Here is a 56,116-nt window from a genome sequence, read left to right on the forward strand (position 1 = left end):
CAGCGAGCCAGTCGTCGGTCGCCCAGGTCATCCAGTTGATTTCGATCTCGTCGTCGCCCGTTCCGCCCGCGAAGGTCTTGGGCGCTTCGCCGGTGGTCGAGATGACGACCAGTCGCTGTTCGCCATCGACCTCCATAAGCGCGGCGATCTTGTCACCCGAAGGCGAGAGTTCGGGCTGTGAGAAGTTGGCGGGTTCGGCAAAAGTCTCGATCGGAATGGGCTGGCTTTGCGCAGCCGCCGCTGTTGTCTGCACGAGCGCAGCCATCCCCGCGGCCGTCGCCGCAAGAACCAAGTGCAAATTCATGAATATCCCCCGTAAAACGCAATGATACCGAGCAAGTGAATGATTGGACGCTAGAAAGAAAAGCGCCCCGCCGGAAGACCGGCGAGGCGCCTTTTGTGCCGATGTGGCCCAGTTACATCACGCTGTGCGTCCCTGCGAGAGCCGCAAGCAGCAGAAGCGCGACGATGTTGGTAATCTTGATCATCGGGTTCACCGCCGGGCCCGCCGTATCCTTGTACGGGTCGCCCACCGTGTCACCGGTGACCGCGGCCTTGTGGGCTTCGGAGCCCTTGCCGCCATAATTGCCGTCTTCGATATACTTCTTGGCATTGTCCCAGGCGCCGCCGCCCGAGGTCATCGACAGGGCCACGAAGAGGCCGCCGACGATCACGCCGAGAAGAAGCGCACCGAGCGCGGCAAAGCCGTTGGCCTGGCCCGCGACCGCAGTGATCACGAAATAGACCACGATCGGCGCCAGCACCGGAAGCAGCGAGGGAACGATCATTTCCTTGATCGCCGCCTTGGTGACCAGGTCGACGGTGCGGCCATATGCCGGACGCGCAGAGCCATCCATGATGCCCGGATTGTCGCGGAACTGTTCGCGGACATCCTTGACCACGTCGCCGGCAGCACGGCCGACCGCGGTCATGCCCATCGCACCGAAGAGGTACGGGAGCAGCGCGCCCAGCAGCAGGCCGACGATCACGTATGGATTCTCGAGGCTGAAATCGACGGTGACGTCGGGGAAGAAGATACCGAGGTCGGTCGTGTAGGCCGCGAACAGCACAAGGGCGGCAAGACCGGCCGAACCGATGGCATAGCCCTTGGTGACCGCCTTGGTGGTGTTGCCGACCGCGTCGAGCGCGTCGGTCTTCTCACGAACGCTGTCGTCGAGGCCCGACATTTCGGCGATGCCGCCGGCATTGTCGGTCACCGGGCCGTAGGCGTCGAGCGCCACGACCATCCCGGCAAGCGCCAGCATCGAGGTCGCGGCGTAGGCGATGCCGATGAGGCCCGCGAGCTGGTAGGCGACGATGATGCCGGTGACGATCACCAGCGTCGGCAGCGCGGTCGCTTCGAGCGAGATGGCGAGGCCCTGGATCACGTTGGTGCCGTGACCGGTTTCCGATGCCTTCGCGATCGACTTGACCGGGCGATAGTTGGTGCCGGTGTAATATTCGGTGATGAAGATGATCAGGCCCGTGATGACGAGGCCGAGCAGCGAACACCAGAACAGGTCCATGCCGGTGAAGGACGCGAGCGTGCCGCCTCCAAGCTCTGCATTCATGTCGCCGAGCGCATAGTCGGTGACGAGATAGATGAGCAGCGCGCCAAGCACGGCGGTGACAATGAAGCCCTTGTACATCGCGCCCATGATCGAGCCCGACTTGCCCAGACGGACGAAGTAGGTGCCGATGATCGAGGTCAGGATGCACGCACCGCCGATGAGCAGCGGAAGCGCCATCAGTGCGGCAAGGTTCTCGCCGGTCATGAGCAATGCGGTAAGCACCATCGTGGCGCCCACGGTCACGACATAGGTTTCGAACAGGTCGGCGGCCATGCCTGCGCAGTCGCCGACATTATCGCCGACGTTATCGGCGATCACGGCCGGGTTGCGGGGGTCGTCTTCGGGAATGCCCGCTTCGACCTTGCCGACGAGGTCGGCACCGACGTCGGCAGCCTTGGTGAAGATGCCGCCGCCCAGACGCGCGAAGATCGAGATCAGCGAGGCGCCGAAAGCGAGTGCGACGAGCGCGTCGACCACGGTGCGGTCATTAACGTCCATGCCCAGCGGGCCGGTCAGCACGTAATAGAAGACCGCGATGGCGAGCAGCGCGAGGCCGGCGACGAGCAGACCGGTCACGGCTCCCGCGCGGAACGCGATGGTGAGGCCCTTCTGCAGCGAGACGCTGGCGGCCTGCGCGGTGCGGACGTTCGCCCCAACCGAGATGTTCATCCCGATGAAGCCCGCAACGCCCGACAGGACGGCGCCGATGGCAAAGCCGATCGCGGCGGTCTGGCCGAGAAACAGATAGACGAGGATGGCGACGACGACGCCGACCATCGTGATGGTGGTGTACTGACGGCGCAGGTAGGCCTTGGCCCCCTCCTGAATGGCGCCGGCAACTTCGAGCATGCGTTCAGATCCGGCATCCGAGCCGAGAACCTGGCGGCTGGTCACGAAGCCGTAGAGCACGGCGATGATGCCGCACACGATTGCAATCAAAACCAAATCCATGATTTCCCCCAAAAATTATGGCCGTCGGACCCGGTTGGCGGGCTCTCAGGCGACCATCAGAGGGGCAAAGGTGTAACGCGCCTGTTGGAAGGCGCAAGCCATTGTTTGGCGACGCGATATTTTAGGCGACGATGAGTGCGGCAAGGACACCCGAGGCGAGACCGGCAAATCCGATCATCCACTGGCGCGGCTTAGGGGCTGCGATGTTCATGACCCAGTCTCTCCGGCAATTCCACCGGCCCGTTGGAATCGTGAAGACGCAACCCTGCGCCTTCCTCGACCCGGCCGATGGCGGTCATGATGGTGCCCGATGGTAAACAAGTCGTTACGTTTCGCGCATCGAAGGGCGAGGCGGTGAGGAGCAGCGCATAATCGTCGCCGCCGGTGGCCGCGAACAGCTGGTCGTCGCCACGCGTTGCGGTGAAGGCGTCCGACAAGGGCAGCGCGCCGAGATCGATCACCATCGCGACCCCACTCGCCTCGGCCATGCGCTGCGCATCGAGCAGCAGCCCGTCCGACACGTCCATCATCGCATGCGCATAAGGCGCGAGCGCGCGTCCCGCGGCAAGCTGCGGCACGGGCCGACGATAGGCCTCGACCAACGTCCCCGCCGCGTCCTCGTCTTCCTCCAGCAGCGCGAGGCCCGCCATCGCGTCGCCCAGCGTCCCGACCAGCCAGATCGTATCCCCCGCTTGCGCCCCCGAACGAGACGGGGCGGTCTCCGCCCTCCCGATGGCGGTCAGGCCCAACACGCGCGGTGCGCCCTTGGGCAGCGCGATCGTGTCGCCCCCCACGAGCGGCAGGCCATAGCTTTCGCACGCCGCCTCGACGCCGGTCAGGAAGCGCTCTTCCCATTCCCCTGCGGCCAAATCCTTCGTCGGATCGCCAATAGCGAGCGACAGCAAGGCCGCCTGCGGATCGGCGCCTTTGGCGGCAAGGTCCGACAGGTTCACCGCCACCAGCTTCCACCCGACGCTCTCGGGCGGGTCGTCGGCGCGATAGTGCACGCTTTGCGCAATCGTGTCGTGCGTCATTACGAGGTCGCCCAGCCGCGCCACGTCGTCGCGAAGCCCGCGCGCGGCGGGATGGTCGGCCTTGCGCCGGATGCGTGCGATCAGTCTCGCTTCGAGGCTGCGCCCGCCCGTCAGCCGCGGACTTCCTTGGCGATGGCGTCGAGCAGGCCGTTGACGAAACCCTTTTCTTTCTTGTCGTAGAAGGCGTCGGCAACGTCGACATATTCGCTGATCACGGTCGCGCGTGGCACGTCGGGTCGCGCCACCAGCTCGTAGGTGCCCGCGCGCAGGATCGCGCGCATCGGCCGGTCGAGCCGCTCGAGATTCCAGCCTTTGGCCAGCTTGGCGGTGATCTTGGCGTCGATCTCGTCCTTGCGCGCCATCACGCCCGCAACGATGTCGTCGAAAAAGACGATCTCGGCATCGGCATAGGTCACGTCCTCGATCGTTGCGCCCAGGCGATGCTCGTGGAATTCATGGATCAGCTGCGCCGTGGGCGTGCCTTCCATCTCGTGCTGATAGAGGGCCTGCGCCGCGGCGAGGCGGGCGGCCGAACGGGATTGTGATCTCGACATGGTGGCGGCCTGTAGAACTAAAGCTCGGCGGCGGCAAGGAAAGGCTTGAGCGCGTCCGCCACGGCTTCGGGCTTCTCCCACGGGATGAAGTGGCCCGCATCCTCGACCCGCGTGATCTGGTGGTTGGCCGCCAGCTCGTCGAGACCTTCGAGCTGGCAGGGCAACAAGGCCGGGTCACGCATGCCCCAGACGATGTGGATGGGCAGCTTCATCCTGGGGAAGTCGCGGTCGATCCAGTCGGGACGCTGTGCGCGTTCTTCGGGCGCGGGGACGACCATGCGCCCGGCACGATACCAATTCAGCATGGCTTCCATTGCACCCTCTGCGCTCCACTGCTCGACATAAGTACTGCGCTCGTCGTCCGGGATGGTCGAGAGGTCGACGTGCGGCGCGAAGCTCTTCTCGAAGAATTTCTCGAACCCCATTCGGCGGATCGCTTCGGCCATGCCGGCCTGTGAGAACAGCTTCATATACTGGCTCGCCATGCGCTGTTCGGGATCTTCGATCAGGGTTCGCTGGAAGATGAGCGGGTGGGGCGAGTTGATGATCCCCAGTCGCTCGATCCGCGGCTCCCCGCGCAGCGCCGCAGCCCACGCGACCGCACCGCCCCAGTCATGTCCTACCAGGGCGAACCGGGGAATCTTCAAGGCGTCGGAAAGCGCGTCCAGGTCATCGACGAGGCAATCGGCGGTATAGGCGCTCACGCCGTCCGGCTTGTCCGATGCGCCAAAGCCCCGTTGATCGGGCATGATGAGGCGAAACTCGTCGAGCAGCGGCGCAAGACCGCGCCAGGTCCGGTGCGATTCGGGAAAGCCGTGGAGCAGGATGACGGGCTTGCCGTCAGGGTCGCCCGCAGTGGCGACATTGAGCGTGACGCCAGTCGAAAGAGCGATCCGCTCCTGCTTCACGGATAGCTCACTGTCTTGGGCACTTCGGGGAGCGGGATGCGTTCTTGCTCGTCCCCCGGGACCACGTCGAAGCGGCGTTCGCGCCAGTCTTCCTTGGCCTGCTCGATCCGATCGCGGCTGGAGCTGACGAAATTCCACCAGACATGCCGCTTGGTCGCAAAGGCCTCGCCGCCAAGCAGCATCGCGCGTCCCGTCCCCGACAAGGTGGGCTTGTGGCCGGGGGCGAGAATGTAGAGTTTAAAAGGCTCGAGCGGCTGGAAGTCGAGTTCGACCTCGCCCTCGGTCACCATTATCGCGCGCTCGTCGGCGTCGGAATCGATCGGGATGTCGCCATCCTGCAGGACGATGTCGGCATAGATGGTGGGGCTATGCTGGGTCGTGCCCGCATGCGCCCCCCACAGCGTGCCCATCAACACGCGCGCGGTCGCGCCCGATCCTTCGATGACGGGCAACTGGTCTTCGGTGATATTCTCGAACGCCGGATCGACCTCTTCCTTGCCGTCGGGCAGCGCGAGCCAGGTCTGCATGCCATAAAGGCGCGGACCCTTGTCGCGCTCTTCCTGCGGGCTGCGTTCCGAATGGACGATACCCTTGCCCGCGGTCATCAGATTCACCTGTCCCGGGCGAATGACCATCGAGCTGCCGATCGAATCGCGGTGGTGGATCGCGCCCTCGAACAGATAGGTGACGGTGGCGAGGTTGATGTGGGGGTGGGGGCGCACGTCCATGCCCTGACCCGTCTCCATTTGCGCGGGGCCGAATTCGTCGACGAAGATGAAGGGCCCGACCATGGTGCGCGGGCGACCGGGCAGCACGCGGCGGACCTTGAAGTCGCCAAGGTCGTGGACGGTGGGGGCAATCTCGATCGTCTCTGCCATCGCCTATTCTCCTGGTGCCGTCGTCGTCATGCTCAGCGCGTGCACGCGCTCGTGCATCAGGTCGCCCAGCGCGCGATAGACCAATCGCTGGCGCTGGACCCGGTTCAGTCCCGAAAATGCTTCAGCCTCGATCTCCAGCCGGAAATGACTTTCGCCGCGACCGTCATGCCCCGCATGGCCGATATGGTGGTCGCTCTCGTCGACCAGGTCGAGCCGGGTGGGGGACAGCGCCTCGGTGAGGCGGCGGGTCATCTCGGCGGCGACGGGGCCGGTGGTAGTCTGCGTCATGCCCACCTATATAGAGCGTATGGGACGCAAAGCCTATGATGGACGGGTCGAGGATGCGGCGGCCGAATGCGCCGCGCCCGGTTGCCGCGCGCCCGGCGAGTATCGCGCGCCGCTGACACCCGGGACATTCGACGGGCCCGGCGCCTACCGGCTGATGTGTCTCGACTGCATCCGCAAACATAATGCGGGCTACGACTTTTTCGCCGGCATGAGCGCGGAGGAAATCCTCGCCGCCCAGTCGCCGATCCAGGACCATCCGCGCCGCGTGCGCTCCTTCGGGTTCGTGAAAGGCGGCGATCCGGGGCCGGCGTGGCAGGACTTTACCGATCCGCTCGACGCCATCTCCGCGCGCTTCAGGGGCGGGGCGTCGATGAAGCAGGCGCGTGCCTCGGCGCGATTTTCGGGCAGCGAACAGCAGGCGTTGCAGGTGCTTGGGCTCAAGCCCGATACCGACCTCCACGCCGTGCGCGGGCGCTATTCGGAGCTCGTGCGCCGCTATCACCCCGACCGCAATGGCGGCGACCGCAGCCAGGAAGCCCGCCTGACCCGCGTCATCGACGCCTGGCAGACGCTGCGCAAGGCGAAGGCGTTCGCCTAGTCCCCGACGGCCTTGTTCAATGCCGCAATGTCGATCTTGATCATATCCTGCATCGCGGCGAAGGCGGTGGCGGCCTTGTCCTCATCGGCGAGCAGGTCGAGCAGGCGGCGCGGGGTGATCTGCCACGCGAAACCGAAATGGTCGGTGATCCATCCGCACGCCATTGGCTGCCCGCCTGCCGCCAGGATAGCGTCCCACGCGGCATCGGTCTCGGGCTGGTCCTCGGTGACGACCATTAGGCTGGTAGCGGCGCTCGGCGCGAAATGCTCGCCGCCCGCCAGCAGCATGACCTCGCGCCCCGCAATGACCATGTCGACCGTGATCGGCGTGCCCTTTGCGCCACCGGGATAGTCCATCGGAGCGGCACCCACGCTGGCGACCCGGCTGTCCGGAAAGATGGCGGCGTAGAAGTTCGCCGCTTTCTCGATGTCCGTATCCAGCCACAGGACCGGGCGAAGGTCGCTCACTGGTCGACGATCGGGCTGAACCCGCCATAGATCATGCGCTTGCCGTCGAAAGGCATGTCATGGGGCCCTTCGGCGGTTTCCATATAGTCTTCCATCTTCTTCCAGCCCGCATCGCGGGTCTCCTTGTCGGGCCATTCGACCCAGCTGAAGATGGTCTTTTCGCCGTCCTCGGAAAGTACGGCGGTATGGAAATCGTTCTGCTTGCCGACCGGGCAGTCGTCCTCGACCGCCTCAACCACGCGGGTCGCGCCCCATTCCCTGAACTTGGGCGCCATTTCCTCGGCCATCTTGCGATAGGCGTCGAGTTTTCCCGGTTGAACCGGGATCAGATATCCGTCGATATAGGCCATGATCGTATCTCCTACTTGGGGCCGACGAGGCAGAACATCGCGCCCTGCGGGTCGGTGGCGAAGATGATGACGTCGCCGCCCGGGATTTCCTGCGGGCCGTGGAACAGCTGGCCGCCTGCTTCCTTGAGCCGCTCGACCGCGTCCTCGACGCCGTCAGACCACCAATAATAGTTCCACATGGCCGGCATCTCGCCACCCGCCTGGGTCATCCCGCCGAGCATCGTCTCGTCCTTGCCGTACATCTGATAGGGACCCTGCGGCGTGTCCATCGCCTCACCCCTGGTCCAGCCGAACAGCTCGCCATAGAAGCCGACGGCGTCGTCGGGCTTGCCGGCCAGGCACTCGTTCCAACCGACATGACCGGGTGTGCGGTCGGCCTTGAAGCTCTCGCTCTGGTCCCCCTCCTCGGTCGACATGATGTAGAAGGGCGCCCCAGCCGGATCGGCGAGCATCGCAAAGCGGCCGACGCCCGGAATGTCGCGCGGTTCGATATGCACTGCGCCGCCCAGCGACTTGGCCTTCTCGGCACTGGCATCGACATCGTCGACCTCGACATAGCCCATCCACGCGGGCCGCGCGCCGCCGGCCTTCATGTCGTCGTCGATCTTCATCATGCCGGCCACCTGCGTGCCGTCGGGCGCGTTGAAGAGCGTGTAGCCCTCCATCCCGCTATCCGCAGCCTCGAGCCCGATCACCTTGTTATAGAAAACCGCTGCTGTATCCGGATCTTCGGTCAGCAGCTCATACCAGACGAAATCACCATGCGCATTTGCCACGACTCGTCTCCTTCGATGAAGCGTGGACCATAGTCCCCCATTGTCCAGTTGGGGAGCCTCGCCTAAGGACAGCCCATGACCGACCTGCCCAACACGAATACGGCCAGCCGCGCCGACACCGTCCTCGACAGTCCCGACAAGATGGTAAAGGTGCGCGAGGCCTTCGGCATTGACAGTGACATGGAAGTGCCCGCGTTCAGCGAGGCCGACGAACGCGTGCCCGATCTCGATCCGGCTTACGTCTTCGACCCCGACACGACAATGGCGATTGCGGCGGGCTTCGCGCACAACCGCCGCGTGATGGTCCAGGGTTATCACGGCACGGGCAAGTCGACCCACATCGAGCAGGTCGCGGCGCGCCTCAACTGGCCGCTCATTCGCATTAACCTCGACGCGCACATTTCGCGTATCGACCTCGTCGGGCGCGATGCGATCGTGCTCAAGGACGGCCAACAGGTCACCGAGTTCAAGGAAGGCCTACTGCCCTGGTGCCTCCAGCACCCGGTGGCGCTCGTGTTCGACGAATATGACGCCGGGCGTCCCGACGTGATGTTCGTGATCCAGCGCGTGCTCGAGACCGAGGGCAAACTGACCCTGCTCGACCAGAATCGCGTGATCCACCCCAACCCGTGGTTCCGCCTGTTCGCGACCACCAACACGATCGGGCTGGGCGACACGACCGGCCTCTATCATGGCACGCAGGCAATCAACCAGGGGCAAATGGACCGCTGGAACATCGTCACGACGCTCAACTATTTGCCCGCCGAAACCGAGGCGCAGATCGTGCTCGCCAAGTCGGGCGAATATGACAAGCCCGAGGGCAAGGAGACGGTCGAGAAGATGATCAAGGTCGCTGAGCTTTCGCGTCAGGGATTCATCAACGGCGACATCTCGACCGTGATGAGCCCGCGCACCGTGATCAGCTGGGCGCAAAATGCACTGATCTTCGGCGACGTCGGCTACGCCTTCCGCGTCAGCTTCCTCAACAAGTGTGACGAGGCCGAGCGCCAGATCATCGCCGAATATTACCAGCGCGTGTTCGGCGAGGACCTGCCCGAAAGCGTAGCGCACCGCGCCTAGGCGCCAAGCACTTCGGGCAAAGAAAAACCCCGCCGCGGCGATTGCCGGGCGGGGTCTTCTTTTGGCGTAATGCCGAGGTCGCTTACGCGCCCACAGCAAGCACCATCATCGAGGCGTCAAGGTCGGCATTGTTGGCCATGATGACCGTGTAATCCGCCCCGCCGTCGCCATCGGCGTCGACCTGAAGCTGCCCGCCGTCGTAGCGAACTTCACCGGCCGCGCCGCTGAAGGCAGCGCCTTCGATGAACGACAGGTCGGTACCGACTTCACCGGCGATACCCGACAGGTCGAGCATGTCGCCTTCGGAACCGTCGAAGTCCATGATGATGTCGCCGATATCGAGATTGTCGAGCACGAACGTGTCGGCGCCTTCGCCGCCCGTCAGCTCGTCGATACCGAGGCCGCCGATCAGGATGTCGTCGCCTTCATAGCCGACGAGCACGTCGTCGCCTTCGCGGCCGTCGAGCATGTTGGCGACTTCGTTGCCGAGGATCGCGTCACGGGCCGAGCCGCCGATCGCGTTCTCGATCGTCGTGCCATAGGCGATCGACAGGTTCTGATACTGGCCGGTTTCGATGCCACCGATGACGGGCGTACCTTCGTAGCCGTCGATGAAGCCGAGAAGGAACGTATCATTCTGCAGCCAGCTGGCGAACGTCGTGGAGTAGAATGCCCACGCGTCGTCGATCAGCGACTGATCGCTGACAAAGCCGGTGAAGAGACCGAAGCCCGCTTCGTTCTGGGTCGAGAAATACAGCTCCAATGCAGCGTCGATCGACTCGCTCTGCGTCAGCGGGCCGCCGCCAATCGAGCTGAACGACCCTTCGTGCAGATCGATGAACTGCGACACGTTGAAGCCCGAGGCGTCGATCGTGTCTTCGCCGCCAGCATCATAGATGCTGATAGCCGGATAGGGATTCTGCTCGAAGTCGTACACCCACAGGTCAGTATTCGTGTTGAAACCGTAGGTCGTGTCGTCGGCACGCGTGTTGGGGTCGGCGCCATAAAGCTGCTGGACGACGTAGATGTCGTGCAGTTGCGGCGTCTGCGCATAGTTGATGAGCGGATCGGCGTAACCGACGATGAAGTTGCCGTCGCGCAGACCGATCATCAGGCTCCAGTTGAGCGCGTACGCGCCGCTGTCCGACTGATCGAAGTAGGACATGATCGAATACTGGTTGGTGTCCTGCGCATATTCGGCATCACCGGCATAGTCGCCCGTACCGTTATACCTGCCCGGATGGGTCAGGCCGACCGAGTGACCCACCTCGTGGATCAGCGTCGTGTTTCCGTAGCCGCCAGGCAGGAACCAGCTGTTGGTGAGGTTAACCTCGGGGTCGGCCACGAAAACGTCGCTCTGGAACTTGTAGCCCTGATCCGATGTCGGGCGGAACGCGTAGGCCTGGCCAGCCGTCGTGTTGTTCGCGAACAAAATGTCGGCGCCCTTGCCGCCTTTCTCAACGAACTCGACCGCGATCAGGTCGTCCCACATCTGGATGGCTTCGCGGGCAGCCGCTTCCTGCTCGGGCGTAAAGGCACGCAGGCCTTCGCCGCCGAAGCTGTCCTTGCTACCACGCCCCTGATTGTAGAGGCCCGTCAGAACCGGGCCAGCGTTAAAGCTATAAGTGATCGTGCCATTGTTGGCATCGACACGTGCGCCGTCGCTGATCTGCGTGACAACGGTGTCGAGATCGACGACGTCCTTGCCCCGCCAGGTCACAGCGCCGAGTTCGGCGCGATTTTCGAGAATCAGGCCGCTCGGTTCGCCGATTCCGTCGCGATCGGCGCCATCCAGCGCACTGTTGCCAAAGCTGCCGTCGGCATTGGTTTCTTCACCCATCCGGTGGCCGCAGGCGCATAGCCCGTGCTCATTATGCTGATGGATGTGGTCGTTTGTCGTCTTGCCCATGGCAGGCTTTCTCCCCGTCTGAATAAACTGATGCCGCCCACAGCATGCGTAAGGCGGCGCCCTCGATTCGAGAGCCTGTAAAGCGAATCGGCGCGCGTCAAGGAGTTGGTAAACAAAAAATGAAAATTCCCGTTTTGAAACAGGCGGTTGTGGCCCATTCGCCACGTTTGGCGTCGACTGTCCGACATTGGGAAGCGGGCAGGGCGCACTTTCGTACAGGTTTGCTTTTCATCACCGGCTTGGGCAGAGGCAGAGCCATGGCCAAGCCCGATCGCCTCGACCAGTTTCGCCGCGCCATTGCGGGTGCCGCGAGAGCGTTGGCGCGCGATCCCGAGCTCGACATTCGCTACGCCAGCGAAAGCGCGCGCGCCAACGCCGCCGATGCCAGCCAGGTGCCGTCGCCGGGTGAGGCGATGGATGCCGCACGCGTCGCCGCGGCGCGCGGGGCGGCGGACCGTGCGGGGCTCATGCGCCGTCATCACGATGCCGCCATTCACGGCGCTTCGCGTCCGGGGGACGATGAAGCACGTGCGGTGTTCGACGCGCTCGAGGCCGAAAGGGTCAAGGCGCTGGGTGCCAAGGGATTGCCCGGAGTCCGCGACAATCTTGCCGCCATGCACCGCGACGAGATTCGCAGCGACGCGATCGTGCGGGCGCGCAGCATGGAGGAAGTGCCGGTCGAGAGTGCGCTGGCATTGCTCGTCCGCGAGGCGCTGACCGGCGAAGCACCGCCCGAACAGGCGCGCGAAGGGCTCGAGCTGATCCAGCCGTGGATCGAAGAGAAAATCGGCGAATCGCTCGACGGGCTCGGGCTGACGCTCGACGACCAGCAGTCCTTCGCCAAGCTTGCACGACAGATGATCGTCGATCTCGATCTCGAGCTCGACGACCCGGCCGAGGAATCCGAGCCCGAGGAAGGCGAGGAACCGGACGAGGGGCCCGACGAGGGTGAGGACGACGCCGACGACGATACCGCCGATGGTGATGGCGGCGAGGCCGAGCAGCGCCCCGAGGAATCGCAGGGCGAGGAGCAAGAGCAGCCGCAGGACTGGGAGGAAACCGACGAGCCTGCCGATCCGGGCGAAGCCGACGAGCGGGCGCCGGCATCCTCCGCGCGGCGCAATCTCGCCGACGGGCCGGTGCATCCCTATCGCGCCTTCACCACCCGGCATGACGAAATCGTCACTGCCGACGAACTGTGCGACGACGAGGAGCTTGAACGGTTGCGAGCCTATCTCGACGGCCAGATGGGCTCGATGTCGGGCACGGTGACGCGGCTTGCCAATCGATTACAGCGACGTCTGATGGCGCAGCAGGCGCGCAGCTGGGCGTTCGACCAGGAAGAAGGGCTGCTCGATGCCGCGCGTCTGGCACGCGTCGTCGTCTCGCCGACCCACTCGCTCAGCTACAAGATCGAGCGCGACACCGAGTTCAAGGACACGGTCGTCAGCCTGCTGATCGACAATAGTGGTTCGATGCGCGGACGCCCGATCTCCATCGCCGCCATTTGCGCCGACGTCCTCGCGCAAACACTCGAGCGGTGCGGGGTGAAGAGCGAGGTGCTCGGCTTTACGACCCGCGCATGGAAGGGCGGGCAGAGCCGCGAGGACTGGCTCGCTGCGGGTCGCCCCGCCAACCCGGGTCGCCTCAACGACCTGCGCCATATCGTCTACAAGAAGTCCGACGAGCCTTATCGTCATGCGCGCAAGGGGCTGGGCCTGATGATGCGCGAAGGGCTGCTCAAGGAAAATATCGACGGGGAGGCGTTGCTCTGGGCGCACCAGCGATTGATCGCGCGGCCCGAGGAGAGGCGCATCCTGATGGTGATTTCCGATGGTGCACCGGTCGACGATTCGACCGGGTCGGCCAATGGCGGCACCTATCTCGAATCGCATTTGCGCAGCGTCATCGACTGGATCGAGACCCGCTCCACAGTCGAGCTGGCGGCAATTGGAATCGGACATGATGTGACGCGTTATTATCGCCGCGCGGTGACCATCATGGACGTCGAGCAATTGGGCGGCGCGCTGGTCGACCAGCTGGCAGGCCTGTTCGACCTCGAGACGTGACGCTCAGGCAAAAAAATGGGCCCGACACGATTTACGCCGTGCCGAGCCCCCCTCGATACGCGACGCGAGGGTTTTTCATTGGCGGGGAAAAAGGGGAAACCCCGCCGATGAACCTGCTTATGCCCGATTCGCCCTTCATGAAGACTGAATGCTGATGTCAGGATTTGTTCAGCATTTTCTGTCGCTTAGCCGACATGTGATGCTTGCCGTTCTGGTGCTCGCAGCATGGCCGTTCCTGCGTGAGCGGCCCGAGTTTACGGACCTGCCGGATGTGCTGGTCGGCGCCACGCTCGTGCCGGTCGATCAAGCGTCTCCCGAGGGCTGGGCGTTGCATGGGGCATGGGAGGTCGAGGCTGACGATCCGCGTGTTGCGGGCATGTCGGGTCTCGCATGCGCACCATTCGGGCCGCTCGATATCGTCACCGACACCGGGTCCAGGCTGCAGCTGCAATTTCCGGAGCAAGGAACGACGCGGGCATCGATGGAAATCGCGTCGCTTCGCGGGATCGGAGATGCAGAGGCGATCGCCTATTCCGGTGGGGCGACGCTCATCGCGGAGGAGTTGCGCCACCGCCTGTGGATCTTCGATGCGCGTCGGGGGAACAGCGTGCGCGACCTGCCGAGGCGCGACGGCGTGGCAAACTGGAGCGTCGAGGCGCTGCTGCCCCCGGGCGGAGATGCGCCGCGGCCCATCGCCGTCACCGAACAGGCGCGGCTCGCTTACGATCTTGGCGACGCCATCAGGCCGATCCGTGTTTCGGGTGCCGACATGTGGATCACGGGGGCGACCCGTCACCCGGACGGTCGCGGGATCGTGCTGATGCGCAAGCTCGGGCCGCTGGGTTTCAGCGCTTCGGTCGCGACCGCGTCGTTCAACCGAGAAGGTCTCGCAATCGACCGACCGGTCAGTCTGCCGCTGCCCTTCAACGCGAACGCGGAGGGCATATGCGCCGAACCGCGCGAGGAAGGCCTCACGCGGCTCTGGATCGTCACCGACGATAACGGGCTGGGCGCGTTGTCCCAGCGCCTGGTGGCGTGGGACGTGCCGGACGCGAAGTGGCCGGAGGCTCCGGAGTAGGAGCCTCGCAGCGGCTTAGTTGGCCGCCTGTGCCTTCGCGATTTCGCGCTTCAGCTTCTGCGCCTTGGTCGACAGCTTGTCGTCGCTGGTCTTGGCCAGCCAGTTGTCGAGGCCGCCGACATGTTCGACCGAGCGCAGACCCTGCGTCGACACGCGGAATTTCACACGGCGATCGAGCGATTCGCTCATCAGCGTGACATTCTGCAAGTTCGGGAGGAAAACCCGCTTGGTCTTGTTGTTGGCGTGGGAAACGTTGTTGCCCACCTGCCGGCCCTTGCCGGTCAGTTCGCAAATGCGCGACATCTGTCTAATCCTGTGTATCTGCGGGCTTATTGCCCGTTAAAGCGTGCGCCCGATACCGCCTGACGTCGCACCCGTCAACCGATTCACCGTCCTGCCGAAGGAATGTCGGGAAACCGACACGGTAGTCGTGTGTTGGTTTGGGGAATGTCAAAGGCAAGTAAGGCGAGAGGGACTGAATGCGTACCGTAATCGTACTATTGATCCTTGTGGTGGCAGTCCTGATCGTGGCTGTCGGGAGCGGATTGGTCGATATCCGCCAAACGCAACCTGCCGAACTTCCAGAAGTCAGCGTCACCGACGAAGGCGTCGAGGCGACTGGCGGGCGACAGCCGACCTTCGATGTCGAGACAGGCTCGGTCGCGGTGGGCAGCGAGACCCGCGCAGTGACGGTACCCAAGCTGGAAGTCGAACCGGCAACCGAAACCGCTGAAGGCGAGTCGCAAGTGGAAGAGCAGCCTGCGACGCCGTGACTTTGGGCGTGCGGCAGGTTAGCGCCTCGCCATGACTCATTTCCCGCTTCCCGAGCCGATGAAGCGCGCGCTGGCGCTCGCCGAGGCAGCAAGCGAGGCGGGCGAGGTGCCGGTCGGCGCCGTCATCACTGACGCAGACGGAAGGATCGTCGCCGAGGCGGGCAATGCCATGCGCGTTGGCAACGATCCTACGGCTCATGCGGAAATGCTCGCCATTCGCCGCGCTGGAGAAGCGCTGTTCTCCTCGCGCCTCGACGGCCATACGCTTTGGGTCACGCTGGAGCCCTGTGCCATGTGCGCCGGCGCGATCGCGCTGGCGCGCATCGAAAAGCTGGTGTTCGCCGCGGAAGATTCCAAGGGCGGTGGCGTCTTGCATGGAGCACGAATTTTTTCGCAGACAACGTGTCACCATCGGCCGGAAATTTTGAGCGGCATCGGCGAGAAAGAAGCGTCTCTCCAGCTTCGCAAGTTCTTTAAAGAGCGCCGATAGAAAAAGGGCGACCCCTTGCGAGGCCGCCCTTCCCGAGCAACTTCAAAGACCCGGACTAGTAGCCGACCGCGTTGACGTCGTTCTGCGTAACGGGCGTTACGCGAATTTCCACGCGACGGTTTTGCTGGCGTCCGGCTTCGGTCGAATTGTCCGCGATCGGCGAGCTTTCCCCGTAGCCTTGCGTCGCGATGCGGGCCCGGTTGACACCTTGCGCAGTCAGGTAGTTGGCGACGGCCTGTGCGCGACGCTCCGAAAGTGTCTGGTTGTAGGCGTCGCTCCCGGTCGAATCAGTGTGTCCCATCACGTCGATATAGGTCGATTCGTAGGCGTTCAGCGTGCTCGCAATCTCGTTCAGGGTGCCCTGGAATTCGGGCTGAACCGCGTAGCTGTCGAACGCGAAGGTGATACCCGAGGGCATGCGGAGCAGGAGGTTGTCACCTTGGCGGATAACGTCCACGCCCGTCCCCTCGGTTTCCCGGCGCATTTCCTGCTCCTGCCGGTCCATATAGGCTCCGATCGCGCCGCCCGCGACCGCGCCAATTCCGGCGCCGACAATGGATTCGGTACGGCTGTTGCGACCACCGATCAGGTCGCCGAGTCCCGCGCCGACGACAGCGCCAAGCACCGCGCCTAGACCCGCTTCGGTCGAGACACGCTTCTGGCCCGTCATGGCGTCGGTGGTGCAAGCGGCAAGCGTCGTGGCGGCTGCGGCTGCGATCAAAACTTTGTTGCGCATATTGGAGAGTCCTTTCGAAATGCCCTTTTGCACGTCCAATCCGTGCATCGGGCGCTTTGTTCCGTGGCGGTTGCAATGCCGAAACGGTTCGTCGCAAGTGCTTGTCGAATTGCCGTTTACGCGCCATGAATGGCGCCACGCACATGAGCGACCCTTTGACCCCCATTCCCTGGATCGACGTTTTCCTCATCCTCCTGCTGGTGATGATGAACGGCCTGTTGTCGATGAGCGAGCTGGCGATCGTGTCGGCGCGCGAAGCGCGATTGAAGGCGATGGCGCAGGACGGATCGAAGGGAGCGACGGTCGCGCTCGACCTGGCCGCGCAGCCCGGGCGCTTCCTCTCGACCGTCCAGATCGGGATCACGCTGATCGGCATTTTGGCAGGCGCCTATTCAGGCGCCAGCCTCGGCGGCCCCGTGTCCGAACGCTTTGCAGCGCTCGGCGTCGAGCCTGATCTCGCGCAGAGCCTCGGCTTCGGCACCGTCATCGTGCTCACCACCTACGCCAGCCTGGTGATTGGCGAACTGGTGCCCAAGCAATTCGCGTTGCGTTCGCCCGAGCCCATCGCGGCGTTCGTCGCGCGTCCGATGTATTTCCTCTCGAGGGTCACCGCGCCGCTCGTCTGGTTGCTCGACAAGACCAGCGCGCTCGTGTTCCGCTTGCTCGGCGTCAAGCGCGAGAGCGAGAATCACGTCACTGCAGAAGAACTGCACATGGTCGTCGCCGAAGCGCAGACCGCGGGCGTGCTCGAGGAATCGGAGCGGGCGATCATTTCAGGCGTGGTGCGCCTCGCCGACCGACCCGTGCGAGAGATCATGACACCGCGCACCGAAATCGACTGGATCGACGTGAAGTCCAGCGCCCCCCTCGTCCGCAGCGCGCTCGAATCGAGCCCGCATAGCCGCCTGCCGATCGCGGACGGCTCGGTCGACGAAATCGTCGGCGTCGTCCGCGCGCGCGATATCCTGACAACATTGCTCGACGGCAAGTCGCTCGATCTTGCCAGCCTGGCCAAGCCAGCGCCGATCATTCCCGACCTGATGGATGCGATGGATGCGCTTGCCGTATTGCGCGCAGCGGACGTGCCGCTGGCGTTGGTCCACGACGAATATGGCCATCTCGACGGGATCGTGACGCCGGGTTCGATCCTCGTGGCTCTCGCCGGACACTTCATCAGCGACGAGGATAGCGAAGAGCCGTTGGTTGAGCGGAAGGACGGGAGCTATCTCGTCGCTGGCTCCGCAAAGGTCGACGTCCTTACCGACAAGCTCCGCATCCGTCTCGACGAAGACGAGCGCGATTATTCGACGGTGGCCGGCTTTGCCCTGTCGGTGCTCAAACGCCTACCCGCCGAGGGTGAACGGTTCGAAGTCGACAATTGGAAGTTCGAGGTCGTCGACATGGACGGGCGCAAGATCGACAAGCTGATCGCCCGCCGAAAGAAGAAGAAAAAGCCTGCGCCGTCACCGGACGGCAATGCGGACTAGCCCAGCCTACAGCTTTCCGAAGCGCGCCTCGTAACCGTCCGTGTCGCCGCGCGCGAGATAGTCGGCCTGTTCGACGATTCGATCGCGCTGGAAACGTCCCTTGAAGGCACCAAGCTGTTCGTCGATCGCCGCGACCTGGCTCGGCGCGAGCTTGGCGATCTGGTCGAACCGCATGATCCCCATCTGGTTGAGCGTTTTTGCCAGTTTCGGTCCCACACCTTTGAGCTGGCGCAGGTCGTCGGGCTCGCCGACAGCGCCCGGCAGATTTTCGTGAACCTCGGCGCCCAGAATCTGGCCCGCGACGTCGGTGGTCGCGGCCGCCGCCTCGTCGATGATCGAGCGCCCTTCGGTGCTGACCCCGCCCTCGACCATGTGCGGCCGGACAGGCGTTTCGTCGGAGAGCGATACGCGCTGCTTGGGCTTGAGGAGAAGCCAGAGAACGAGCAGCAGGATGACCACGCCAACGGCAACAAGGATCATCTGTGTCTGGGTCATGGGCAACTAGTCTTTCTTTGTGGGTTTAGGACGGAACGCGAAAAAGCCCGCGATGATCCCGAAAGCGAAACCGGCGACGATGGCAGGCCAGTAAGCGGCGATAAACGCGTCCATGCTGAGGCCTCCTAGACGATCGCGCCGCGAATATAGCGCCGTCGCAGTGCGACGAGATAGGTCAGGATAAAGCCGATGGCGAAGCTCGACAATGCCGCCAGCTCGGCCTCGAAGACCAATGGCAGGACGATTGGCGCCCGCACCGTGCCGCCCCCGTCGCGATACCATTGCACGTCGGAGACTTGGGGAAGGCCGCGCAGGATTCGCTGTAGCTCCCGACGCTGAAACGTATCGGCTTCGCCCGCGAGCCAGATACGCCGCGTCAGCGGGCCGCGCTGCATCCAGCCCGAGACCTGGTCCATCTCGTAATATTCGAGATTGAGGCGGGTGAGTTCCTCGCCCTCTGCAGCAATCCTCGCGCCGGCGCCGCCGACGGGACCGTGCCAAGCCGCCGCGAAGGCGAAGGTCGCGGCGATGCCCGCGAAGACGGCGGTGCGCGGCCTCACGAAACACGCTCCAGCTCACGCCAGCCAATATCGCGTCGGTGGAAGCCGTCCGCATAGTCGATCTTGTCGACTGCAGCGTAGGCCGCATCCCGCGCCTCGGCGAGCGTTGCGCCCGCTGCGGTAACAGCAAGCACGCGTCCACCCGATGCGACGAGCTTTCCGTCCTGTTCGGCGGTGCCGGCTTGAAAGACGATCGCGCCGTCTTCTTCCGCGGCTTCGATACCCGTGATCGTGCCGCCCTTCTTGGGCGTGCCCGGATAGTTTTGCGCGGCGATGACGACCGTCATGACGTGTGCGTCTTCAAGCTCGATCACGGGCAATGTCTCCATGTCGCCAGCAGCCACCGCAAGGCACATGGCGGCGAAGTCGCCCTCGATGCGCGGCATAACGACCTGGCATTCGGGGTCGCCGAAGCGGACATTATACTCGATCAGCTTGGGGCCGTCGCTGGTCAGCATGAGCCCCGCATATAAGATGCCGTTGAAAGGCATGCCCTCCTCGGCGAGCGTCTCCGCCGTCGGACGCAGGATCTCGTCCATGGCCCGCTCGGTGAGCTCGTCGGTGAGAACCGGAGCAGGGGAATAGGCGCCCATGCCTCCCGTGTTCGGCCCGACATCGCCTTCGCCCACGCGCTTGTGGTCCTGTGCCGAGCCGATCGGACAGACGTGCTTGCCATCGACGAAGGCGAATAGGCTGGCTTCCTCGCCCTCGAGATATTCCTCGATCACCATCTCGCCGTCGCCCGCCGCCTTCACCGCGGCCCGGGCTTCGTCCATCGTCATCGCGACCGTCACGCCCTTGCCCGCGGCAAGACCGTCGGCCTTCACGACTACCGGCGCGCCGAATTTCTCGAGCGCCTCGAGCCCCTCGGTGACGGTGGTGGTGCGGACGTAGCCGGCGGTCGGGATGTTGGCGCGTGCACACAGGTCCTTGGTGAACCCCTTCGATCCTTCGAGCTGGGCGGCGGCAGCACTCGGGCCGAGCACGGCGAAACCGGCATCCCGCAGCTTGTCCGCGACCCCTGCGACCAGCGGCGCCTCGGGCCCCACGACAACGAGGTCTATCGCCTCTTCGCTCGCCAGCGCGATCACGGCATCGGCGTCACACGGATCGAGGCTCGCCAACCGTTCGGCCCAACGTGCCATGCCCGGGTTGCCCGGCGCGCAGATCAGTTTGTCGCAAGAGGGCGATTGCGAAAGTCGCCACGACAGCGCATCCTCGCGCCCACCCGAACCCAATACCAGGATGTTCATGTCGTCCCCTCAAGAAGAATCTTCCGGCCTGTTAGCGAACGAGACCCCCGGCGACAATGCGGGTGCGATGAGCGTGTCGGAAGTCTCCGGCGCGCTCAAGCGGACCGTCGAGGGCGCCTTCGCGCGCGTCCGCGTGCGCGGAGAGATAAGCGGTTGGAAACGGGCGGCATCGGGGCATTGCTATTTGGCCCTCAAGGACGACAAGGCGGTCCTCGATGCGGTGATGTGGCGCGGCACGGCACAGCGGCTCGCCTTTGCGCCCGAAGACGGGGCAGAGGTCGTGGCGACGGGCAAGCTCACCACCTATCCGGGCCGCTCGAAATACCAGATCGTCGTCGATGCGCTCGAACTGGCGGGGCAGGGCGCGCTGATGGCGCTGCTCGACAAGCGGCGTCGCCAACTCGCGGCCGAAGGACTGTTCGCCGAAGAGCGCAAGAAGCCGCTGCCGTACCTGCCGCGCACGATCGGGGTTGTGACCAGCCCGACCGGTGCGGTTATTCGCGACATCCTCCACCGCCTTGAAGATCGCTTTCCGACCCACGTCGTGTTGTGGCCGGTGGTGGTGCAGGGCGAGGGGGCCGCGGACAAGGTCGCGGCTGCGATCCGCGGCTTCGATTCGCTCGGGCAAGGCGGCCCAGTGCCCCGTCCCGACCTCCTGATCGTGGCGCGCGGGGGTGGCTCGATCGAGGATCTGTGGGCCTTCAACGAGGAAGTCGTGGTGCGCGCCGCCGCCGACTGTTCGATCCCGCTCATCAGTGCGGTGGGACACGAAACCGACACCACGCTGATCGACTATGCGTCCGACCGGCGTGCCCCGACCCCGACCGCAGCCGCCGAGATGGCCGTGCCGGTCCGGCGCGAACTGGCAGCCTATGTCGGAGAGCAGGGACGGCGCGCGGGCGATGCGCTGTCACGACGGCTCGACCGTGCGGGGGAACGGTTTGACCTCGTCCGAGAGCGCCTGCCCGAGGGCGAGAGCCTGTTCGCGTTACCCAACCAGCGCCTCGACGATGCAGTCCGGCGGCTGGGACGCGGGTTGCGCGAACGCGCGACTGAGGCGGCAGGCCGGCTGTCGGGCTGGACCGGTCGGCTCGATGCGAGCCGCCTGCTTGGCAATCGGTTGTCCGACGATGCCCGGCGGGTCGAGAATCTCTACCGGCAGATGACGCTGCTCCACCCCGAACGCCCGCTATCCAAAGGCTTCGCGCGCGTGGAGGGCGCGGACGGCAAGACGATCATGAGCGCGAAGGCCGCAAGGGCTGCGGCGAGCCTCAAGCTTCATTTCGCCGATGGAGCGATGGATGCGGTGCCGTCTGGCAAGGCCGCGAGGCCGCGCAAGGTTGCGAAGAAACCCGCCACCGCCTATCGCCCCGGCCAACCGGGACTGTTCGACGAACCCGGCGACGAGGAGTAGAGGCATGTTGCGCGGTGGGATCGGCCAGGAAGCCAAAATCCATTACATGGACGGGACGTTCAGGGTGCTGGGCGCGGGCGACCATGTCCGCTGCGCGGTGACCGGCCAGGCGATTCCGCTCGAGCAGCTACGCTACTGGTCGGTTGCGCGCCAGGAAGCCTATCTCGACGCCAACGCGAGCCATGAGGCCGAAGTTCGTTCGTCCCGAATTGACCCACGTTAAGAGTAGCTTCTGGCGTTGTGGCATTGGTGACACAGTAGAGTCACAAATGCCTCGCTACCCCTCCTGAACGCTTTACAGCACCGCCCCCTTTCCAGCTAAACGGACGCTACGTGGGGGTGGGACTTACTTCCCGCGAGAGTTTGGGTTGCCCAAAATGGGCACCAATATCAGGAGACTGTAATGAAGAAGGCAACTCTTCGCGCAACGGCTTCGGCCTTTGCGCTCCTGGGTTCCGGCGTTGCGGCGGCCACGATGGTCGCGGCTCCGGCGGCTGCTCAGGACTATACCTCGGCGGCCTTGTCGGGCACCGTGCAGGACGAAGGCGGCAACGCCATCTCCGGCGCGACTGTCCAGCTCGTGTCGCTCGACCTCGGTTTTACGCGTACCGCGACGACCGGCGCCAACGGTGGCTTCCGCTACTCGGCGGTCCCGGCTGGTAACTACGACCTCGTCGTTTCGAACGAAACCGGCGAAGTCTATCGCGCTGAAGGCCTTCGCCTTCTCGCGTCGCAGAACGCCAACGTCGATGTCGTCATCCCCGGCGGCCTCGCCACCGAAGAAGCCATCGTCGTCCAGGGCAGCTCGCTGCTCAACGACTTCGAAGGCACGACCCTTGGTCTCAACGTCGACGTCGAAGAACTGGTCAAGACCGTTCCGATCGGCCGCGACCTGACCTCGGTCGTCCTGCTTGCCCCGGGTACGACCCAGGGCGACAGCGCGTTCGGTAACCTCGCGTCGATCGGCGGTTCGTCGGTCGCGGAAAACGCGTACTACCTGAACGGTCTGAACATCACCAACTTCGACAACTACCTGGGTTCGGCTCGCGTGCCGTTCGACATGTATCGTTCGGTCGAAGTGAAGTCGGGCGGTTATCCGGCCGAATTCGGTCGTGCGACCGGTGGTATCGTCAACGCCGTGACGAAGTCGGGTTCGAACGACTTCTTCGGTGCTCTCCACCTGAACTGGGCGCCCGACTGGCTGCGCAGCAACGGCCGTGACCTGATCACCTGTGACAGCGACGGCACCTGCGAAAACTCGACCAACCGCGACGAAGATCGTGCCGACAGCTACTCGGCGATCCTCGAAGCCGGTGGCCCGGTCATCCGCGACCACCTGTTCCTCTACGGTCTCGTCGAGTTCCGTGAAGTCGACACGCTGACGGTTGCTCCGCGTTCGGGTTCGGCCACGCAGCAGATCCAGGACGATCCGTTCTGGGGCCTGAAGGTCGACGCTATTCCATTCGACGGTCACCAGCTCGAGTTCACCATCTTCGACACGCGTCGTAAGACGGAAGTGAAGAGCTACGACTATTCGGAAACCAATGGCATGGGCGTCGTCGGCGGCCAGATCGCCGAATCGGAAGCCAACTTCGGTGGCGTGAACTACGTCGCGAAGTACACCGGTAACCTCACCGACTTCCTGACGATCTCGGGTGCCTACGGTAAGATGCGTGACCGCTTCGACAACCGCGGCATCGGCGCTTCGGCGACCAACCCGTGGTACCGTAACCTTTCGGGCGGCACGTTCTTCGACGTTCCGTTCGGCGGCTACTACACCGAACAGCGTACCGCGACGACCTCGGCTCCGTACAATACGGAACGTGAGTTCTATCGTGCTGACGTCGACCTGTTCTTCAACGCCTTCGGCGACCACCACATCCGTGCTGGTTGGGACCGTGAAATCAACACCCTGACCCGCTCGTCGGTTCGTACCGGTGGTGACTTCCTCCTGGCCGCTGGCTTCATGACCCAGGCTGCGTATGACGCAGGTTCGGGCGGCGCCGGTATCGCGCTGGTCGGTCGTGCCCCCAACGCCAGCGGCAACCCGCTGGTCGAGCTGAACTACTTCAACTCGGGTGGTGCGTTCGATTCGACGAACACCGCGTTCTACATCCAGGACGAGTGGGACATCACCGATCGCCTGACGCTGAACCTTGGTCTTCGTAACGACAAGTTCGAAGTCGAACGTGCCGACGGTGAGATCCTCACCTCGCTCGACGACAACTGGGCACCGCGTCTGGGCTTCACCTACGACCTGTGGCCGGAGCAGAACGGCAAGCTGTACGGCTTCTACGGCACGTACTTCCTGCCGGTCGCGTCGAACACCGCGTTCCGTATGGCGGGCTCGGAATTCTTCTTCCGTGAGCGCTTCGAAGTCCTCGGCATCGACAGCAACGGCTTGCCGATCCTCGGCGACCAGGTCACCGACCTGTCGTCGTACCAGTCGACCTGTCCGTTCGCGCTTTCGACGGTTTCGTCGGGCCAGAACTGCTCGGTCACCGGCAACGGTTCGGTTCCGCCGACCGACGCCCTGATCGCGTCGAACCTCGAAGCCACGAAGGAAACCGAGTGGCTGGTTGGTTACGAGCACGACTTCGGCGACTTCCAGGTTGGCATCAGCTACATCAACCGTCGTCTTGACCGCACCGCGGAAGACTCGGCGATTGACCTTGCTGTTCTGAACTACTGTGACGAGCAGGGCATTGTCGGCTGTGAATCGATCTGGACTGGCTTCCACCAGTACACGATCTGGAACCCGGGTGGCACGATGACCGTCGTCCTCGACGGCGATGCGCTTTGCGACACCGATCCGCGTGCTTGTGCGGAAGTCACCTTCACGGCTGACGAGCTGGGCTACCCGGCCGCCGTCCGTAAGTATGACGCCGTCGAGCTGACCGCGCGTCGTCCGTGGGATGGCAACTGGTCGCTGAGCGGTTCGTACACCTGGTCGAAATCGCGTGGTAACACCGAAGGTCTCGTCCAGTCCGACTTCGGTCAGGACGACGCCGGCATCACGCAGGACTTCGACCAGCCGGGCTTCACCGACTTCTCGTACGGTAACCTTCCGAACGACCGTCGTCACCGCTTCAAGCTCTTCGGCGCCGCGCGCGTCATCGATGAGCTGATCGTCGGTGCGAACCTGTCGCTCGAAAGCCCGCGTCCGCTGAGCTGCTTCGGCTTCCACCCGACCGACGTGTTCGGCAACCTCTATGGTGCGGCTTCGCACTATTGCGGTCTGCAGCCGGCACCGCGCGGTGAAGGTTCGGAAACCGATTGGCTGTTCAACGCCGACATGTCGCTGCGTTACGGCATCGACATGGGTGACGACCGTCAGGTCACGCTGCGTGCAGATATCTTCAATATCTTCAACTCGCAGAACGTCACGTCGCGTAACGAGTTCGGTGATCTCGACATCGACACTCAGAACGCTGCGGGCGAACCGACCGCGGTTATCCCGAACCCGAACTACGACAACGTCACGAGCTACCAGGCTCCGCGCGCTGTCCGTCTGGGTCTGGACATCACCTTCTAATCGAAGGCGATACCGTAAAGGGAAGGGGTGGGCTTCGGCCCGCCCCTTTCTTTTTGCGCGAAGTCGACGAAAGCCTCGCCTGGGTGCGGGGCTTCTTGCCGTTCATGAGGCTAGGGGCGGTAAGCGTCCCGGAACGGCGCCATATGGTCGGCGACGGCATCGGCCTGACCGATGGCCTTGGTCGAGATCGGCGAGCGCACCTGCGTGACGCTGGCCGTCTTCACCCGCCGCTTCTTCTCGTGAAAGCGATAGACGCCTTCCTCTTCGTCTAGTCCGAAATGGCCAAGGATTCGTGGGATCCAGGCTTCGGGTTCGGAGACAAGCTCTTCGTACGGGACGGTCAGGATGCGGTCAGGAAAAATCTCGCACCAATGCGCGTGCAGCCGGTCCTCGAGGGTCATGAAATGGGCGATGTCTTCGAGCGACCAGCCCCAGGAGACGGAGCGAGTGAAGTAGTTCCGGAAGATCGACCACGCACTGTCTTCAGGGTCGCGGCGCATCCAGACGAGCTTTGCGTCGGGAAGCATGTGGAGCTGGAGCCCCAGCGTGTGTGACTGGACCAGCGACTTATCGACGATCCGTCCGGATGCGCCGAAGCGCTCGCCGATCAACCGGTCGTAGGTTCTCGCGCAGTCGCCCCACGGATCGTCCGACCCGCTGCGCTGCTGATAGGCGATGGCTCCCGCCCAGTCGCGCCGTCCGGCGGGGATGAGCGACGGGCCAACCAGATTGACCTCACCGCCATCATGGACCGCGCTGTGACTTGCGAGGATCTGCTCGACAAGGGTCGAGCCCGACCGTGGCAGACCGTTGACGAACAGGCTCCGCGATCCCTGCACCTCCGAGTGCACCAATTGCTCGATTGAATCAGACGTAAACTCACGGACAAGCCCATCGACGTACGCCTCGGTCGCTCGTCGGTCGTAGGGCTCGAGGCGGCGGCGGATCCGCGCCCCCTCGCTATAGCGGGCAAATGCCCGATCCATGTCACCGATGTCGGTGTAGGCCTTGCCCAATCCGTAAAGGAACCGGGCCTGCGCATCGGGCTCGACCGCAGCCAGTTGCCCGCGGACTTCTTCCATCGCCGCGATATCCGGATCGTCGGGCGTGAATTTCTTTACCATCGAGAGCGGGAACCAGCCTCGCTCGGGACTGGTCGGGGCCGCGATCAACGCCCGGAAAAAGGCCTCGGCCTCATCGAACCGTCCACTGTCGGTCGCAAGGGTCCCGCGAATCTGGAGGACGTCGGGGTGCCCCTGTGCACGTTCAGGGAGCCGCGCGATCTCCTGCTCGGCCTGCTCCTCGCGTCCGAAGGTCGCGAGCGTGCTCCAATAGTGAACGAGCCGTTCGACCGCGAGCGGCTGCGTGGCCGCGAAGCGCTTGGCAGCTTCGATCGCGATGTCGATCTCGCCAATCTGCTGTGCCAGCATGTCGACGCTGCGCCAACGATGTCCCGATGGCGGCCCGGTGCGTAGCTCCTCACGCAGGCAGAATAGAGCCCGGTCGCGATCGCCAACCTTGAGCGCATCGATCGCCTGGAGGAGCAATGGTTTGGACATGCCGCCCGTCCTAGGCGGGTTTCACCTGCGCGCCAACAGACGCATCAATTGCGTTTGACGCGCACGCCGCGACGGTCGCCGTCGATTGTCGCCATATATCCACCGAGCGGCATCTTCTTGATCTCGATCGAGTCGCCCACGCGCGGGCGAAGATTACGGTCGACGTCGGTCATGCGCCAGATCGATCCGTCGCTCAGCCGGAAAATATACTTACCGAAATCGAGTAGTGCGAATTCGGTAATCGATTCCGAAATCTCCTTAATCTTGACGTCCTCGACCATTCGCTCGGCCGCCTTGGGAAGATTGTCGTCGCGCCCGAAATTCTCGCGCTTGGTTTCGAGCGCAACGTTGCGATCGATGACCACGAGTTCGTCGGCTTCCTGCGCCTGAGCGAGCACCCCTGCAGCCCGGTCGAAGCAGGCCAGTCGCTCGGTCGGATCCGAGATCTCCCGGCACTTCGCAACATCGTCAACTACGGTGGTAGGAGGCGCGTCCTGCAGTGCCAGTGTGAAAAGGATGGAAGCCAGAAAACTCATGTAAAGATCCTTCCCGATCTACGGCGTGTACATAGGCTTACTCTAAGCGATCTTGCGCTGAATTCTAGTCGTTTCGGCCATGTGATAAAATCGTCACACCTCAACTTCCATCGTCCTTGGGGGCATTGCGCGACCGACTTGATTGGTAAAGGCTGACGACTCCTGATGTGTACATAGACGGGGCTGTGTGTGGTCACATCACGTTTGAAAGGGGAGAATATGATGTTGCGAACATCCAAATGTCATCTCTTGGCGTCCACCCTCCTGATGGGGTCGGTCGCCGTTAGCACGCCTGCTTTTGCGCAGGATGTTGCTGACCCGGTGATGGGTGAGGAAGAAAACGTTCCGCCTGACGCCCTCTCGGAGCCTGAAGCCGATCAACCGGAGACAGCGCCGCTCGCCACGCAGGGCGAAGGTGAAATCGTCATTACCGGTTCACGTATCCGCCAAGACTCCTTCAACAGCCCCACACCGATCCAGGTGCTGGATGCCGAGCAGGCATTCCAGCTCGGTGTGTCGTCGGCAACCGAATTGCTCCAGCGTTCGACCGTGGCCTCGGGCCAGCAGATCGACGCGACGATCAACACCAACGCCGGTAACTCGAACGCTTCGGAAGCGCCGCCGACCGGTGGTACCGGTTCGTCGAACATCGACCTTCGCGGTCTCGGCATCGAGCGGACGCTCGTGCTCGTCAACGGTCGTCGCCTCGGCTCGGCCGGTGTGCGCGGCGCCCCTTCGCAGCCTGACATCGGCCTGCTGCCGCTCGGCATGATCGAGCGGATCGACGTCGTCACCGAAGGTGCATCGTCGATTTACGGTGCGGACGCCGTGGCCGGCGTCGTCAACGTCATCCTTCGTGACGAATTCGACGGCCTCGAGCTGTTTGGCAATATCGAACGCTCCGAACATGGTGGCGGCGATATCGAGCAGATCTCGGCCACGATCGGCACGTCGGGCGGTCGCGCCCGCATCATGGCCGGTCTCGAATATTTCAACCGGAGCCGCATCTCGGGCGCCGACCGTGACTTTACGGCGGGCGGCTTGCGCGTGATCGAAGAGGGCGAAGATGGCACCATCTACACGCTCGATTCACCGCGTAATGGTTTCTTCGACAACGCGCTCAACCTCGCGGACGGCAGCTTCGTGCTGTACACGCCAGGCCAGTCGGATACGGGTGTGCCCAACTTCTCGACGCAGCCGATTGGCGCTCTGCCCGCGAACGCGCGCGACTATTGTACGTCGCTTGGGCCGGCATTCTGCTGGGTCAACTTCGTCTACTTCCCGTTCTACTCGGATAATGACGAGCGTCTTCGTGCCGACCTGGTGCAGCCGCTCGAGCGTTATTCGTTCGTGACGAACGGCTCGTACGACCTTGATTACGACAACGACATCAAGGCCTATTTCGAAGCCTATTTCTTCAATCGCGAACAGGAGGTGCGTGCGTCTGCCGAGCAGATCTACATGGACATCCCGGCGGAAATTCCGGTGCTTGGCGACGATGGTCGATTTACGGGCGATTATGTCGACAACCCGTTGAACCCGTTCGACCAGGACCTCTCGCCGATCATCACGCTGGACGATCTCCCGCAGACATTCTTTGTCGATGTGCAGCAGATCCGCGGCGTGCTGGGAATCCAGGGCGATATGCCCGGCGAGTGGTTCCGTGACCGTCGTTGGCAGTTCGATGTTTCGGTCAGCTACGACAAGGGCGAAGGCTTCCAGTCGCAGAAGATCATCTTCGAACCGCACCTCTACAACGTCACGCAGGGCCTGTACCAGCGTGAGGACGGAACGCTGGGTTGTACCCCGGTCGACCGTACCGGTGTGAACGGCTTCTTCTCGCTCAACGAATGTCCGATCGTCGATTTCTTCGCCGACAATATCTACACCGGCGGACCGAACGGCGATGGTGCCTTCGCGAACGATGCGGAGCGCGATTACCTGCTTGGCAATCGTACCAACCGTACGATCCTCGAGCAGACGCTCTATGCCGCGTACATAAACGGCGACTTGTTCGACTTCTCTTGGGGCGGCGGTGCGTCGTTCGCGGCGGGTTACGAACATCGCAACGACAAGATCACCTCGCAGAACGACATTGTCGGTGTGCTTGGCCTCAACGCGGCCGAAAACGCGCTGGTCGAAGGCGAAACGATCGGGTCGCGCAACCTCGACGAGGTCTATGGCGAACTTCAGCTGATCCTGGCCGAAGATCGTCCGGCCATCGACCTGCTGCAGATCGATGGCGCCATTCGCTATACGCACGAAAGCAATTTCGGTGGCGAAGAGACCTATCGTCTGCGTGCGATGTATCGCCCGGTCAACTGGATCCAGCTCTCGGGTTCGTACGGCACGAGCTATCGCGCCCCGAACCTTCGCGAGCAGTTCCTGGCCGACCAAGGCGGTGGCATCTCGGGTGGTCTCGATCCGTGTATCAACGCCAACATCCAGACCGCGATCGGCCTCTCGGGTGAGAATGATCCGAACCTGCAGGCGTTGATTGCGAACTGTGTCGCGGCCGGTGTCGACTTTACCGATACCAACGGTAACGGCATCCTCGACACGACCACGCTGGGGACGGCCGGTATCACGACCATCCCGACCAGCACCGGTGGTAACTCCAACCTGCTTCCGGAAACGTCGCGGTCGTACACGGCCACGCTGTCGGTGAGCCCGCCCATCTTCACGGGCACGGACATCGACCTTGCGGTCAGCTATTATGACATCCAGATCGAAAACAGCGTCAACAACCTCGACGCCAGCATTGTGATCAACCGGTGTTATAACGACCTCAACTTCCCGAACCTGACGAGCCCGTTCTGCGCCAACGTGTCGCGCCGTACGGGTGGGAACAACAGCTCGCGCTTGCTGACGAACGTTACTGCGGGCTTCATCAACTCGGGTATCGAAACCGTCCGCGGTCTCGACTTCAACGCACGCGTGCGGTCGAACCTTGGTGGTCTCGGTTGGGAAACTGCCGACCTGTTCCTCGCGGGCACGGCGAGCTACCTGCTCGAACGTGACCAGCAGCGGATCACGAGCGAACCCGTTCGCGATCTCGTCGGGACCATCGGTTTCCCCGAGTGGAAGATGCAGTTCACTGGCGGCCTCGAAGCCGGTCCGGTCACATTCCTGACCCAGCTGAACTATATCGGGAAGCAGACGTCGATCTGTTACCAGGATCTCGACGGCAATGGTCCCGCCTGTCCGTTCAACACGAACTTCTTCTACGCGTTTGCAGACGGCACCCGTCCGATCTCGCGTCAGTTCGGTCGTGTTCCGGCGCAGTGGTACCAGGACGTTTCGCTGACCTACGAGTTCAGCAACGACCTCTCGCTGACCGCAGGTATCAACAACCTGTGGGATAACGAGCCGCCGCTGATCGACCGTGTGGCGGGTCCGAACCGCCTGAACGCCGTAGCCTCTTCGGGTTACGACTTCATCGGTCGGACGTTCTTCCTGAACGCACGCTTCGGCCTCTAAGCCAGAGCGTCCTGAAAAAGACGGGGGCGGGTCCGTATGGATCCGCCCCCTTCTTATTGTGCCGCCGAGAAGTCGCCCTAGGCCGGGGTCAGCTCCAGCGCGCCATCACCCTCGTCGACCTTGACCGTCATCCCGTCGGCGATGCGACCGGCAAGGATCTCGTCGGCGAGCGGGTCCTGCAGATATTTCTGCACTGCGCGCTTGAGTGGGCGAGCGCCATAGACCGGATCGTAACCGACACGGCCGAGCCACTGCCGCGCGGCATCGGTAAGGTCGAGCGTGATCTTCTTCGGATCCAGCAGCTTCTGCAAACGCGCGACCTGGATATCGACGATCGGCGCCATGTGATCCTGGCTCAGGCGGTGGAACAGAATGATCTCGTCGAGCCGGTTGAGGAATTCGGGGCGGAAGTGTCCGCGCACGACTTCCATGACCTGCTCTTCGACCTCCTTGGGATCGGCATTCTCGTCCTGCTGGGCAAGATACTGGCTGCCGAGGTTCGATGTCAGGATGATGATCGTGTTGGTGAAGTCGACCGTGCGACCCTGTCCGTCGGTCAGGCGCCCGTCGTCGAGCACCTGGAGGAGGATGTTGAAGACGTCGCCATGCGCCTTCTCGACCTCGTCGAACAGCACGACCTGGTAGGGACGGCGACGCACCGCTTCGGTCAGCACCCCGCCTTCGTCATAGCCGACATATCCCGGAGGCGCCCCGACAAGACGGGCGACGCTGTGTTTCTCCATGAACTCGCTCATGTCGATGCGGACCATCGCCTGGTCGTCGTCGAACATGAAATGGGCGAGCGCCTTGGTGAGCTCGGTCTTGCCGACGCCGGTCGGTCCCAGGAACAGGAAGCTGCCGAGCGGACGGCCCGGATCCTGTAGCCCCGCGCGCGAACGGCGCACGGCCTTGGACACGGCAACGACCGCTTCTTCCTGGCCGATGACGCGCTTGCCGAGCAGCTTTTCCATCTGCTGCAGCTTCTCGCGCTCGCCCTCCATCATCTTCTCGACCGGGACACCCGTCCAGCGTGACACGACCGAGGCGATGTCCTCGTCGGTCACTTCCTCGCGCAGCATCGCGCCTTCGGAGGCGGCGGAGGCTTCCTCGAGCTTTTTCTCGAGCTCGGGGATGCGGCCGTATTGCAGCTCGCCGGCCTTGGCGAGGTCGCCCTCGCGCTGCGCTTGTTCAAGCTCGATACGGGCCTGATCGAGTTCGGCCTTGAGGTCGCCCTCGGCTTCGATCTTTTCCTTCTCGGCCTGCCAGCGCTGGGTCAGTTCGGCCGACTGCTGTTCGAGTTCGGCGAGTTCTTTCTCGCGCTTTTTGAGACGGTCGGCGGATGCAGCGTCGGTTTCCTTCTTGAGCGCTTCGCGTTCGATCTTCAGCTGGATGATCTGGCGGTCAAGTGCTTCAATTTCCTCGGGTTTCGACTCGACTTCCATGCGAATCCTACTCGCGGCCTCGTCCATGAGGTCGATCGCCTTGTCGGGGAGGAAACGGTCGGAGATGTAGCGATGCGAGAGCGTCGCGGCGGCGACCAGGGCGGGGTCGGTGATGCGCACGCCGTGGTGCAGCTCGTACTTCTCCTTGAGCCCGCGCAGGATCGAGATGGTGTCCTCGACCGAGGGCTCGCCGATGACGACGGGCTGGAAGCGCCGCTCGAGCGCGGCGTCCTTTTCCACATGCTTGCGATATTCGTCGAGCGTGGTGGCGCCAATGACGTGCAGTTCGCCGCGCGAGAGGGCAGGCTTGAGCAAGTTGCCCGCATCCATCGCGCCTTCGCTTTTGCCCGCGCCCACGAGATTGTGCATCTCGTCGATGAACAGGATGATGCGGCCGTCCGACTGCTTCACCTCGTCGATCACGCCCTTCAACCGCTCCTCGAACTCGCCGCGATACTTCGCGCCGGCGATGAGCGAGCCCATGTCGAGGCTCATGAGCGTGCGGTCCTTGAGCCCATCGGGCACGTCGCCATTGGCGATGCGCAGGGCGAGCCCTTCCGCGATCGCCGTTTTACCGACGCCGGGTTCGCCGATCAGGACGGGGTTGTTCTTGGTACGACGCGCGAGCACCTGCACGGTGCGGCGGATTTCCTCGTCGCGGCCGATGACGGGATCGAGCTTGCCCTCGCGCGCCCGCTCGGTGAGGTCGACTGCATAACGTTTCAGCGCGTCGTAGCGATCCTCGGCGTTCTGCGTATCGGCCTTGCGACCGCCACGAAGCTCCTCGATCGCGGCGTTCAATGCCTGCGCCTTGAGCCCCGCGCTTTCGAGTGCCTTGGCGACGTCGCCGCCCGCGAGCAGGGCGGCGAGCAGCAGCCGTTCGACGGTGACATAGGTGTCGCCCGATTTCTCCGCGACCTCCCCGCCTTTGTCGAGCAGGCGCATCAGGTCGCCGTCGACGCCCGGTGCGCGGGTGGCGCCCGAGCCGGTAACGGTCGGGATCTTGTCGACCAGCGCGTTGATCGCGAGCAGCGCCGCCTTGGGGTCGCCGCCAGCCTTCTGGATAAGGCCGGCCGCCATCCCTTCATTGTCGTCGAGTAGCGCCTTCACGAGGTGTGCAGGCGTGATCTGCTGGTGATTTTCGCGCGCCGCGATGGTCTGCGCTGCCTGCAGGAAGCCGCGCGCGCGTTCGGTCAGTTTTTCCAGGTCCATTGGAGCCCCTCAAATGTCAGTCTTGCACCGAATATGGTGTGTTAGAAGACCAACACAAGAGGGGCGTCAATGGGTCCGCCTAGCGGGTCGCCTTCTCGGCGTCGGGCGCGGTCGAGCGACCGAAGAAGCTGTCGGCGTACCACATGGGCTTCTGGTCATCGTCGGTCATCGAGCGGGTGATGAGATAGTTCATCCACGCGAACTTGGCCGCGGCATCCCAGTCGAGCGGCTGGCCGAGCTGGTCGCCGACCTTGTGGTAGCGATTTTCGAGGAAGTCGTCATAGACGTCCTGCTCGTCGGGCAGGGGCAGAGGGTCGAGATTGACGCTCGGGATACCCGCCTTGACGAAGCTGTAATGGTCCGAGCGCACGAAAAACACTTCTTCGGGGGCCGGATCGTCGACGCGGCGGACCGAAAAGTCGGCGAGCGCCTTGTCGATCTGGCGACCGATGTTGGAATGTTCGGCGCCGTGCGCGACCACGCTGTCGAAGTCGCCGGTATGGATGGGCATGTCGATGTTGATATTGGCCACCATCGTCTTGCCCGGGAACTGATCGGGGTTCTTGGCGAGCCAGTCGGAGCCGAGCAGCCCCTTTTCCTCGGCCGCGAGCAGCACGAAGGCGATCGAACGGCGCGGCTTGGTTTCTGCCTCTGCAAAGAGGCGCGCGAGCTCGAGCACCGCCGAGACGCCCAGCGCATTGTCGAACAGCCCGTTATAGACGTTGTCTTCGCCGGGCTTGGCGTCTTCCTCGATCCCGACATGGTCGAGATGCGCGGTCATGACGATCAGCTCGTCCTTCAGATCGGGGTCGCTACCCTCGATCATGCCGACGACGTTGGCGCTGGTAAATTGCGGTTCGACAGTGGCTTGGGCGACGACGCGCGCGGTCTTGCCGAGCGAGAAGGCGGGCACCGGTTCGCCGGCCATCATCTTGGCCTCGATCTCGGCCCAGCTCATGGGCGAGCCTTCGAACAGGGCATCGCGCAGGTCGCCGTTGAGCGTGGCGCGCGCGGCGAGCCCGACATTACCGGCATTGGGGGTGCCATCGGGATGCGCCCAGTCGGTGCGTCCGCCGCCGGCGAAGCGCTTGACGCGGTCCCAGGTGAAACGTTCGAGCATGGCGGCAGGAAGCACGGTCAGCGTGCCGACCGCGCCGCGCGCCTCGACATTGTCGCCCATGGTCGAGCCGAGATGGGCGCCGACGTCGCTCGGGATGTTGGGGTTGTTGACGCCGCGGCTGAACGCGGTGACCGCGATCTTGCCGGTCAGATCGACGTCGCCGAAGCTGTCGATGCCATATTCGGGGGCGTAGAGGCCCTGGCCGACGAAGACGAGCTCGACTTCTTCGGCCGGAAGTTCGGACGCGGGGTTGCGGCCGACAATGACCTGGTCGCCATGGTCGTAGCGCACGCCGTCGATGGTGAGGTAGTTGTCGGCATTCTCGTCCAGCTCGAAGCGGGCGAAGGGAATGTCCTGCATATAATCGCCGTCGAGATCGCCGGGCGCGACACCCATGGCGCGGAACTGGTTTGCGACATAGATGGCGGCGATGTCGTAGCCGGGCGTGCCGGACTCACGCCCTTCGAGCAGGTCGTCGGCGAGAAATTCGGCGTGAGCACGATACTGGCGGGTTTCGACCGGGTTTTCCTGCGCATAGGCAGGGGCGGTGGCCATCACCACGATCGCCGTGGTCAGCTTGAGCAAGGTTTTGGTCATATCGGGTCCTTGAGATGCAATTTCGCGCTGCACCCTAACGGTGTGTGTTGCCTAGGCAATACTCACTCACCGCCGTCTGTCGAATATCTCGCCGCTTCGCGGAGAGCCAGGGCGCGGGCGCACGAAGCGGAGGAGGGATCGACGCCCCAGCTGCGATAGCCGGCGGTGTCGATGTGAAAGCGCAGCCCGACATAGAAGCCGAAGCCGACATCCTCGGCGCGCCCGCCCTCCGCGTGGGCGTGACAAAGGCGGCGCATCAGGTCGGCGCGGTCGAAATTCCAGCGCGGCACCATGTCGACGGCAAGTCCGGCGCGGTGCGCCGAACGCGCACTGCCCCCCGCGCAGCTATTAAGCAGCGGGTTGCGATAGACCGACACCGCCTCGATCTCGCCAGTGACGGGGACGACCTGGTCCCGGACATAGCGGAGCGTGCGGGCAAGGCCGGGCCACATATAGTTGGGCGGGACCTCGAGCGGCGGGGCGCCGCAGCGACGCCAGCTGCTGGCGGTGCGGGTCAGTTGCCAGACGGGGATGACGTCGCCCACGCCCTGCGAGGCGAGGTAGGTTTTGAACGCGTCGAATTGGGCGCGGACCGCGGGATCGCGGTCTAGCCAGCGGGCGAAGGCGGTCGCCTCCTGCTCCACCGCGACATATTCCTCCGCAGTGTCGATTGGCTCGTAGATCAGTTCGGGTTTGGGCTGGGTAGGAATGCGAATGACCGGGTTGCCGAGATCCTGCGGGTCGGGGGTCGCCTGCCGGACCGGCGCCGCGATCGGCGCGGGTGCAGGCGTCGTCGGCTGCGTCGATGTCGGCGCGGGCGCCGGCAGGACGATCGGGTCGGGGATCGGCGTCGGCGTGTCGGTCGGGGGGTCGGCGGGCGCATCCTGCACCAGCAGCGCCATGAGCATCGCAATCGTCGTCATGTGGAGCGCGTGGCCCTCCCGCCATTGAAAAGCCAGTCTGGACTTCCCACCCTTAACCTCATGCAACAGGCGATTGAAGTGGACCTGGCCCACGATCTCGGAAAAACCGAAGCCAGGAGCAGGATCGCGGGCAATATCGGCTCGCTCGAGGATCATATCCCGGGCGGGGCGGTCGACGTGGTCGAACGCTGGGAGGGCGACAGCCTGTATCTCGACATCGGCGCGATGGGCCAGACGGTCGCCGCGCGGCTCGACGTCGAGGAGACCAAGGTCCACATCAAGGTCGAGCTGCCCGGGCTGCTCGGCATGTTCGCGGGGCCGATCCAGGCGATGCTGCAAAGCCGCGGCGACGACCTGCTCCTCGAGGATCGCCGCAAGGACTAGCCGGAATGCCCGCGTTCGCTTAGCGTCCCCTGCATCACAGCGGAGGGCGGTCGATGAGGCATTTCGCAATCGTGGGATCGGGGCCGGCGGGCTATTACACCGCCGAGGCGCTGGTCAAAGCCTATGGTGGCGAGGCGCGGGTCGACATCATCGACAAGCTGCCCGTGCCCTACGGGCTGATCCGCTTCGGGGTCGCGCCCGACCACCAATCGATCAAGAAAGTGTCGATGCGCTACGACAAGGTGGCGGAGAGCGACACGGTGCGCTTTCGCGGCAATGTCGCGGTGGGCGACGCGGTGAGCGTGGACGAATTGCGCGAGCTTTACGACGCCGTCGTCATGGCGACGGGTGCGCCGCACGACCGGTCGCTGGGTATCCCGGGCGAGGATCTGGACGGGGTGATGGGATCGGCGGCTTTCGTCGGCTGGTATAACGGCCATCCCGATTTCGCCGACCTCGATCCGCCGCTCAAGACGAACCACGCGGTGGTGATCGGGGCGGGCAACGTCGCGCTCGACGTGGCGCGGATCCTGTCGAAGACCGAGGAGGAATTCCAGGGCAGCGATATTGTCGGCCATGCGCTGCAGGAGCTGCTGGCAAGCGATATCGAGACGATCACCATCCTCGCGCGGCGCGGGCCGCACCAGATTGCGATGACGCCCAAGGAATTGGGAGAATTGGGGCATCTGGAGGAAGCCGCGCCGGTGGTGGACGCGGCGGATTTTCCGCCGGAGAGCGAGGACGAGGCGCTGAGCGATCGCGGGCTGGCCAAGTCGGTCGGATTGTTGCGCGGCTTTGCGGCCGAGCCTCAGGAAAAGCGCAAGAAAATCGTGTTCGATTTCTTCGCGCGGCCGGTGAAGGTCGAGGGGGACGGGAAAGCCGAGCGCGTGCAGGTCGAGCGGACGAGGGTCGAGGACGGGCGCTGTGTCGGGACGGGCGAGACGTACGAGCTTCCGGCGGGGCTGGTGGTCAGCTGCATCGGCTATTCAAGCCCGCATATTCCGGGCGTGCCTTACGACCACGCCAAGGGCCGCTATGCCAACGAGGACGGGCGGATCGACGAGGGCTTTTACGCCGTCGGTTGGGCGCGGCGCGGGCCGACGGGCACGATCGGGACCAACCGCCCCGACGGATACGAAGTGGCGGGCCAGATCGAGGAGGCGATGGCGCCGGGCACGAGCGGCGGCAAGGCGGGCGGCGAGGGGCTCGACGCTCTGCTCGAGGCGCGCGACGTGCACGCGACCAGCTTTCGCGACTGGCGCAAGATCGAGGAAGCCGAGGTTGCTGCAGCGCGCGAAGGCTCCCCGCGCGAAAAATTCGTCGACGTCAAGGCGATGCTGCGGCTGCTCGGGCACGAATAGGCGCTTGCATCGCGGGGGCGGCGCGGTTAGTAGGCGCTCGCCCTTGCCCCGGTCCGCATCGCGGTTGCCGCATCCGAGCAATAGTCGGGGAGTAGCTCAGCCTGGTAGAGCACTGTCTTCGGGAGGCAGGGGCCGGAGGTTCGAATCCTCTCTCCCCGACCATTTTCCAAATCGAGGCCGACCAAGCGGACCGTCCGGGGGACGGCCCGCCGGCCTCGATATGGAAAATCCGACGGATGTCGCGTCGAGCTGCACTACGTCAGGCGTCTTCCTTCTGCTCCGCACAGACACGTAGCAGCGCTTCTGCGGTCGGTGCGCTGGAGGGCGGGTTCTGGCCGGTGACGAGCAGTCCTTCGGTGACGACGTGCGGCTTGAACGTGCCGGCTTCGGAAAAGTCGGCGCCCAGCTTCTTGAGCTCGTCCTCAAGGAGGAAGGGAACGACGTCGGTGAGGCCGACGGCTTCTTCCTCTTCATTGGTGAAGCCGGTGACCTTGCGGCCCTTGACCAGCGGCTCGCCGTCTTCGTTCTCGACAGTCTTGAGCACGGCGGGGGCGTGGCAGACGAGGCCGACGGGGCGGCCGGAGCGGAGGGCATTTTCGATGAGAGCCTTGGAAACGTCGCTCTCGGCGAGGTCCCATAGCGGGCCGTGGCCGCCGGGGTAGAAGATCATGTCGTAATCGTCCGCGCTCACCTCCGAGAGGATTTGGGTGGTGGCGAGCTTCATCTGCGCGTCGGGGTCGTTCTTGTAGCGCTCGGTCGCTTCGGTCTGCGAATCTTCGGTGTCCGAGCGCGGGTCGAGCGGAGGCTTGCCGCCCTTGGGGCTGGCGAGGGTGATTTCGGCGCCCGCGTCGAGAAAGGCGTAATAGGGCGCGGCAAACTCCTCGAGCCAGAAGCCCGTCTTCTCTCCCGTGTCGCCCAGTTCATCGTGGCTCGTCAGCACCATCAGCACGTTCATCTTGCTTGCACTCCCATTTTTGTCGGTTCGGGCCTATAACGCGCCGATGCACCGCGACGATCCGATCCGTATTTCACGCCGCTTCTGCGGCCCCGACGGCATGGGCAATGGCGGCTATGTCGCGGGGTTGGTCGCGGAAGTCGTGGGCGGTCCCGCAAAAGTGCGACTGCACGCGCCCACACCGCTCGAGACCGACCTGCATATCGAGCAGGAAGACGGCATGACGCGGTTGGTCGCCGACGGGCGGCTGCTGGTCGAAGGCATGCCGCTGGGCAAGCCGCTCGACCTCGACCCGATGCCCGCGCCGCCGAGCGCGGACGAGATCGACGTCGCGAGCGGCAATTTCCCCGACAGCGACAATCATATGGCCCCCAACTGCTTCGTGTGCGGCACCGACCGCGATCCCGAGGACGCGCTGTGCATCTATGCCGGCGAAAGCCCCGCGCGCGACTGCGCGGTCGCGACCTGGGTGCCCGCCGAGGACCTGTGCGGGCCCGACGGCCATGTCCGCGACCGCTATCTATGGGCCGCGCTCGACTGTCCGTCCTATTTCGCGCTGGGCGAGACCGATCGCGTCGCGCTGCTGGCCGGCTTTGCGGCGCGGGTCGAGCGCAAGGTGGCGCCCGGTGAAAAGCTGACCGTGACCGGCTGGCCGCTCGACAAGGACGGGCGCAAGCTGCACGCGGGGAGCGTCATCCACGACGAAGACGGGGGCGTCGTCGCCTGCGCCCGCGCCTTGTGGGTCGACGTGAAGGCGGTCGCCGAAAAGGAACCGGCCTAGGTCGCGAAGCTCGGATCGAGCCGATAGGCCTTGCGCAGCAACGCGGGCCAGGCGAGCGCGTTGGCGACCATCGGCAGCCCCATCTTGCCCTGCTCAGCCGTCACCTCGGGCGCGCCCTGGGGCGGCATCGAACAGGCGCCCGACAGTGCCATGACCTGCGCTTCGCAGGCGCGTTCGAGATAGTAGAGCTTGATGAAGCACTCGCCGACATTCTTGCCGGTCGCAAGCGTGCCATGGTTGCGGAAGATCATCATCGACTTGTCGCCCATGTCCGCGACGATGCGTTCGCGTTCGTCGAGGTCGACCGCGACGCCTTCATAGTCGTGGAAGGCGATGTCGCCGAGCACCAGCATCGCGGTCTGGGTGAGGGGAAGCAGCCCGTCTTCATGCGCGCTCACCGCCTGCCCGTGCGGCGTATGGAGATGCATCACCGCGTGCGCATCCTCGATATTCATGTGGAGCGCGGAGTGGATGGTGAACCCGGCCGGGTTGGTGACGAAGGGCGTCTCGCCCACCGGCAATCCGTCCTTGTCGACCTTGACCAGCGAGCTGGCGGTCACCTCCTCGAACATGAGATTATAGGGGTTTAAAAGGAAATGATGCTCGGGCCCCGGCACGCGCGCCGAGAGGTGGGTGAAGATCAGGTCGTCCCAGCCATAATGCGCGACCAGACGATAGGCAGCAGCGAGGTCGACGCGGATCTTCCATTCCTCGTCGGACACCTTGCCCTTGAGCGAGGGAATTTCGACCTGATCGATCGCTGCAGCCCCTTCGAGCCCCTTGGTCATGTTTTCGGCGCGGTTCATAGGGCTTCCTGCAAGTCGGGATGGGCGTCGGCAAAGGCGTGGTTGCCGCTGGCGGTTTCATCGGCGCGGCGCAGGGTCGGATAGTTGGCAACCGAGACCGAGAAGCGCCGCGCATTGTAGAGCTGGGGGATCAGGCAGATGTCGGCCAGCGTCGGCGTGTCGCCATAGAGATAGGCACCGGCGTGAGGTTGCGCGACTTTCTCGAGCGCCTCGAAGCCTTCCGCGATCCAGTGGCGATACCATTCGTCCTTGGCCGCTTCGGAGACGCCGAGCGGGCCCTTGAGATATTTGAGGACGCGGAGATTGTTGAGCGGGTGGATGTCGCACGCGATCATCGTCGCCATGGACAGCACGTGCGCGCGTTCGTCCTTGTCGCCCGGCAGGAAAGACGGGTCGGGATAGGTCGCGTCGAGCCAGTCGAGAATGGCGAGCGACTGGGTCATCAGCGGGTGGCCGGCCACCTTGAGCGCGGGAACGAGCCCCTGCGGATTGAGCGCACGGTAGGCGTCGCCCTTCTGCTCTCCGTCGATCAGGCTGACCGTATGCTTCTCGTAAGCAACCCCCTTGAGATTGAGGCCGATGCGCACACGATAGGCCGCCGAAGAGCGGAAATAATCGTAGAGAATCGGCGCTTTTTGCATGACGGCGCGAAGTCTGCGCGGGCGGTGGGCCTACGTCAATGTCAGGACGGCGACATAAATGGCGCGAGCACGTCGGGCGGGATGCGAATCGGGCGTTGCGCAGCGACGTCGACGATCGCCCAGCTGGTCTCGGCCTTGACGCGCACCTTGCCGTCCTCGCCCACGAATTCCATGTGCCGCTTGGAGCGGGCGCCCTTGCTGACGGGGGCGATCCAGGTGCGCGCGGTAACGGTTTCGCCCTCATGGACGGCGCGCAGATAGTCGATCTCGTGCCGGGTCACGACCCAGATATAGGCGTCCTGATGCTCGGGCGCGGCGGCGCTGCGCCAATGCGCGGTGGCCACATCCTGGATCCAGCGCACCCAGACGGCATTGTTGACGTGACCCAGCTCGTCAATGTCGTCGGCGCGCGCCGTGATACGATGTTCGAAGACGGTCTGGATCATGCGGCCGGTCCGGTCATCACGACGCCCGTCTCGCGCGCGAACTCGGCAAGCGTGGCGGCGGGGTTGTCGACCCTGCCCGTGGCAATGTGGCGGGCGAGCCGGACGGCCTGCCGGCTGGCACCGGCGCGGCGGAAGGCGTCGAGCCAGTCGCGGGTCGAAGCGAAGCCGTCCTTGCGCTCGGCGGCGAATAGCGACCGGACGAAGCCGAAATAGTCGCCGTCATTGACGCTTTCGGCGCCCATCATCAGCACGGCGCCGCAGCTATAGGGCATCTGAAAGTCGCCGCGGGCGCGGGCGGTGGCGAGCGTCCCTTTGCCGAGTGCATCGGCGCATTCCTGCCATTCCCGACGCTCTTCAGTGGAGGCGACGAACTCGGGATCGAGCTCGGCGACGGCGCGGATCGCAGCGAGATCGGCGCCGCCCTCCATGATCCATGCGTCGGCCTCCTTGTCATACTGGACGACCTGGCCGAGCCAGAAATGGGCGGCCTCGTGGGCGATGAACCAGCGCATGCGATGCGCCATCTCGTCATTATGGTAGGCCAGCCCCTCGCCCTCGATCGACATGGCGACGAGCCCGTCGAGCGCGCTGCCCGAAAGGCCCGCCATGTCGGGGGTCGGGCCGTCCCAGGTGACCATGATCGTCGGCCGCTCGTCATTGCCGGGGTCGCCCATCTTGTCGGTGTAATATTCGAGCGCGGCGGGCATGAACTCGATCAGGGTGGCGCGGACTCAGTACGGCAAGGCGCTGTCGAGGATAGCGACGAGGTGCGGCGTTTCGATGGGCTCGATGTCGCCGATCAGCGCGTAGGTGCCCTGCTCGGTCAGCGTTACCTCGTCCTCGTGCAGCCGCCCGTTGACGAGGATGGTCTCCCCCGGCGCGCGCAGCGTGAGATTGTTGATGAAGGCGGGGCGTGGACCGGGCGGCTTGAGATCGAAATGGCCGGTAAAGAGGGCAAGCGTCCCGTCGGTAAACTTGAGCGCCGGCTGGTAGTCGGCGTTGAGGACGCCGCGATGGGGTGTGAAGCGAAGACGGACTGTGCGCGGGACGGCGCGCCCCGTTGCGACGAGCACGTCCTGCCCGTCGACCCGCCGCAACTCGACCCCGTCGTCGAGCACTGCCCAACTGCCGACCCGCCAGGATTCATTGGTCGCGCGATCGAGCGCCGAGCGGTTGAATGCCCACGCCTTTTGCGGCGCCTGGAACTCGTAGGTCGCCAGCCACGTCTCCCCCTCGCGAGTCACGGTGACATCGGGGGCAGGGACAGGGCGGGTCGCGAGGGCGGCGGCCGCAAGCAGGCTGGTGAGCATCAGGTCTCCATCTGGGTCAGCACAAAGGCAAAGGCCTCGGCATCTTCGTGCAACGCGTTCCACCGGCCCGACTTGCCCCCATGGCCCGCGCCCATATTGGTCTTGAGCACGAGCACATTGTCGTCGGTCTTGGTCGCGCGCAGCCGGGCTGCCCACTTGGCGGGCTCCCAATATGTAACGCGCGGATCGTTGACGCCGCCGGTGATCATCATCGGCGGATAGTCTTGCGCTTTCACATTATCGTAGGGTGAATAGGATGCGATCAGGTCGAAGGCGGCCTTGTCCTGGATCGGATTGCCCCATTCGGTCCATTCGCCCGGCGTCAGCGGCAGGCTATCGTCAAGCATGGTGTTGAGCACGTCGACGAAGGGCACGTCGGCGACGATCGCGCCGTACAGCTCGGGCGCCTGGTTGGCGATCGCGCCCATCAATTCGCCGCCCGCGCTGCCGCCTTGCGCGGCCACAGCGCCGGGCTTTGCATAGCCGAGCTCGATCAGCCCGCGGGTGACGTCGACAAAGTCGTTGAAGCTGTTGTTGCGCTTGGTGAGCTTGCCGTCGAGGAACCACTGATAGCCGAGATCGTCGCCGCCACGGATGTGCGCGATGCCATAAGCGAAGCCGCGGTCGACGAGGCTCAGGCGCTTCACCGAGAAGCTGGGCGGGATGGCGTAGCCGTAAGCGCCATAGGCGTAGAGAAAGAGCTTCTGGCTGCCGTCGAGCGGATGATCCTTGCGGCGCACTAGCGAGACAGGGACCTTGGTGCCGTCGCGCGCCTCGATCATGTGACGGTCGACGACATAATCGGACGCGTCGTAACCCGAGGGAATTTCCTGCACCTTCAGGGTTTCGAGGCGCTGGTCGCCAGGGTGGTAATCGTAGACCGTGCCCGGCGTCACCATCGACGAATAGCCGATGCGGTAGGCGTGGGGGGCATATTCGGGGTTGCCGGCCCAGCCTGCGGAGTAGCTCTCCTCCTCGAACGGAACGCTGGTCGTCTCGCCTTCGTAGGTGCGCAGCAGGAGCTGGTCGAGCCCGTCGACGCTCTGGTCGATCAGCAGGTGGTCGCGGTGGGCGCTGATGCCCTGCAGGTAGACGCGGTCGCTACCCTCGATGAGTGTTTCCCAGTTGCCGGGGCTGTCGACGTCGGCAGTGGCGATGCGGAAATTGACGTGGGTGTCGTTGGTGAGGATCCACAATTTCCCGTGCGCGGCGTCGACGTCATACTGGACGTCGGGCTGGCGCGGGCGGACGAGGACGGGCTCGGCGCGCGGATCGTCGGCGGGGACGATGCGGGTCTCGTTGCTGCTGTTGTGGCCGGTCGAAATGACGATCAGGCTGTCGTCGGTGGTGCGGTCGATCGAGACGGTGAAGGCGATGTCGTCTTTCTCTTCGTAGAGGACGTGCGCGGATTTCCGATCGTCGCCCAGCAGGTGGTGGAGCGCGCGGTAGCTGCGCCACTGGTCGTTGACCTCGGTGTAGACGATGCCCTTGCTGTCGGCGGTCCAGACCGGCTGTCCGATGCCGACCTCGGTCACCGTGTCGAGCAATTTTCCGCTCTCGATGTCGCGCAGTTCGAGCGTGAAGCGTTCCGACCCGTTGCGGTCGACCATGGTCGCCATTTTCGAAGCGTCGGGGCTGATCGCGAAACCGCCGAGGCGAAAATATTCGAGATTCTTGGCTTCGGCATTTTCGTCGTAGATGAGCGTGCCGTCTTCGGGCTTGTGATCGGCGTCGGTGCCGGTCCAGCGCTTGCGGTACCAGAGGCGGTACTGGGTACCCTTCGCGAAGGCAGTCCAGTAGACCCAGTCGCCATCCTTGACCGGGACCGAAGCGTCATCCTCCTTGATACGGCCCTTCATCTCTTCGAACAGCTCTTCGACCAGCTGCTTGTGGGGACCCATGACGGCTTCGAAATAGGCGTTTTCGGCCTTGAGATAATCGAGGATCTCCTCGTTCGTCACTTCCGGATAGCCAGGGTCGCGGAGCCAGGCGTAGGGGTCCTCGATGGTCACGCCGTGGCGCTCGTAACGATGCGGCTTGGTGGCGGCGACGGGCGGCTTCATATCGGTCACTATTGTCCTTTCCGGGCTGTCGGGGGGTTGATGGCGGAGCCGCACCCATTACGTCCAGTGCCGAAACGCGCTAAAACGCCGCGAACTTCAAAGGAATCGATTTCATGTCCACCCACGCCGACCGCCTCGCTGCCCTTCGCACGCAGCTCAAGTCCGACAATCTCGACGGGTTCGTGGTGCCGCTGACCGACGAGCATATGAGCGAATATGTCGGCAGCTATGCGCAGCGGCTGGCGTGGCTGACCGGTTTCGACGGATCGGCGGGTTCGGCGGCAGTGCTCCCGGAAGAAGCCGCGATCTTTATCGATGGGCGCTACACCATCCAGGTGCGCGATCAGGTCGACGGCGACCTGTTCAGCTACCAGCCGGTACCCGAAACCTCGGTCGCCAAGTGGTTGCAGGGCACCGCGCCCGAGGGCGGACGGATCGGCTACGATCCGTGGCTGCACACCAAGGCCTGGGTGAAACAGGCGACCAAGGCGCTGGAAGGCAAGGCCGAGCTGGTCCCGGTCGAACGCAACCCGATCGATGCGGTGTGGGTCGGGCGCCCCGAGCCGAGCAAGGCGCGGCTAGAGCCCTATTCGCAGAACCTTGCCGGGCGTTCGAGCGAAAGCAAGCGCGGCGAGATCGCCGATTGGCTCAAGTCAGAGAAGGCCGATGCGAGCGTCATCGCGGCGCTCGATTCGATCGCCTGGACGCTCAACATTCGCGGCAAGGACGTGACGCATACGCCGGTCGCGCTGGCATTCCTGATTGTCCATGCCGACGCGAGCGCGGACCTGTTCGTCGATGGCGACAAGGTCCATGACGAGCTGCGCAATTTCCTTGGTGACGATGTGCGCATCCACGAGCGCAGCGACTTCGAGGATTTCCTTAAGGGCAATTTCGAGGGCAAGCTCGTCGCGGTCGATCCCAACCTGTCGGTCGCGGCGATCGAAATGGCCCTGGAAGCGGGCGGTGCGCGGGTGCTGTCGCGGCGCGACCCGGCGGTGCTGCCCAAGGCGATCAAGAACGAGGCGGAAATTCAAGGTCACCGCGACGCGCAGGCGCGCGACGGCGCGGTGATCAGCAAGTTCCTCAAATGGCTCGAGGCCGAAGCGCCCAAGGGCGAGCAGGACGAGCTGTCGGTCGCGGCCAAGCTGCTCGAGCTGCGCGAGGCGACGGGTGAGCTCAAGGATATCAGCTTCGACACGATTTCGGGCGCGGGGCATAACGGCGCGCTGCCCCATTATCGCGTCAACGAGAAGTCGAACCACAAGCTCGAGATGAATTCTATCTATCTCGTGGATTCGGGCGGGCAATATCTTGACGGGACAACCGACATCACCCGCACGGTGATCGTGGGCGAGCCGACCGACGAGATGAAGGACCGATTCACCCGCGTGCTCAAGGGCCATATCGCGATCGCAACCGCGCGTTTTCCGGAAGGAATTACGGGCGGGCGGCTCGACAGCTTCGCACGCCAATATCTGTGGCAGGTCGGGCTCGATTACGGGCACGGCACCGGTCACGGCGTCGGTGCCTTCCTCGCGGTGCATGAAGGCCCGCAGCGCATCTCGCCCCCGGGCGGCGCCTATGCGGGTGCGGACGAGCCGCTCAAGGCGGGCATGATCCTCTCGAACGAGCCGGGCTATTACAAGGAAGGCGAGTACGGCATCCGCATCGAGAACCTCGTGCTGGTGGTCGAGGTCGAGGGCGCGGCACCCGAGAGCGACAAGAAGCTGCTCGGCTTCGAGAATTTGACCTTCGCGCCGATCGAGCGGCGATTGATCGACGTCGACCTGCTGACGCCCGAAGAGCGCCGTTGGGTGGACGACTACCACGCCGAAGTGCTGGGGAAGATCGGGCCGCAGCTCGAGGGCGAGGAGCTCGAATGGCTCCAGGCCGCCTGCGCACCGCTCTAGTCCGTCTTCGGAGCCTTTTCGGAAGCGGGCGCAGTCTCCCGGCTCTGGGCTTTTCGGCGGCGCAGATTGGCACGCAGGGCCTCTGCGAGGCGCTTCGCCTTGTCGTCCTTTTTCTCGGTCATGACCCCCACCTAAATAATTGCTTTCGCACGCTCAAGCCGGGTTGACTTGAACGGGGGGCTATGGTCATAGGCGCGCCGTTCTCAAGAGCCATGCTGCCGTAGCTCAGGGGTAGAGCACTCCCTTGGTAAGGGAGAGGTCGAGAGTTCAAATCTCTCCGGCAGCACCAGCCTTCATTCTTCGTCCTTGTCGAAATCGGGCGTGATTTTCGAAATCACGTCACGGATCGTCGTGTAAAGCAGGGCGACGGTCATCGCGAGCAGGCCGATCACGATCACCGTAATCCCGAACAGCGTGTCGTAGAAATACGTATACCATTCGGCCGGAAGCTTCTCGAATTCGCCGATCGGAAAGACCAGTGCGAGCAACAGAAACAGGCTCGCCATCAGCGAGACGGTGGCCGATTGCGCCACGCGCTCGACCGAGCACCACGTGTCTTCCTTGAAGTCTGCATCGACGCGATTGATGAAGCCGGTCAGCGTCAGCATCAGGGCCAGGATCGTCGCCGACGCAGTTGCACTCGCAGAGCCGAGATAGAGCGCCGAGGAGGCCAGCGTCTCGATCAGCTGGATCGCCTCACCCGAGGAATAGACATTGCCGATGGCCCATCGCGCGCCAACGCCCAAAGCCAGGAAGAAGAAGAAGATGCCATAGGCAAAAGGGTGGTTGCGCAACTGTTTGTCCTTTTCGCTCGTTCTTGGGTCGTAACGGGTGGCACGCCCGCGAGTTTCCTATCAATTTGCAAGGACGAGCATGGTCGGCGAGACATCGAATCACGGACGCGACAGCCAGGAACTGGCCGAAGACCGCACCGACCTGGCGGAGGACCGCACGATTATGGCGGTCGAACGCACGATGGCGAGTTGGATGGGGTCGGGCATGGGCCTGATTGGTCTGGGCCTCGGCCTGCGTGCCATTTTCGGCGCGTTCGAACCCGCTTGGGTTCCCAAGGCGATGGCGACCTTCTTCATGATTCTTGCGATCGTGGTGGTGCAGGGCGCCAAGCGGCGCATGTGCGGCGCGATCCACCGCATGTCGACCAATTGGGTCGAAGCGCCCAATACCAAGGGCATGGAGGTCATCGCGGCGGGCATTTCGCTCGGCGCGATCGTGCTGATCATCGGAATCTGGGCCTTTTTCGGTTGAGCCGGGCCACGGCGCACGGCACCTTGGGAGAGCTCGGTCGCGACAGGCTGAAGGGGTGTGAATATGGCTTACGAACGCGAAGACGAACATGAATTCGAACCTGAAGAGGTCGAAACGTCCGGCGGCGGCATTCTCGCCATCGTCCTCCTGATTGTTGCGATCCTGCTGCTGGTCTTCCTGTTCCGCGAGGAATTGGGCATCGGCACGCCGACGGCCGAGATCGAGATTCCCGAGCCGATCGTCGATATCGAGCCCGCGATCGAGGAAGCTCCCACCGACGCGCTCGAGCCCGAGCAGGACGCCACCGAATAGCCTGCGATTGACTTTGCCCCATGGCCTGTCCCACGGGCGGGCCGACACGACTATCCGGAGAGAATTGCATGACCACCGATGCCACCCACGATCCCGCCCTCAATAGCTGGGTCGAGAGCGCCAACGGCCACCGCGACTGGCCGATCCAGAACCTGCCGCTCGGCGTGTTCAAGGCGAACGGCAAGGGTGCGCGCATCGGCACGGCGATCGGCGATAAAGTCCTCGACCTGTGCGCTCTTTCGGATGCCGGGCTGATCGAGAATGAAGACCTGTCGGATGCCTGCCGCGGACGCGCGCTCAACGCGCTCTTCGCGCTCGGTGCAGAGGCGATGGGCGAGCTTCGTACGCTACTGTCGGGCCTGCTGTCGAACGAGGCGAAGCGCGGGTCTGTTGAACCCCTGCTCGTCGAGGCGGCAGAGGCCGAAATGCAGCTGCCAGCGCATGTCGGCGATTACACCGACTTCTATGTCGGCATCCATCACGCCACCAATGTCGGCAAGCTGTTCCGCCCCGACAATCCGCTGCTCCTCAACTATAAATATGTCCCGATCGGCTATCACGGCCGCGCCAGCTCGGTTCGCGTCTCGGGTCACCCGGTCGTGCGCCCGCAGGGGCAGCGCAAGGGCCCTGACCAGGACGTGCCCGCGCGCGGCCCTTCGGCGCGGCTGGATTACGAACTCGAAATGGGCATCTGGATCGGCGAGGGCAATGCGCTGGGCGAACCCATCCCCGTTGATGAAGCGCCCCAGCATATCGCGGGCTATTGCCTCCTCAACGACTGGTCGGCGCGCGACCTGCAGGCGTGGGAATATCAGCCGCTCGGGCCGTTCCTCGCCAAGAGCTTCCTGACGACGGTGAGCCCGTGGGTGATCACGCCGCAGGCACTCGCGCCCTTCATGAAACCAATGCCCGCGCGCCCCGAGGGCGATCCCGACCCGCTGCCCTATCTTTCGGGCAGCGACCCCGATTGCGCGCTCGGCGTCCATCTCGAAGTGCTGCTGACGACCGCAAAGATGCGCGAGGCGGGCGATGCCCCGCACCGGCTGAGCGCGGGTGAGGCGGACACGGCGATGTACTGGTCGGCGGCGCAGATCGTGACGCACCACGCTTCGAACGGCTGCAACCTGCAGCCCGGCGACCTGATCGGCACGGGCACGCTATCGACGGATCAGGAAAGCGGCTTCGGCTCGCTGCTCGAACTGTCCAATGGCGGCAAGAAGCCGATCACGCTGCCCAACGGCGAAACCCGCACCTTCCTCGAGGATGGCGACGAGGTGACTCTGGTGGCGCGCTGCGAGAAAGACGGCGCCGCCAGCATCGGCATGGGGAGCTGCACGGGCGTCGTATTGCCTGCACGCGGTAGCTGATGCTGCTTGCGTCGGCGCTGATCGGATTTGCGAGCGGGTCGCGGACCTTCCTCGCGATTGCGCTGACAGCTTGGGCGGTAAGCTTTGGCTGGGTCGATACGGGCGTGACGTTCTTCGACTGGCTGGGCGCGCCTGCATTGGCCGCCGTTCTGACGCTGCTCGCGTTCGGCGAACTTTATGGCGACAAACAGCCTCAGATGGGCGCGCGCACCCGGTTTCCCGCACTCCTTGCAAGACTACTGGCGGGCGGCATCGCGGGCGGCGCATTGGCCGCAGGCGCGGATATGGCGTGGCTGGGCGTGGGGATGGGTGCCGGCGCAGCGCTGATCGGGACGTTCGCTACCTATAGGATGCGTAAATGGCTCGCCGGCCGGCTCGGTCGCGACCTGCCCGCTGCGCTGTTCGAGGATGCGCTGACCCTGCTGCTGGCCGTCGCCGCACTAGCGCTGATCGCGAGCTAATCGCTTCTATTCGGGAAGAGGTGGTGCCGCTTACAGGACTCGAACCTGTGACCCCATCATTACGAATGATGTGCTCTACCAGCTGAGCTAAAGCGGCATCTGCTGGAGCGCGGCGCATCTAACAGGCGAGGGGGCGTCCTGCAAGCAATTGTATCGACGCGCGCTTTTTCGCGGCGAAACGTGTCATGCTTAACGCTTTCTTCACGGCTTTTCGCCATTTTCGCTACCGAAACGGAGAGTTAACGGACCACCTATGGACAGCTATTCCGAAGCCCAGGGCTATTCCGACGCTACCGAAGAGGTCGCGCCGGAGAAGGACGTGTCCGACGCCATCGGTACCGATGAGCGTCGCATGCACGTACGCGCCTATAATTATTGGGCCTCGCTCCTGGACGGTCGCGACTTTCCCTCGCTCGAGGATCTGCAGGCCGACAAGATCGAGGAATTCGGTCCGCACAGCGTGATTCTCGACTTCTCGGGCAAGCTCAACAATCCGGCTACGCCCTATGTCGGCAAGGCGATCAAGGAAGAGATCGGCGTCGAGGAGATCAGCAAGGTTTCCGACGTGCCGGGCCGCTCGCTCCTGTCGCGCCTGACCGACCATCATTTCCAGATCATCGCGACACGCGCGCCGGTGGGGTTCGAAGCCGAATTCACCAACCAGCGCGGGCACGACATTTGCTATCGCGGAATTCTCATGCCGTTCAGCTCGGACGGCAAGGAAATCGATTTCGTCTATGGCGTGATCAACTGGAAGGACAAGGGTCCGACCGTCGCCTCCGACACGCCGATCACGGCGGTGCTGCCCGAGTTCGAGGCCGAGCGCGAGGACGAGCAGGAATTGCTCGACATGTTGCGCGCCGAGGAAGAGCGTAACGCCGCCAACCAAGAAAAGCGCCAGAAGGCGATGGCGATCCAGCGCGATCCCGAAGAAGAGATCGCGGCCGAAGAACCGGTGCCGAGCATCGCGGAGATGGCCGGAATGGGCGCTGCGCCCACCGCGGCCGAAGAACCCGAAGTCGCCACGCCCGACGAAGAAGACGGCCTGGCCGACTGGCTATGTGCCGCGCGCGAAAGCGCCGAGGTCTGCAAGGCCGCCGACGGGCGCAGCCGCGCCGCGCTCTACAAGGCGCTGTCGCTGGCCTATGATTTCTCGGTCGCTGCCGAACGGCGTCCCGAAGACTACGAGGAAATTCTCGGCGATGCCGGCGTGACGGCGCAGGCCCGCGCGCCGATGACGCCGATCGTCAAGCTCGTCTTCGGTGTCGATTATGACAAGGCGCGCCTGACCGAATTCGCGGCCGCGCTGAGCTATGCCCACCGCGAGAAGGTCGAGTTCGGCATGTTCGCGCCCTATGTCGAGGCGATGGATGGCGGGCTCAAGGGCATGGTCGCCGAAGAGCGCAAGGCGCGCCGCGGGGCGAAGCCCAAAGTCGACAAGGCCGCGATCGCGCGTGAGAAATTGCGCCAGGCCGAAGCGATCACGCTCGGCGATATCCAGACCAACGACGAATTCGCGCTGGTCGTCACCCGCCGCAACGCGGATGGCAGCCACGAAGTCGTCGCTCGCGTCATCGACGAGAAGCTGCTCGACCGCGCGCTGATCAAGGCCGCGCGCTAAAAGACGGTCATCATTCGGGCGCCTCCCGGAAGATGATCGCAAAGTCACTGCCTGGGTTCAGCGTGCAGGAAAAGATCACCTTGCCTGCAGATGTGACGACGAATTTTCCGTCGAAGCCGAAGCCGTAGGGCGGGACATTGCATAGCTGCTCGGTGATATTCACGGCTTTCCCCGGAGGCGTCCCCCATTCGGGGATATCGAACCGGCATGTCAGCTTGACCGCGTTACCATTTGCAACAGCCTGCATGTCTTCAGTCAGCAAGAAGAAGAACTGATCATCGTAACCGAAGATGCCGGCGCACGTCATGCCCTTCACGACGACTGCGGGGTTTGGTTCGGCATAGGCGGGCGATACGTTAAGGGAGGCGGCCAAGATCAGGCCGCTCATCACAAGAGCTTTCATTTACATTCCCCTGTTCAGGTTGCGGAGTACGAAAACCGACTCGACGCGACTTCACAGGCCCCTGGCGCGGCATGCTGTACCAAAAATCGTTAACCTAAATCAATTTGCAGTGCCGTGAATGCTCGCGGAGCGACTTGGTGCTTATAACGTTCCCACCTGAGAAACAGGTGTTGAGGCCCCGTGCCCAGAGGTCTATAGCCCGCGCCCAACCGGAATCTGAGGGACAAGCAGGGCAATATGACTTCTGCCAAGCCGGTCGACGAAAAGCTCGCCGACACGTTGATCGAAGCGCTTCGCAAGGGCGCGCTACCCGGGGATCTCGAAGATCTCGACAAAAAGGGTCTGAAGGACGCTGCGCGCTTCGTCGCCGACACGGCCACCAGCCGCAAGAAGGGCCAGCTCGCGCTGGCGTTGGAATCGGTAGGCGGCGATGCCGGTCATCGCCGGATGCGGCTGGCGCTCGTCAATGACGACATGCCCTTCCTGGTCGACTCGATCGCGGGGGCCATTGCCGCCAAGGGACTGGCGGTTCACCGCCTGCTCCACCCCATTCTCAATCTCGAGCGTGACAAGGGCGGCAAGCTCAAGGCGGTGGGCGAAGGCAATCCGGAATCGCTCATCTATGTCGAGCTCGATCGCACCGACTCGCGCGGTCGCCACGACCTGTCGGTCGAACTGCGCGAGGTGCTCGCCCATGTCCGCGCGGCGGTCGGCGACTGGAAGAAAATGCGTGCCGAGATGGAGGACGACGCCAAGGTGCTCTCCGGCAGCGCGCCCGAGGCCTCGGCGCTCCTCGATTGGCTGCGCGCCAATAATTTCACGCTGCTCGGCCATGCCGATGTCGGCAAGAACGGCAAGTTCGAGAGCGGGCTTGGCATCCTGCGCGACGGGCTCGGCCTGTGGGACGAGACGGTCACCCGTTCGGCGATCGAAGCGGTCGGCAAGGATCGCAAATTCCTGATCATGAAAGCGGACCGGGTGTCGCCCGTTCACCGCCGCGTGCCGCTCGATGTCATCATGATCGCGCGCGAGGATGGCGGCGTGTCGGTCCATGCCGGCCTGTGGACCAGCGCGGCGTTGCGTGCGCCCGCCGAAGAGGTCCCGATCCTGCGCAAGCGTTTGAAAGAGCTGGACGAGGAGCTCGGTTTCTCGCCGTCGAGCCATGGCGGCAAGGCGCTGACCCACGCCATCTCGACGTTGCCGCACGATCTCGTCATCAGCTTCGACCCTGCCGAAGTGCGCGAGGCCGCGCTGGTCGCGATGAGCCTTGCGGACCGTCCGCGTCCGACCTTGCTGATGCTCGAGGGGGCGATCCGTCGCCACCTCTATGCCTTCGTCTGGCTCCCGCGTGACGAACTCTCGACCTCGCGCCGCAAGGCGATCCAGATGATGCTGGAGGACGAGGTCGGCTCGCCCATCACGAGCTGGGCGGTCGAATTGGGCGACGGCGAACTGGCGCTGCTTCGCTTCACCATGGCCACCGATCCCAGCTCGCCCATGCCCGACGTCGATGCGCTCGACGAAGCGCTGGTCGAGATGGTGCGCGGCTGGGCGCCGGCGGTCGAGAACGAGCTGATCGAGGCGGTTGGCCCGGGTCGCGCGACGCGACTGGCGCTGACCTATCTGCCCTCGCTTCCCGAAGGCTATCGCACCCGCACCGAACCGGTCGAGGGCGCGCTCGACATCCTGCGCATCTCCTCGCTTCCCGCGGTCGGCGATAAGCGCGACGCGCGCCTCTATCGCAGCGATTTCGACGGCGAGCACCAGCTTCACCTCAAAACTTATCGCCGCGGCGGGCTGATCGCGCTCTCCGACGCCGTGCCCGTGCTCGAGGATTTCGGTTTCCGCGTGCTCGAGGAAATCCCGACCTCGCTCAGCGACGGCGCGTTAGGCTACATCCACAATTTCCATCTCGAACTGCCCCACGGCACCGACGTCGACGCCATTTTCGAGCGTCGCGAAGTCGTCGAGCGCGCGATTGCCGACGTCATGGCGGGCAATGCCGAGAATGACGAGTTCAACCGCCTCATCATGCTCGCCGGCCTCGAACCGCAGGCGGTGGTGTGGCTGCGCGCCTGGTTCCGCTATCTGCGCCAGACGGGAGTCGCGTTCGGGCTTGCCACCGTGGTGGACGCGCTCGCGCGCTCGCCCAAGGCGACGCAGGCGCTGATCGATGCCTTTGCCGCGATGCACAATCCCAAGGCGAAGGGCGACCGCGATGCCGAGGCGCTCGCCGCCTTCGACCGCTTCGATGCCGCGCTCGCCAAGGTCAAGGCGATCGACGACGACCGCATCTTCCGCCTGATGCGCTCGGTCGTGGCCGCGACGCTGCGCACCAACGCCTTCGCCGACGCCGCCAACGAAGCGCTTGCCTTCAAGATTGACAGCAAGGCGATCCCGACACTGCCCAAGCCGGTGCCGTGGCGCGAAATCTGGGTCTACAGCCCGCGCATCGAGGGTATCCACCTACGCGGTGGCCCGATTGCGCGCGGCGGGCTGCGCTGGTCCGACCGCCGCGACGATTTTCGCACCGAAATTCTCGGGCTGGTCAAGGCGCAGATGGTCAAGAACGCCGTCATCGTGCCGACCGGCGCGAAGGGCGGCTTCTATGCCAAGCAGCTGCCAAACCCGGCCGTCGACCGCGACGCCTGGTGGGCCGAAGGCACCGAAAGCTATCGCATCTTCATCCGCTCGCTGCTCTCGATCACCGACAATATCGTCGACGAGAAAGTGGTTCACCCGAGCGACGTGGTAATCCACGACGGCGAGGACCCCTATTTCGTCGTTGCCGCCGACAAGGGCACCGCGACCTTCTCCGACGTGGCCAACGCCATCGCGCTCGACCGCAATTTCTGGCTCGGCGATGCGTTCGCCAGCGGCGGCTCGAACGGTTACGACCACAAGGCGATGGGGATCACCGCGCGCGGCGCATGGGTCTCGGTCCAGCGTCACTTCCTCGAAATGGGGATCGACGTGCAGGAGGACCCGATCACCGTCGTGGGCGTCGGCGACATGTCGGGCGACGTGTTCGGCAACGGCATGCTTTTGTCGAAGGCCATCAAGCTCGTCGCTGCGTTCGATCATCGCCACATCTTCATCGATCCCGATCCCGACCCGGCGGAAAGCTGGAAGGAGCGCAAGCGCCTGTTCGAGCTGCCGCGTTCGAGCTGGGACGACTACGATCGCGAGAAATTGTCGCGTGGCGGGATGATCGTCCCGCGCGACCAGAAGGAAATTAAGCTCACCAAGGCGGTGCAGAAGGCGCTGGGCATCGAAGAGGATGTCATGGGCCCCCGCGCGCTGATGAGCGAGATCTTGCGGGCCCAGTCGGACCTGCTCTGGTTCGGTGGCATCGGCACTTATGTGAAGGCGACCAGCCAGAGCCATGCCGACGTCGGCGACCCGGCCAACGACGCGATCCGCGTCGACGCACCCGAAGTCGGCGCACAGGTGATCGGCGAGGGCGCGAACCTCGGCATCACGCAGGCCGCGCGGATCGAATATGCGCTCCACGGCGGGCGCATCAACACCGACTTCATCGACAATAGCGCCGGCGTCGATTGCTCGGATAACGAGGTCAACATCAAGATCCCGCTCAACCGCAAGATGCGCGAGGGCAAGCTGACCGAGAAGGCGCGCAACAAGCTGCTCGCCGAGATGACCGACGAAGTCGCCGCCATCGTGCTCGAGGACAACCGCCTCCAGGCGCTCGCGCTATCGATTGCCGAGGCGCGGGGGGCCAACGGGCTGCCCGGCTATGTCCGCACGATCGAGATGCTCGAGAGCGCGGGCAGGCTTGACCGCAAGGTCGAAGGGCTCGCCAACTCCGACGCGCTGCTGCGCCGCGCGCAGGACAATCGCGGCCTGACGCGCCCAGAGCTGGCGGTGCTGCTGTCCTCGTCC

Annotated in this window: 52 protein-coding genes and 3 tRNA genes (2 of these 55 only partly in view); 23 read left to right on the forward strand and 32 right to left on the reverse strand. The window is 64.1% G+C overall.

The window, feature by feature from the left end:
* From KTQ36_RS02450 to KTQ36_RS02480, 7 genes are all read right to left on the reverse strand, one after another.
* On the reverse strand, positions 1-304 hold the 5' portion of the coding sequence (locus tag KTQ36_RS02450; protein ID WP_218632175.1) for an alpha/beta hydrolase family protein. It extends 1,601 nt beyond the left edge of the window; 304 of the gene's 1,905 nt are visible here — the first part of the coding sequence; the start codon lies at positions 302-304; its stop codon lies beyond the left edge, outside the window.
* Positions 305-416: 112 nt separating this feature from the next.
* Positions 417-2,522, reverse strand: coding sequence for a sodium-translocating pyrophosphatase (locus tag KTQ36_RS02455; RefSeq protein WP_218632176.1), 2,106 nt, complete (start codon positions 2,520-2,522; stop codon positions 417-419).
* Positions 2,523-2,713: 191 nt separating this feature from the next.
* Positions 2,714-3,670, reverse strand: coding sequence for a thiamine-phosphate kinase (gene thiL / locus KTQ36_RS02460; RefSeq protein ID WP_218633788.1), 957 nt, complete (start codon positions 3,668-3,670; stop codon positions 2,714-2,716).
* The gene (nusB, locus tag KTQ36_RS02465; RefSeq protein ID WP_218632177.1) at positions 3,667-4,110 is read right to left on the reverse strand and encodes a transcription antitermination factor NusB; all 444 of its coding nucleotides are present in this window, start codon (positions 4,108-4,110) and stop codon (positions 3,667-3,669) included. The genes thiL and nusB overlap by 4 nt, the downstream gene beginning before the upstream one ends.
* A 17-nt stretch (positions 4,111-4,127) precedes the next feature.
* Positions 4,128-5,018 carry an alpha/beta fold hydrolase gene (locus KTQ36_RS02470; protein WP_218632178.1) on the reverse strand — a complete coding sequence of 297 codons (891 nt, stop codon included), beginning with the start codon at positions 5,016-5,018 and terminating at the stop codon, positions 4,128-4,130.
* Positions 5,015-5,896, reverse strand: coding sequence for a pirin family protein (locus KTQ36_RS02475; RefSeq protein ID WP_218632179.1), 882 nt, complete (start codon positions 5,894-5,896; stop codon positions 5,015-5,017). The genes KTQ36_RS02470 and KTQ36_RS02475 overlap by 4 nt, the downstream gene beginning before the upstream one ends.
* Positions 5,897-5,899: 3 nt before the next feature.
* Positions 5,900-6,184 carry a BolA family protein gene (locus KTQ36_RS02480; protein ID WP_218632180.1) on the reverse strand — a complete coding sequence of 95 codons (285 nt, stop codon included), beginning with the start codon at positions 6,182-6,184 and terminating at the stop codon, positions 5,900-5,902.
* Between the two features lie 19 nt (positions 6,185-6,203).
* Here KTQ36_RS02480 and KTQ36_RS02485 point away from each other — a divergent pair, with 19 nt between their 5' ends.
* On the forward strand, positions 6,204-6,782 hold the full coding sequence (locus tag KTQ36_RS02485) for a J domain-containing protein (protein WP_218632181.1): 579 nt from the start codon (positions 6,204-6,206) through the stop codon (positions 6,780-6,782).
* Here the strand turns inward: KTQ36_RS02485 and KTQ36_RS02490 are convergent.
* From KTQ36_RS02490 to KTQ36_RS02500, 3 genes are read right to left on the reverse strand one after another with little or no spacing between them, the layout of a single operon-like run.
* On the reverse strand, positions 6,779-7,249 hold the full coding sequence (locus tag KTQ36_RS02490; protein WP_218632182.1) for a VOC family protein: 471 nt from the start codon (positions 7,247-7,249) through the stop codon (positions 6,779-6,781). The genes KTQ36_RS02485 and KTQ36_RS02490 overlap by 4 nt on opposite strands.
* Complete coding sequence (locus tag KTQ36_RS02495; protein WP_218632183.1) at positions 7,246-7,599, reverse strand: DUF1428 domain-containing protein; 354 nt, start codon at positions 7,597-7,599, stop codon at positions 7,246-7,248. The genes KTQ36_RS02490 and KTQ36_RS02495 overlap by 4 nt, the downstream gene beginning before the upstream one ends.
* Before the next feature lie 11 nt (positions 7,600-7,610).
* Positions 7,611-8,375 carry a VOC family protein gene (locus KTQ36_RS02500; protein ID WP_218632184.1) on the reverse strand — a complete coding sequence of 255 codons (765 nt, stop codon included), beginning with the start codon at positions 8,373-8,375 and terminating at the stop codon, positions 7,611-7,613.
* Positions 8,376-8,450: 75 nt separating this feature from the next.
* Here KTQ36_RS02500 and cobS point away from each other — a divergent pair, with 75 nt between their 5' ends.
* A complete protein-coding gene (gene cobS, locus KTQ36_RS02505; RefSeq protein WP_218632185.1) occupies positions 8,451-9,455 on the forward strand; it encodes a cobaltochelatase subunit CobS in 1,005 nt (334 codons plus the stop codon).
* Positions 9,456-9,537: 82 nt separating this feature from the next.
* Here the strand turns inward: cobS and KTQ36_RS02510 are convergent, their stop codons facing one another.
* The gene (locus tag KTQ36_RS02510) at positions 9,538-11,364 is read right to left on the reverse strand and encodes a M10 family metallopeptidase (RefSeq protein ID WP_218632186.1); all 1,827 of its coding nucleotides are present in this window, start codon (positions 11,362-11,364) and stop codon (positions 9,538-9,540) included.
* A 257-nt stretch (positions 11,365-11,621) separates the two neighbouring features.
* Here KTQ36_RS02510 and cobT point away from each other — a divergent pair, with 257 nt between their 5' ends.
* Positions 11,622-13,433 carry a cobaltochelatase subunit CobT gene (gene cobT, locus KTQ36_RS02515; RefSeq protein WP_218632187.1) on the forward strand — a complete coding sequence of 604 codons (1,812 nt, stop codon included), beginning with the start codon at positions 11,622-11,624 and terminating at the stop codon, positions 13,431-13,433.
* A gap of 199 nt (positions 13,434-13,632) precedes the next feature.
* The gene (locus KTQ36_RS02520; protein WP_218632188.1) at positions 13,633-14,511 is read left to right on the forward strand and encodes an esterase-like activity of phytase family protein; all 879 of its coding nucleotides are present in this window, start codon (positions 13,633-13,635) and stop codon (positions 14,509-14,511) included.
* Between the two features lie 15 nt (positions 14,512-14,526).
* Here KTQ36_RS02520 and rpmB read toward each other — a convergent pair whose 3' ends face one another.
* Positions 14,527-14,814: a 50S ribosomal protein L28 gene (gene rpmB / locus KTQ36_RS02525; protein ID WP_218632189.1), complete on the reverse strand. Its 288-nt coding sequence runs from the start codon at positions 14,812-14,814 to the stop codon at positions 14,527-14,529.
* A 176-nt stretch (positions 14,815-14,990) separates the two neighbouring features.
* On the opposite strand from rpmB, the gene KTQ36_RS02530 reads away from it, so the two are divergent.
* Both KTQ36_RS02530 and KTQ36_RS02535 read left to right on the forward strand, forming a co-directional pair.
* Positions 14,991-15,284 (forward strand): hypothetical protein, encoded by a 294-nt coding sequence (locus KTQ36_RS02530; RefSeq protein ID WP_218632190.1) that lies wholly within the window; start codon positions 14,991-14,993, stop codon positions 15,282-15,284.
* Between the two features lie 58 nt (positions 15,285-15,342).
* The gene (locus KTQ36_RS02535) at positions 15,343-15,774 is read left to right on the forward strand and encodes a nucleoside deaminase (protein ID WP_255554084.1); all 432 of its coding nucleotides are present in this window, start codon (positions 15,343-15,345) and stop codon (positions 15,772-15,774) included.
* 55 nt (positions 15,775-15,829) lie between these two features.
* On the opposite strand, the gene KTQ36_RS02540 is transcribed toward KTQ36_RS02535, so the two are convergent.
* Entirely contained in the window at positions 15,830-16,510 is a 681-nt protein-coding gene (locus KTQ36_RS02540; RefSeq protein ID WP_218632192.1) for a YiaD family glycine zipper/OmpA-like lipoprotein, read from the reverse strand.
* Positions 16,511-16,653: 143 nt separating this feature from the next.
* Between KTQ36_RS02540 and KTQ36_RS02545 the strand changes: the two genes are divergently transcribed.
* The gene (locus KTQ36_RS02545; RefSeq protein WP_218632193.1) at positions 16,654-17,997 is read left to right on the forward strand and encodes a hemolysin family protein; all 1,344 of its coding nucleotides are present in this window, start codon (positions 16,654-16,656) and stop codon (positions 17,995-17,997) included.
* A gap of 6 nt (positions 17,998-18,003) precedes the next feature.
* Here KTQ36_RS02545 and KTQ36_RS02550 read toward each other — a convergent pair whose 3' ends face one another.
* From KTQ36_RS02550 to purD, 3 genes are all read right to left on the reverse strand, one after another.
* A complete protein-coding gene (locus KTQ36_RS02550; protein WP_218632194.1) occupies positions 18,004-18,492 on the reverse strand; it encodes a hypothetical protein in 489 nt (162 codons plus the stop codon).
* Between the two features lie 125 nt (positions 18,493-18,617).
* Positions 18,618-19,052 carry a hypothetical protein gene (locus KTQ36_RS02555; RefSeq protein WP_218632195.1) on the reverse strand — a complete coding sequence of 145 codons (435 nt, stop codon included), beginning with the start codon at positions 19,050-19,052 and terminating at the stop codon, positions 18,618-18,620.
* Entirely contained in the window at positions 19,049-20,305 is a 1,257-nt protein-coding gene (gene purD, locus KTQ36_RS02560; protein WP_218632196.1) for a phosphoribosylamine--glycine ligase, read from the reverse strand. The genes KTQ36_RS02555 and purD overlap by 4 nt, the downstream gene beginning before the upstream one ends.
* Between purD and xseA the strand changes: the two genes are divergently transcribed.
* The 3 genes from xseA to KTQ36_RS02575 all read left to right on the forward strand — a co-directional run bounded on the left by xseA (position 20,304) and on the right by KTQ36_RS02575 (position 25,254).
* Entirely contained in the window at positions 20,304-21,719 is a 1,416-nt protein-coding gene (gene xseA, locus KTQ36_RS02565; RefSeq protein ID WP_218632197.1) for an exodeoxyribonuclease VII large subunit, read from the forward strand. The two genes, purD and xseA, sit on opposite strands and share 2 nt — an antisense overlap.
* 4 nt (positions 21,720-21,723) lie before the next feature.
* On the forward strand, positions 21,724-21,942 hold the full coding sequence (locus KTQ36_RS02570) for a DUF2093 domain-containing protein (RefSeq protein ID WP_218632198.1): 219 nt from the start codon (positions 21,724-21,726) through the stop codon (positions 21,940-21,942).
* 180 nt (positions 21,943-22,122) lie between these two features.
* Positions 22,123-25,254, forward strand: a complete 3,132-nt coding sequence (locus tag KTQ36_RS02575) for a TonB-dependent receptor (protein ID WP_218632199.1) — start codon at positions 22,123-22,125, stop codon at positions 25,252-25,254.
* Positions 25,255-25,364: 110 nt separating this feature from the next.
* Here the strand turns inward: KTQ36_RS02575 and KTQ36_RS02580 are convergent, their stop codons facing one another.
* Positions 25,365-26,813 carry a tetratricopeptide repeat-containing sulfotransferase family protein gene (locus KTQ36_RS02580; RefSeq protein ID WP_218632200.1) on the reverse strand — a complete coding sequence of 483 codons (1,449 nt, stop codon included), beginning with the start codon at positions 26,811-26,813 and terminating at the stop codon, positions 25,365-25,367.
* Between the two features lie 44 nt (positions 26,814-26,857).
* Complete coding sequence (locus KTQ36_RS02585) at positions 26,858-27,349, reverse strand: hypothetical protein (RefSeq protein ID WP_218632201.1); 492 nt, start codon at positions 27,347-27,349, stop codon at positions 26,858-26,860.
* A gap of 249 nt (positions 27,350-27,598) precedes the next feature.
* On the opposite strand from KTQ36_RS02585, the gene KTQ36_RS02590 reads away from it, so the two are divergent.
* Complete coding sequence (locus KTQ36_RS02590) at positions 27,599-30,829, forward strand: TonB-dependent receptor domain-containing protein (protein WP_218632202.1); 3,231 nt, start codon at positions 27,599-27,601, stop codon at positions 30,827-30,829.
* A gap of 77 nt (positions 30,830-30,906) precedes the next feature.
* Here the strand turns inward: KTQ36_RS02590 and clpB are convergent, their stop codons facing one another.
* The 3 genes from clpB to KTQ36_RS02605 form a co-directional block, all read right to left on the reverse strand.
* Complete coding sequence (gene clpB / locus KTQ36_RS02595; RefSeq protein ID WP_218632203.1) at positions 30,907-33,483, reverse strand: ATP-dependent chaperone ClpB; 2,577 nt, start codon at positions 33,481-33,483, stop codon at positions 30,907-30,909.
* 79 nt (positions 33,484-33,562) lie between these two features.
* Positions 33,563-35,200 carry a M28 family peptidase gene (locus KTQ36_RS02600; RefSeq protein WP_218632204.1) on the reverse strand — a complete coding sequence of 546 codons (1,638 nt, stop codon included), beginning with the start codon at positions 35,198-35,200 and terminating at the stop codon, positions 33,563-33,565.
* A gap of 62 nt (positions 35,201-35,262) precedes the next feature.
* A complete protein-coding gene (locus KTQ36_RS02605; RefSeq protein ID WP_218632205.1) occupies positions 35,263-36,123 on the reverse strand; it encodes a D-Ala-D-Ala carboxypeptidase family metallohydrolase in 861 nt (286 codons plus the stop codon).
* A gap of 78 nt (positions 36,124-36,201) precedes the next feature.
* Here KTQ36_RS02605 and KTQ36_RS02610 point away from each other — a divergent pair, with 78 nt between their 5' ends.
* The 3 genes from KTQ36_RS02610 (at position 36,202) to KTQ36_RS02620 (ending at position 38,030) form a co-directional block, all read left to right on the forward strand.
* On the forward strand, positions 36,202-36,507 hold the full coding sequence (locus tag KTQ36_RS02610; protein WP_345777653.1) for a polyhydroxyalkanoic acid system family protein: 306 nt from the start codon (positions 36,202-36,204) through the stop codon (positions 36,505-36,507).
* A 53-nt stretch (positions 36,508-36,560) separates the two neighbouring features.
* Entirely contained in the window at positions 36,561-37,868 is a 1,308-nt protein-coding gene (locus tag KTQ36_RS02615) for an FAD-dependent oxidoreductase (protein WP_218632207.1), read from the forward strand.
* 85 nt (positions 37,869-37,953) lie between these two features.
* Positions 37,954-38,030 (forward strand) — tRNA-Pro (locus tag KTQ36_RS02620).
* Positions 38,031-38,127: 97 nt separating this feature from the next.
* On the opposite strand, the gene KTQ36_RS02625 is transcribed toward KTQ36_RS02620, so the two are convergent.
* On the reverse strand, positions 38,128-38,823 hold the full coding sequence (locus tag KTQ36_RS02625; RefSeq protein ID WP_218632208.1) for a type 1 glutamine amidotransferase domain-containing protein: 696 nt from the start codon (positions 38,821-38,823) through the stop codon (positions 38,128-38,130).
* A 46-nt stretch (positions 38,824-38,869) separates the two neighbouring features.
* On the opposite strand from KTQ36_RS02625, the gene KTQ36_RS02630 reads away from it, so the two are divergent.
* Complete coding sequence (locus tag KTQ36_RS02630; protein WP_218632209.1) at positions 38,870-39,604, forward strand: PaaI family thioesterase; 735 nt, start codon at positions 38,870-38,872, stop codon at positions 39,602-39,604.
* Here the strand turns inward: KTQ36_RS02630 and KTQ36_RS02635 are convergent.
* From KTQ36_RS02635 to KTQ36_RS02660, 6 genes are read right to left on the reverse strand one after another with little or no spacing between them, the layout of a single operon-like run.
* Positions 39,601-40,410 (reverse strand): class II aldolase/adducin family protein, encoded by an 810-nt coding sequence (locus tag KTQ36_RS02635; RefSeq protein ID WP_255554098.1) that lies wholly within the window; start codon positions 40,408-40,410, stop codon positions 39,601-39,603. The two genes, KTQ36_RS02630 and KTQ36_RS02635, sit on opposite strands and share 4 nt — an antisense overlap.
* Complete coding sequence (gene maiA, locus KTQ36_RS02640; RefSeq protein ID WP_218632210.1) at positions 40,407-41,051, reverse strand: maleylacetoacetate isomerase; 645 nt, start codon at positions 41,049-41,051, stop codon at positions 40,407-40,409. The genes KTQ36_RS02635 and maiA overlap by 4 nt, the downstream gene beginning before the upstream one ends.
* A gap of 41 nt (positions 41,052-41,092) precedes the next feature.
* Complete coding sequence (locus KTQ36_RS02645; protein ID WP_218632211.1) at positions 41,093-41,497, reverse strand: acyl-CoA thioesterase; 405 nt, start codon at positions 41,495-41,497, stop codon at positions 41,093-41,095.
* Entirely contained in the window at positions 41,494-42,204 is a 711-nt protein-coding gene (locus tag KTQ36_RS02650) for a M1 aminopeptidase family protein (RefSeq protein WP_218632212.1), read from the reverse strand. Before KTQ36_RS02650 ends, KTQ36_RS02645 begins: the two co-directional genes overlap by 4 nt.
* A 24-nt stretch (positions 42,205-42,228) precedes the next feature.
* Positions 42,229-42,807: a hypothetical protein gene (locus KTQ36_RS02655; RefSeq protein ID WP_218632213.1), complete on the reverse strand. Its 579-nt coding sequence runs from the start codon at positions 42,805-42,807 to the stop codon at positions 42,229-42,231.
* On the reverse strand, positions 42,807-44,870 hold the full coding sequence (locus tag KTQ36_RS02660) for a S9 family peptidase (protein WP_218633790.1): 2,064 nt from the start codon (positions 44,868-44,870) through the stop codon (positions 42,807-42,809). Before KTQ36_RS02660 ends, KTQ36_RS02655 begins: the two co-directional genes overlap by 1 nt.
* Before the next feature lie 113 nt (positions 44,871-44,983).
* Between KTQ36_RS02660 and KTQ36_RS02665 the strand changes: the two genes are divergently transcribed.
* Complete coding sequence (locus tag KTQ36_RS02665; protein WP_218632214.1) at positions 44,984-46,783, forward strand: aminopeptidase P family protein; 1,800 nt, start codon at positions 44,984-44,986, stop codon at positions 46,781-46,783.
* Here the strand turns inward: KTQ36_RS02665 and KTQ36_RS11270 are convergent.
* On the reverse strand, positions 46,780-46,905 hold the full coding sequence (locus KTQ36_RS11270) for a hypothetical protein (protein WP_255554101.1): 126 nt from the start codon (positions 46,903-46,905) through the stop codon (positions 46,780-46,782). The two genes, KTQ36_RS02665 and KTQ36_RS11270, sit on opposite strands and share 4 nt — an antisense overlap.
* A 92-nt stretch (positions 46,906-46,997) precedes the next feature.
* Here KTQ36_RS11270 and KTQ36_RS02670 point away from each other — a divergent pair.
* Positions 46,998-47,072, forward strand: a tRNA-Thr gene (locus KTQ36_RS02670).
* A gap of 4 nt (positions 47,073-47,076) precedes the next feature.
* Here the strand turns inward: KTQ36_RS02670 and KTQ36_RS02675 are convergent.
* Positions 47,077-47,577 (reverse strand): hypothetical protein, encoded by a 501-nt coding sequence (locus tag KTQ36_RS02675; RefSeq protein ID WP_218632215.1) that lies wholly within the window; start codon positions 47,575-47,577, stop codon positions 47,077-47,079.
* 79 nt (positions 47,578-47,656) lie between these two features.
* On the opposite strand from KTQ36_RS02675, the gene KTQ36_RS02680 reads away from it, so the two are divergent.
* The 4 genes from KTQ36_RS02680 to KTQ36_RS02695 all read left to right on the forward strand — a co-directional run bounded on the left by KTQ36_RS02680 (position 47,657) and on the right by KTQ36_RS02695 (position 50,189).
* Entirely contained in the window at positions 47,657-48,049 is a 393-nt protein-coding gene (locus tag KTQ36_RS02680) for a DUF202 domain-containing protein (RefSeq protein WP_218632216.1), read from the forward strand.
* A 63-nt stretch (positions 48,050-48,112) separates the two neighbouring features.
* Positions 48,113-48,361, forward strand: coding sequence for a hypothetical protein (locus KTQ36_RS02685; protein ID WP_218632217.1), 249 nt, complete (start codon positions 48,113-48,115; stop codon positions 48,359-48,361).
* A 68-nt stretch (positions 48,362-48,429) separates the two neighbouring features.
* Positions 48,430-49,728, forward strand: coding sequence for a fumarylacetoacetase (gene fahA / locus KTQ36_RS02690; protein WP_218632218.1), 1,299 nt, complete (start codon positions 48,430-48,432; stop codon positions 49,726-49,728).
* Positions 49,728-50,189: a DUF4126 family protein gene (locus KTQ36_RS02695; RefSeq protein WP_218632219.1), complete on the forward strand. Its 462-nt coding sequence runs from the start codon at positions 49,728-49,730 to the stop codon at positions 50,187-50,189. Before fahA ends, KTQ36_RS02695 begins: the two co-directional genes overlap by 1 nt.
* A 21-nt stretch (positions 50,190-50,210) precedes the next feature.
* On the opposite strand, the gene KTQ36_RS02700 is transcribed toward KTQ36_RS02695, so the two are convergent.
* Positions 50,211-50,286: transfer RNA gene (locus tag KTQ36_RS02700), tRNA-Thr, on the reverse strand.
* Between the two features lie 156 nt (positions 50,287-50,442).
* Here KTQ36_RS02700 and KTQ36_RS02705 point away from each other — a divergent pair.
* Complete coding sequence (locus KTQ36_RS02705) at positions 50,443-51,810, forward strand: PAS domain-containing protein (RefSeq protein ID WP_218632220.1); 1,368 nt, start codon at positions 50,443-50,445, stop codon at positions 51,808-51,810.
* A 10-nt stretch (positions 51,811-51,820) separates the two neighbouring features.
* On the opposite strand, the gene KTQ36_RS02710 is transcribed toward KTQ36_RS02705, so the two are convergent.
* Positions 51,821-52,198, reverse strand: a complete 378-nt coding sequence (locus KTQ36_RS02710; protein WP_218632221.1) for a hypothetical protein — start codon at positions 52,196-52,198, stop codon at positions 51,821-51,823.
* A 252-nt stretch (positions 52,199-52,450) separates the two neighbouring features.
* On the opposite strand from KTQ36_RS02710, the gene KTQ36_RS02715 reads away from it, so the two are divergent.
* A protein-coding gene (locus tag KTQ36_RS02715) for an NAD-glutamate dehydrogenase (RefSeq protein ID WP_218632222.1) crosses the window boundary here: on the forward strand, positions 52,451-56,116 show its 5' portion. 963 nt of this gene lie beyond the right edge of the window; the window shows 3,666 of its 4,629 coding nt (coding positions 1-3,666); it begins with the start codon at positions 52,451-52,453; its stop codon lies beyond the right edge, outside the window.

The organism is Sphingomicrobium clamense, from assembly GCF_019264355.1.
Lineage (GTDB): Bacteria > Pseudomonadota > Alphaproteobacteria > Sphingomonadales > Sphingomonadaceae > Sphingomicrobium > Sphingomicrobium clamense.

Excerpts from the sequence above, each read along its gene's own strand:
- KTQ36_RS02645 (WP_218632211.1), bottom strand. The coding sequence starts at position 41,497 with ATGATCCAGACCGTCTTCGAACATCGTATCACGGCGCGCGCCGACGAC.
- KTQ36_RS02480 (WP_218632180.1), bottom strand. The coding sequence starts at position 6,184 with ATGACGCAGACTACCACCGGCCCCGTCGCCGCCGAGATGACCCGCCGC.
- KTQ36_RS02710 (WP_218632221.1), bottom strand. The coding sequence starts at position 52,198 with ATGAGCGGCCTGATCTTGGCCGCCTCCCTTAACGTATCGCCCGCCTAT.
- purD (WP_218632196.1), bottom strand. The coding sequence starts at position 20,305 with ATGAACATCCTGGTATTGGGTTCGGGTGGGCGCGAGGATGCGCTGTCG.
- nusB (WP_218632177.1), bottom strand. The coding sequence starts at position 4,110 with ATGTCGAGATCACAATCCCGTTCGGCCGCCCGCCTCGCCGCGGCGCAG.
- KTQ36_RS02600 (WP_218632204.1), bottom strand. The coding sequence starts at position 35,200 with ATGACCAAAACCTTGCTCAAGCTGACCACGGCGATCGTGGTGATGGCC.
- KTQ36_RS02535 (WP_255554084.1), top strand. The coding sequence starts at position 15,343 with ATGAAGCGCGCGCTGGCGCTCGCCGAGGCAGCAAGCGAGGCGGGCGAG.
- cobS (WP_218632185.1), top strand. The coding sequence starts at position 8,451 with ATGACCGACCTGCCCAACACGAATACGGCCAGCCGCGCCGACACCGTC.
- KTQ36_RS02510 (WP_218632186.1), bottom strand. The coding sequence starts at position 11,364 with ATGGGCAAGACGACAAACGACCACATCCATCAGCATAATGAGCACGGG.
- maiA (WP_218632210.1), bottom strand. The coding sequence starts at position 41,051 with ATGCAAAAAGCGCCGATTCTCTACGATTATTTCCGCTCTTCGGCGGCC.
- KTQ36_RS02680 (WP_218632216.1), top strand. The coding sequence starts at position 47,657 with ATGGTCGGCGAGACATCGAATCACGGACGCGACAGCCAGGAACTGGCC.
- KTQ36_RS02625 (WP_218632208.1), bottom strand. The coding sequence starts at position 38,823 with ATGAACGTGCTGATGGTGCTGACGAGCCACGATGAACTGGGCGACACG.
- KTQ36_RS02585 (WP_218632201.1), bottom strand. The coding sequence starts at position 27,349 with ATGAGTTTTCTGGCTTCCATCCTTTTCACACTGGCACTGCAGGACGCG.
- cobT (WP_218632187.1), top strand. The coding sequence starts at position 11,622 with ATGGCCAAGCCCGATCGCCTCGACCAGTTTCGCCGCGCCATTGCGGGT.
- rpmB (WP_218632189.1), bottom strand. The coding sequence starts at position 14,814 with ATGTCGCGCATTTGCGAACTGACCGGCAAGGGCCGGCAGGTGGGCAAC.
- KTQ36_RS02605 (WP_218632205.1), bottom strand. The coding sequence starts at position 36,123 with ATGACGACGATTGCGATGCTCATGGCGCTGCTGGTGCAGGATGCGCCC.
- KTQ36_RS02655 (WP_218632213.1), bottom strand. The coding sequence starts at position 42,807 with ATGCTCACCAGCCTGCTTGCGGCCGCCGCCCTCGCGACCCGCCCTGTC.
- xseA (WP_218632197.1), top strand. The coding sequence starts at position 20,304 with ATGTCGTCCCCTCAAGAAGAATCTTCCGGCCTGTTAGCGAACGAGACC.
- KTQ36_RS02695 (WP_218632219.1), top strand. The coding sequence starts at position 49,728 with ATGCTGCTTGCGTCGGCGCTGATCGGATTTGCGAGCGGGTCGCGGACC.
- KTQ36_RS02540 (WP_218632192.1), bottom strand. The coding sequence starts at position 16,510 with ATGCGCAACAAAGTTTTGATCGCAGCCGCAGCCGCCACGACGCTTGCC.
- KTQ36_RS02575 (WP_218632199.1), top strand. The coding sequence starts at position 22,123 with ATGAAGAAGGCAACTCTTCGCGCAACGGCTTCGGCCTTTGCGCTCCTG.
- KTQ36_RS02660 (WP_218633790.1), bottom strand. The coding sequence starts at position 44,870 with ATGAAGCCGCCCGTCGCCGCCACCAAGCCGCATCGTTACGAGCGCCAC.
- KTQ36_RS02485 (WP_218632181.1), top strand. The coding sequence starts at position 6,204 with ATGGGACGCAAAGCCTATGATGGACGGGTCGAGGATGCGGCGGCCGAA.
- KTQ36_RS02520 (WP_218632188.1), top strand. The coding sequence starts at position 13,633 with ATGCTTGCCGTTCTGGTGCTCGCAGCATGGCCGTTCCTGCGTGAGCGG.
- KTQ36_RS02580 (WP_218632200.1), bottom strand. The coding sequence starts at position 26,813 with ATGTCCAAACCATTGCTCCTCCAGGCGATCGATGCGCTCAAGGTTGGC.
- KTQ36_RS11270 (WP_255554101.1), bottom strand. The coding sequence starts at position 46,905 with ATGACCGAGAAAAAGGACGACAAGGCGAAGCGCCTCGCAGAGGCCCTG.
- KTQ36_RS02550 (WP_218632194.1), bottom strand. The coding sequence starts at position 18,492 with ATGACCCAGACACAGATGATCCTTGTTGCCGTTGGCGTGGTCATCCTG.
- KTQ36_RS02685 (WP_218632217.1), top strand. The coding sequence starts at position 48,113 with ATGGCTTACGAACGCGAAGACGAACATGAATTCGAACCTGAAGAGGTC.
- KTQ36_RS02475 (WP_218632179.1), bottom strand. The coding sequence starts at position 5,896 with ATGGCAGAGACGATCGAGATTGCCCCCACCGTCCACGACCTTGGCGAC.
- KTQ36_RS02665 (WP_218632214.1), top strand. The coding sequence starts at position 44,984 with ATGTCCACCCACGCCGACCGCCTCGCTGCCCTTCGCACGCAGCTCAAG.
- fahA (WP_218632218.1), top strand. The coding sequence starts at position 48,430 with ATGACCACCGATGCCACCCACGATCCCGCCCTCAATAGCTGGGTCGAG.
- KTQ36_RS02650 (WP_218632212.1), bottom strand. The coding sequence starts at position 42,204 with ATGCCCGCCGCGCTCGAATATTACACCGACAAGATGGGCGACCCCGGC.
- KTQ36_RS02615 (WP_218632207.1), top strand. The coding sequence starts at position 36,561 with ATGAGGCATTTCGCAATCGTGGGATCGGGGCCGGCGGGCTATTACACC.
- clpB (WP_218632203.1), bottom strand. The coding sequence starts at position 33,483 with ATGGACCTGGAAAAACTGACCGAACGCGCGCGCGGCTTCCTGCAGGCA.
- KTQ36_RS02635 (WP_255554098.1), bottom strand. The coding sequence starts at position 40,410 with ATGAACCGCGCCGAAAACATGACCAAGGGGCTCGAAGGGGCTGCAGCG.
- KTQ36_RS02705 (WP_218632220.1), top strand. The coding sequence starts at position 50,443 with ATGGACAGCTATTCCGAAGCCCAGGGCTATTCCGACGCTACCGAAGAG.
- KTQ36_RS02495 (WP_218632183.1), bottom strand. The coding sequence starts at position 7,599 with ATGGCCTATATCGACGGATATCTGATCCCGGTTCAACCGGGAAAACTC.
- KTQ36_RS02570 (WP_218632198.1), top strand. The coding sequence starts at position 21,724 with ATGTTGCGCGGTGGGATCGGCCAGGAAGCCAAAATCCATTACATGGAC.
- KTQ36_RS02630 (WP_218632209.1), top strand. The coding sequence starts at position 38,870 with ATGCACCGCGACGATCCGATCCGTATTTCACGCCGCTTCTGCGGCCCC.
- KTQ36_RS02455 (WP_218632176.1), bottom strand. The coding sequence starts at position 2,522 with ATGGATTTGGTTTTGATTGCAATCGTGTGCGGCATCATCGCCGTGCTC.
- KTQ36_RS02530 (WP_218632190.1), top strand. The coding sequence starts at position 14,991 with ATGCGTACCGTAATCGTACTATTGATCCTTGTGGTGGCAGTCCTGATC.
- KTQ36_RS02545 (WP_218632193.1), top strand. The coding sequence starts at position 16,654 with ATGAGCGACCCTTTGACCCCCATTCCCTGGATCGACGTTTTCCTCATC.